Below are 57,384 nucleotides of genomic sequence, written 5' to 3'. Positions count from 1 at the left end.
TGGCAGCTCGCGCCCGCGCCTGGGCCGCCTTGGCCTACCTGTTGCCCGAATCCACTTCGTCTTCGGAGAACCTGCCATGAAACGGATCGGTATCGTGATCGGTGCGCTGGCGGGTGCCGCCGTGCTGCTGGCTTTGGGGTATGTCGGTGGGCGCCATGTCGGCGCCACGTCGACGCCGGCCAGCGCGTCCGCGGGCGCGCAACGCAAGGTGCTGTACTGGTACGACACGATGGTGCCCGAGCAGCACTTCGACCACCCCGGCGTGTCGCCGATGGGCATGCCAATGGTGCCCAAGTACGCGGATGACAGCAGCATCGACAAGAACGTGGTGCACATCGACCCGGCCACCGTGCAGAACCTGGGCGTGCGCACCGCGCCCGTGGTGCGCCGGGTATTGGCAAACCAGCTCCAGGTGCCGGGTACTGTGAGTTGGAACCTGCGTGATGCCGTTACCGTGAGTGCGCGCGTCGACGCGACGGTGGAGCAGCTCGACGTGCGCGCGCCCTATACCACCGTCAAGGCCGGGCAACCGTTGGTTGAACTGCTGGCACCGCAATGGAGCAGTGCGATCTCGGAGTACCGAGCATTGCAGCATGCACACTCGGCCGACGCGCAGGCGTTGCGCGCAGCCGCGCGGCAGCGACTGCAAGTGCTGGGCCTGACCGCGCAGGACATCGCTTCGGAACGGGGTGGCCACATCACCCTGCACGCGCCGAAGGGCGGCGTGGTCACGACGCTGGACGTGCGCGAAGGCCAGCAAGTCGGCGCCGGGCAGACGCTGATGACGCTCAACGGCCTGTCCACGGTGTGGGTGGAGGCGGCGCTGCCGCAGGCCGCGGCGGGGACGGTGCGCACCGGCACGCCGGTGACCGTGCGTGCGACAGCGCTGCCCGGCCAGGTGTTTCGTGGACAGGTGGAAGCCCTGTTGCCCGACCTCGACCCGATGACCCGCACCCAGCGTGCGCGCATCGTGCTGCCCAATCCGGATCACGCGCTGAGTCCGGGTCAGTTCGTCACGGTGGAGCTGCAACCGCCACCGGCCCGGCCCGAGCTGGTGGTGCCCGATGGCGCCGTGATCGCCACCGGCAGCGACACACCACGGGTGATCGTGGCCGAGGGCAACGGACAGTTCCGGCCGGTGGCGGTGCGCCTCGGCCGTTCGGCCGGTGGCGACACAGAGATTCTCGCGGGGCTTTCCAGCGATGAGCGCGTGGTGGTGTCTGGCCAGTTCCTGATCGACTCGGAGGCGAGCCTGTCTGGCGCGTTGCAACGCCTGCAGAGCAGCGAACCGGCGCATACGGCGAGTAGCGCTATGCCGGGTATGCCCATGCCGGAGCAGCGGCCATGATCGCCGCGCTGATCCGCGTTTCGATCCGGTATCGCGTGTTCGTGCTGCTGGCCGCGCTGGCGCTGGCGGCGGTCGGTGTGTTCTCGGCGTGGCATACGTCCATCGACGCGCTACCCGATCTCTCCGACACCCAGGTCATCATCCGCACCAGCTACCCCGGCCAGTCGCCGCAAGTGGTGGAGGATCAGGTGACCTATCCGCTGGCCACCACCATGCTGTCGGTGCCCGGCGCGACCACGGTGCGCGCGTATTCGTTCTTCGGCGACTCCTACGTGGATGTGTTGTTCAGCGACAGCACCGACCTCTACTGGGCACGCTCACGCGTGCTGGAATATTTGAGCCAGGCGCGCGATCGACTGCCGGCCGGCGTCAATCCCGCACTGGGTCCGGATGCCACCGGGCTGGGCTGGATCTACGAATACGCGCTGGTCGACCGCACCGGTCGACACGACATCGGCCAGCTCACCGCGCTGCAAAACTGGAACCTGCGCTTCCAGCTGAAAACCGTGCCGGGTGTCGCCGAGGTGGCCACCCTGGGCGGCATGGACCGCGCCTGGCAGATCGTGCCCGATCCGCAGGCGCTGGCCGCGCGCGGCCTCACCGTGGCGCAGCTCGTTGATGCCGTGCGCGCCGCCAACGGCGCCAACGGCGGCTCGGTGATCGAGCAGGGTGAGGCCGAGCTGATGGTGCGCAGCGAGGGCTATCTCAAGACCCGCGCCGACTTCGAGAACGTGCCGATCGTCGCCAACGCGAACGGCGTGCCGGTGCGGCTGCGCGACGTGGCGACGGTGCGCCGCGGTCCGACCTTCCGGCGCGGCCTCGCCGAACTGGACGGCCAGGGCGAAGTGGTCGGCGGCATCATCGTGATGCGCTCGGGTCAGAACGCCAAGGCCACCATCGCGGCGGTGAAGGCGCGTCTGGCGCAGTTGCAACGCAGCCTGCCGCCGGGCGTCGAGATCGTGCCCACCTACGACCGCTCCCAGCTGATCGACGCCACCGTGGAGAACGTCTGGCGAAAGTTGCTGGAGGAGTTTCTCGTCGTCACGCTGGTCTGCGCGCTGTTCCTCGGTCACCTGCGCTCGGCGCTGGTCGCCGTGATCACGTTGCCATTGGGCGTGTTGACCGCCTTCATCGTGATGAACCTGCAGGGCGTCACCGCGAACCTGATGTCGCTGGGCGGCATCGCGATCGCGATCGGTGCAATGGTCGATGCGGCGATCGTGATGATCGAGAACACCCACAAGCACCTGGAGCATTGGCGCGACGCGCACGATGGGCAAGAACCACAGGGCGCCGCCCGCTGGGCGCTGATCGCCGAGGCCACCGTGGAAGTGGGTCCGGCGCTGTTCGTGAGCCTGCTGATCATCGCGCTGTCGTTCGTGCCGGTGTTCGCGCTGCAAGGCCAGGAGGGCAAGCTGTTCAAGCCGCTGGCGTTTACCAAGACCTACGCGATGGCGGCGGCCGCGGGGCTGGCGGTGACCCTGGTGCCGGTGCTGATGGGCTACCTGGTACGCGGACACCTGCGTGCCGAGCACGCCAATCCGATCAATCGCGGCCTGATCGCGCTGTACCGGCCGATCCTCGACGTGGTGCTGCGTTTTCCGAAGGCCACGCTGGGGCTGGCCGCCTTGGTGCTGCTCACCGCACTGGTGCCGCTCAGCCAGCTCGGCAGCGAGTTCATGCCCGCGATGGACGAAGGCACGCTGCTGTACATGCCCACCGCACTGCCCGGGTTGTCAGCCGGCAAGGCCGCGCAGTTGCTGCAGCTGACCGACCGCATGCTCAAGACCGTGCCGGAAGTCGCGCACGTGTTCGGCAAGGCGGGACGCGCCGACACCGCCACCGATCCGGCGCCGCTGGAGATGTTCGAGACCACCATCACGTTCAAGCCGAAGAGCGAGTGGCGCCCCGGCATGACGATGGACAAGATCAAGGCCGCGCTGAACCAGGCCGTGCATGTGCCGGGTCTGACGAACCTGTTCGTGCCGCCGATCCGCAACCGCATCGACATGCTCTCCACCGGCATCAAGAGCCCGATCGGCATCAAGGTGCTGGGCACCGACCTGACCACGCTGCAGACGGTCGCCGATCGCATCGAAGCAGTCGCCAAGACCGTGCCCGGGGTCAGCTCGGCCGTGGCCGAGCGTCCGACCAGCGGTCGCTATGTCGACGTGCATATCCGCCGCGACGAGGCGGCACGCTATGGACTCACGCAGGAAGCCGTGCAGCAGCTGATCGCCACGGTGGTCGGCGGCGATCCGGTTGGCCAGAGCATCGAAGGACGCGAGCGTTTTCCGATCGTGGTGCGCTACCCGCGGGTGGACCGCGATTCGGTGCAGGCACTGCGGCAGCTGCCGATCGTGGCTGCGAACGGCGCCCAGCTCACGTTGAGCCAGGTCGCCGACATCACCGTTGCGGCGGGGCCGTCGATGCTGAAGAGCGAGGACGGCCAGCTGGCGACCTACGTCTACATCGACACGGCCAGCAGCAACCTCGGCGGCGTGGTCGCCCGGCTGCAGCGCGCGGTGGCCCGGCAGGTCACGCTGCCGCCCGGCGTCACGCTGGACTGGTCGGGGCAGTTCCAGTACCTCGCCAGCGCGGCGCAACGACTCAAGCTGGTGGTGCCGGTGGCATTGCTGATCATCTTCGGGCTGATCTATGCGGTGTTCCGGCGGACCAGTGAGGCGGCGCTCATCATGGCCAACGTGCCGCTGGCGCTGGTCGGCGGCCTGTGGCTGATCTGGCTGCTCGGCCATTCGGTATCAGTAGCCACGGTGATCGGCTTCATCGCGCTGGCCGGCGTCGCCGCCGAGTTCGGCGTGGTGATGCTGCTGTACCTGCGTCACGCCTGGGATCGGCAGCTCGCGCTCGATCCGCAGGCCGGTGTCGACGCGCTCGACGAAGCGATCCGCCAAGGCGCCGCGCAGCGCGTGCGGCCGCTGGCGATGACCGTGGCGGTGATCATCGCTGGCCTGCTGCCGATCTTGCTCGGCCACGGCGCCGGCTCGGAAGTCATGCAGCGCATCGCCGCACCGATGATCGGCGGCATGGTCACCGCGACGCTGCTGACCATGCTGGTGCTGCCGGCGGCGTTCCGTCTGCTGATGCGGTACCGACTTCGCAAAGCAGCGCAGTCCATCCCGACGTTTCATCCACCCCAGGAGATTCAACCATGAAGAAGTACGTTTTCACCCTCGCATGCGCCAGCGCGCTGGCCTTGGCCTCGACCGCCGCGTTCGCCCAACAGATGGACCCGAACATGCCCGGCATGGCCGACATGCAAGCGGCGAAGCCCACCCAGGCGCAGGGCGTAGGCATCGTCAAGGCCATCGACACCGCCAAAGGCACGATCACCCTTCAGCACCAAGCCATTTCCGCCATCGGCTGGCCGGCGATGACCATGACCTTCAAGGTCGACCCGCCGGCGCTACTGCAAAAGGTGAAGGTGGGCGAGCAGGTGCGGTTCACCCTGCATCCGGGCGGCATGGCCAGCACGGTGACAGCGATCAGCCCGGCAGGTTGATCGGGAACCGCCGCCAACCGGCGCTTGCCTCCGGCAGGGGCCGACCGGCGGGGGTGGCAGTGCGGCCACGTGCATCGTGAGGTTTGTGGCCGCACCTGTCCACGGTAGTCCGATGATTTTGGAGTACAACGATGAAATCGCATGCTGCGTATCTCTCCACCGCCCTGCTATTCACGGGCTTGACCATCGGCACGATCGCGCACGCGACCAATACTTACGCCGACGGCTGGATTGGTCATGTTAACGGACGGCAGCTGGACATCTGCTACCGGGTTACGCCACTGTCCGCCGTCGGCACGCGGCTGCAGGTCATGCGGGTGGCTTACGTGATTCCCAGCAAAGGCGTGCCCATTGAACACTTCGCCTTGAGCGGGCAAGCCACCGTTACGTCGATCACGGACGCGCATTGCGTGCGGGCCGAACTGATCCAGGGCACGGCGCAGTGGGCAGATCACGCGCGGCCCATGCCCTGAACGGGTGCGACGACGAGCCCGCCAAGGCGGCATGCTCCGCGACGGCCAGGCGGCCAAGTGAAATTGTCTAACAGCGCGACTGTCGTTTAGGATCGAAGCATGCATCGGTCCGTGCCATCACTGCTGACTCGCCTGCGCCGCCACCGCGGTCTGTGGGTGTTGGCCGTGGCGGTGCTGCTGATCAAGCTGGTCAGCGGGTCGATCTGCGTGGCCGATGGGGCCGGGATGCGATTCGCTTCGGCGACCGCGGCTGCCCCGACCACCCTGGTGGCGGATACCGCCGTCAGCCCGACAGCGGCTGACGATGCAAACAGCTGTCTCCTGGGCGAAGGAAGCGGCTGTCATTGCGCTTGTGCGCATTCGGTGACGTTGCCGGCCAGTGCACCGCTTCCCATCGCCCGGATGGAGGCGCACTTCGCGCCGCTCACCTTCCATTCGGGGGTCACGCCGGCCACCACCGGCTCACTGTTGCGACCTCCGATCGCCTGAAACCGCTCCGTTACGCGACGCCACCGCCTGTGCGGTGCATCGCTTCGTGACCGTTTTCAGGAGATCGCTTCATGTCTGTTTTTCGTTCGGTGCCGATCGGCGCCGTGTGTCTGTTGTACGCGGCGATACTCAGTGCCGCACCCGTCACCCATCCGTCCTCACCGGTAGCTCCCCTGCCGACAGCGTTGGCGTCATCACCGTTGCAGGCGGCGGTGCGTCGTATCTGGCAAGCCAGCCCCGAGGTGCAGGCCGCGCGGGCCGATCTTGACGCGGCCCAAGCCCGTGCACGTGCCGCCGCGCAGCCGCTGTACAACCCCTCTCTGTCACTCGATGCGGAGAACGCCGACGTCAATCGGCGTACGGCTGGCATCAGTCTGCCATTGGACCTGTCCGGCAAGCGTCGTGCCCGGGCCAGTCAGGGCGAGGCCGACCTGCGCGCCGCCGAGGCGGCCTATAACCTGGTGCGGCGTGACGTCGCCGCCCGCTGGCTGAAAGCCTGGTCGACGGCCGCGCTCGCGGCCCGACAGAGTGAGCTGGGCCAGCATCGCCTCACGCTGATGCAGCGCTTCGATGACTTGGCCGCGCAGCGGCTGAAGGTCGGCGACATCAGTAGTCCCGAACGCGATCTGGCCGGCTTGGCCTTGGGCGAGGCGCAGGTGCAACAAGCCACGCTCGCGAGCAACGAAGCGGCGGCCCGTGCCGCGTTGCTGGCCATCAGTGGCGATCAAGGGGCCGCGCTTCCGCCGTTGCCCAAGGGTATGTCACCGGCGGCGGGCAGTCTTACGCCGTTGCCCGTCGATGAACTGCCCGAACTGCGACAGGCCCGTGCCCAGCAAGCGAGTGCCGAGGCCGGAGTGCAGGTTGCCCGCCGGGCACGCATTCCCGATCCCACGCTCAGCCTGACCGGTGGGCAGGTACGCAGCGGGCCGCGCACCGATCAGGTGATTGGCCTGAGCGTGTCGATTCCCTTGCCGGTGCTCAATACCGGCCGTGCCGAAGTCGATGCCGCCCGCGCGGAAGCCGATGCAGCCGCGGCCGGCGTGCGTTCGCGTCAGTTTGTGCTGCGTGCCGGATTGCAGGAAGCACAAGCCCGCTACGCCGCCTTGCGCAGTGCGACCGAAGCCTTTCGCAGCGGCCGGGCCGCTGCCTTCGAGGATCGCACCGCGCTATTAGAGAAGCTCTGGCGTGCCGGCGAGATCAGCACCTCCGATTACCTCGTACAGCTCAAGCAGAGCCTGGACACCGCCTTGTCCGGCCAGGAACTGGAAAGCCAAACCTGGCAGACCTGGTTCGACTACCTCACCGCTGCGGGCCGTCTGACCGACTGGCTCGACGGCCGCACTCAGGACGGCCCCACTCAGGAAATCTCCCGATGAATGTCTCTTTTTTGAAACGCAGCCTTTTCTGCATGGTGCTGCTGGCTGCGCTGGGCGGCCCCGTCATGGCGCAGGAACCCGCACCGGCCAATCCGCTGGCGCTCGACGCCAAGGCGATCAAGGACGCCGGGATTGTGCTCGACAAGGCCGCTCCGCGTGCCTTGACCGATGAACTGAAGGCCCCCGGCGAAGTGAAGGCCGATGCGTATTCCACCGTGCTGGTGTCGCCGCGCGTGGAATCGCAGGTGCTGGCCCGCAAGGCCAAGCTCGGCGACGTGGTGAAGGCCGGTGCGCCGCTGGTGGTGCTTTCCAGTGTGCAGGTGGCCGAGACACAAGGCGCGTTGATCGTGGCCGAGCAGGACTGGCAGCGGATCGCGTCGCTGGGGCCGCAGGCGGTCTCGGCACGGCGCTACAACGAAGCGAAGGTGCAGCGTGACCAGGCGCGTGCCAAGTTGCGCGCCTACGGGCTGTCCGACGGTCAGATCGGTGGCCTGCTGCGCAAGGGTTCGGCCGGTGCCGATGGCAGCTTCGAGCTGCTCGCGCCCGCCGCCGGTCGCGTCACCACCGACGAGTTTCTGGTCGGCGAGCGGGTGGAACCCGGCCGCACGCTGTTCACCCTGGTCAAGGAAGATTCGGTCTGGGTCGTCGCCCAGATGGCGCCGGCCGATGCCGAACGGGTCAAGCCGGACGCCGACGCCCGCATCCTCGTGCATGACACCACGATCCCCGGCAAGGTCGTGCAGCGCTCGCATCAGACCGACGAGCGCACGCGCACGGTGCCGGTGCGCATCGAAGTCGACAACCGTGAGGATCTGTTGCATCCGGGCGAACTGGTCGAAGCGCGCATCGCCGCCGGCAGCGCCGTGCCGAAGCTGGCCGTTCCCGCCGAAGCGATCGTGCTGCTGCAAAACCAGCCGACCGTGTTCCTCGCCAAAGGCAACGGTCAGTTCGAGCCGGCGCCGGTCATGGTCGGCGACACGCGGGATGGCTGGACGGTGATCACGCAAGGCCTCAAAGCCGGCGACACCTACGTGCGCAAGGGCGCCTTCGCCTTGAAGGCCCGCTTGTTGCGCTCGCAGCTGGGAGAAGAATGATGCTGGAACGTCTGGTTGAATTCTCCCTGCGCTACAAGGCGCTGGTGCTGATCGCCTTCGTGGTGATCGGCTTCCTCGGTTTCCAGGCGGTGCGTCAGCTGCCCATCGACGCGTTTCCCGATGTCACACCGGTGCAGGTCAATGTCTACACCGAGGCATCGGGGCTGGCGGCGGAGGATGTCGAACAACTCCTCACCACGCCGGTGGAATCGGCGCTCGCCGGCCTGCCCAAAGTGGAGCAGATCCGCTCGGTGAGCTTGTTCGGGCTGTCCTATGTGTCGGTCTACTTCGACGACAGCATGGACATCTACTTCGCTCGCCAGCTGGTCAACGAACGGTTGCAGCAGGTGGGCGATCGCTTGCCGGCCGGCTACGGCAAACCGGAGATGGGACCGAACACCTCCGGTCTCGGCCAGGTGTTCTGGTACACCGTCGAACGCGCCGACAGCACCTTGAAAGGCGCCACGGCCGGTACGGCACCGAACGACATGGATCTGCGCACACTGCAGGACTGGACCATCCGTTTGATCCTGCGCACCGCACCGGGTGTCGATGACGTCAGCTCATGGGGCGGCCAGGAAAAGCAGTTCCAGGTGCGCATCGACCCGATGAAACTGATCGCGCACAAGCTTGGCTTCAAAGAGGTGATCGAGGCGCTGCAGGCCAACAACGCGCAAGTCGGCGGCAACTTCGTCGATGTCGGCCGCGAGCAGTACCTGGTACGTGGACTGGGCCTGATCCAGAACGCGAAGGATCTGGGCAACATCGTGCTCAAGACCGAAGACGGCACGCCGGTCTACGTGCGTGACGTGGCCACCATCACCGAGGCGGGTGCGCCCCGCACCGGTGCCGTGACGCGCGATGGCAAGGAAGTGGTGATGGGCCAAGCGCTGGCTCGCATTGGCGAGAACGCCAAGAGCGTGGTCGATGCGGTCAAGGCCAAGCTCGACACAGTGAAGCAATCCTTGCCGCCGGGCGTGGTCGTAAAACCGGTGTACGAGCGCACTGAACTGGTCAACGCGGCGGTGGGCACCGCGGTGCGTGCGCTGGTGGAAGGTTCGATCCTGGTGGCACTGGTGCTGTTCCTGTTCCTGGGTGAGTTTCGCAGCGCGCTGGTGGTCGTCGTGGCGTTGCCGTTGGCGATGCTGATCGCCTTCATCTGCATGAATCAGGTCGGCCTGTCGGCCAACCTGATGTCGCTGGCGGGCCTGGCGATCGGTATCGGCATGATGGTGGACGGCGCCGTGGTGATGGTGGAAAACGCCTACCGCATCATGGCCGAGCGCAAGGCGCATGGCGGCCCAGTGGATCGCACGTCGGCTGTGCTGGCGGCCGCCCGCGAGGTGGCCAACCCGATGACGTTCGCGATCGGGATCATCATCGTGGTGTTCCTTCCGCTGTTCAGCCTGCAAGGGCTGGAAGGCAAGATGTTCAAGCCGATGGCGTTCAATATCAGCTTCGCGATGGCCGGTTCGCTGATTCTCGCCTTGACGCTGATCCCGGTGCTCGCCGCGCTGGTGTTGAAACCCAAGGAAGAAAAGGACACCTGGCTGGTGGCGTTCCTGAAACGCCACTACGCCACGGTGCTCGCCTGGGCGCTGGCGCGCCGCAAGCTAGTGCTGGGCATCGCCGCCGGAGCCTTGGTCGGCAGCCTCGCGCTGTTCCCGTTCCTCGGCAAGGAGTTCATGCCTAACCTGAAGGAAGGCGCCATCATGTGGCGCATTACCTCGATTCCGTCGGCATCGCTGGACGAATCGATCGCCATCTCCAAGCAAGTGTCGACACTGGTCAAACAAAAGTTTCCGGAAGTGGAAACCACGCTGGCGATGATCGGTCGCGCCGAAAAAGGCGAAACGGCGGATGTGAACTACATGGAGGTGTACACGCCGCTGAAACCGAAGGATCAATGGCGCAAGGGCGAGACGCTGGAAAGCATCGAGGAAGCGATGCAGAAGGAACTGTCGGCGGCGCTGCCCACCGCGGTGGTGAGCTACACGCAGCCGATCCAGATGCGCATCGAGGAACTGATCTCGGGTGTGCGCGCCACGCTGGCACTGAAGATCTATGGCGATGACCTGGGCGAACTTGATCGCTTGAGCAGTCGCATCAAGAACGTGTTGGCCGGGGTGCCTGGCGTCGCCGATCTCGCGCTGGAGGCGAACATCGGCAAGCCGCAGATCCGCATCAAGGTGGATCGCGATGCGCTGGCCCGTTACGGCTTGAACGCCGACGACGTGCTCACCGTGGTGAAGAACGGCATCGGCGGCGAGCCGGTGACGACCTTACTCGACGGCGTGAAACGCTTCGACATCGCCGTGCGGCTGGACGATGCGGACAAGGCCTCGTTGCCGGCGATCAAGCGCATTCCGATCCGCACGCCCAGCGGCGCACTGGTGCAGCTGTCGCAGGTGGCTGAGGTCAGCGATGCGGAAGGCTACTCGTTCATTCGTCGAGAACAACTGCAGCGCTATGCGGTGATCCAGATGGATGTTCGCGGTCGTGACATCGACGGCTTCGTCAAGGAAGCCAATGCGGCCATCGCGCAACAGGTGAAGTTGCCGACTGGCTATTACAGCGAATGGGGCGGCGCGTTCGAGAACCAGCAGCGGGCGTTGAAGCGATTGTCGCTGATCGTGCCGGCGACGATTTTCTTCATCTTTGTCTTGCTCTACACCGCGTTCAACTCGGTGAAGCACGCCACGCTGATCTTGGCCAACGTGCCGTTTGCCACCATCGGCGGCATCGTCGGCTTGGCGATCACCGGGCAATACCTGTCGGTACCCTCGGCCATCGGCTTCATCGCGGTGTTCGGCGTGGCGATGTTGAACGGCATCGTGCTGGTGAGTTTCTTGAACGAACAACGTGAGAAAGGCTTGCCTGTGCGCGAGGCAGTGATCCGCGGTACGGCCCTGCGTATGCGCCCGGTGATGATGACCGCGAGCGTAGCGATCCTGGGCCTGGTGCCGATGCTGCTCTCCAGTGGCGTGGGTGCGGAAACCCAGCGCCCGCTCGCCACCGTGGTGGTCGGTGGTCTGATCACCTCGACCTTGCTGACGCTGGTGCTGCTGCCGGTGCTCTACGACTGGATCGAAGAACGCGCCGCCCGGCGCCTCGCCAAGGAGAAGACCCCATGAAAGAAGTGAAGGCCTTCATCCATCGTGGCCGCGTGGTCGACGTCATCCATGCGCTGGAAGAAGCGGGGTTTCGTTACCTGTCGGTGAGCGACGTCAAAGGTCTGCTGACCGCGCTCAACGGCCAGGAACAGGTCTATTCGATGGAACTGGGCGAACGGGTGACCCGGCAGATCAAGCTCGAAGTGTTCTGTGAGGACGATCAGGCCGAACGGGCGGTGCAGTTGATCCGCCTGCACGGGCGCACCGGTCAGAGTGTGGCCGGCTGGGTCTACCAGAGCACGGTGGATCGGGCGTGGCCCATCGACGGTCAAGGGGCTGAATGAAGAAGACGGGCGGGTCACTCCCGCCCGTCCTTCCCGATGTCATGTCATAACACTTTGGCGCTCACGTAGAGTGGCCGCCGCACTGGAGACTCCTATGGGCACAACCAAGCCCCACGAACATGACCATCATCACGACCATAGCCATGGCGTGGCACCGGATGCGGACAAGAAGTACCTGACCATCGCGCTGTTGCTGCTGCTCGGCTTCATGGCGGTCGAGGTGGTGGTCGGCATCCTGGCCAAGTCGTTGGCCCTGATTTCCGATGCCGGGCACATGCTCACCGATGTGGGCTCGATCGGACTGGCGCTTGTCGCGATGCGTCTGGCCAGCCGCCCGGCCAGTGGCAGCTACACGTTCGGACTCAAGCGGGTCGAAATCCTGAGCGCCCAGGCGAACGGGCTGACGCTGTTGTTGCTGTCGGTCTGGTTCATCGTCGAGGCGATCCGCCGGCTGATCGACCCGCCGGTGGTGGAAGGTCTGCTGGTCACGGTGATCGCGGTGGTCGGTATTGGCGTCAACCTGCTCGCCGTGTGGGCGATGAGCAAGGCCAACCGGCAAAGCCTCAACGTGGAAGGCAGCTTCCAGCACATCCTCACCGATCTCTACGCCTTCATCGCCACTGCCATTGCCGGTGCCATCATCTGGTGGACGGGTTGGAATCGCGTGGACTCCCTTGCCGCACTGGTCGTCGCCGGATTGATGCTGAAAGCCGGTATCGGACTGGTGCGCGACTCGGGCCGCATCTTCCTGGAAGCGGCACCACGCGGTCTGGACCCAGTATCCATTGCCGAGGCGATCCGTGCCATGCCGGCGGTGACTCGGCTGGACGATCTGCACGTGTGGGAAGTGACCTCGGGCATGCCGGCACTGTCGGGCCACATCTACGTGAATCACGACATCGACTGCCACGATGTGCGCCGAGAGATCGAAGCGATGCTGCATGATCGTTTCGCCATCACGCACACCACCTTGCAAACCGATCACGCGACCACGGACGAATCGGCCCGCGCGACAGGCTGCACGTTCACCTCACCCGGCGCAGCGCACTAGACCCTCGCTTCGCAGCGGGGCGAAACCTTATCCCTGAGATGGCAATGGCGCGATGGCTGATGTCACGGACCGGCGAAACCACAGCCAGCCACTGAGCATGGCCAGTCCGCCCATCCCGAGGGCTCCCAGCATATCGCCGGGGTAGTGCACGCCCAAGTAGATCCGTGCCCAGGCCATCGGCAGGCCGAGCAGTGCGATCCCGATGCCCCAAGGCCGGCTGCATTGATTCAGCAACAGTATGCCGGCCACCACCCATTGCACAGTCAGATGGTCGCTGGGAAAGCTGCCGGTCGCCGCATGAGACACCCATGCTTGACCGACTCCAGCGACAAAGGGACGTGCGCGATCCCAAACCAAGCCGATGATCAGGTTCGCGAGCAATGCTGCAGCGGCGGCACCCGATGCTTTCAGGGCGATCAAGCGCATCGACTGGCGAGGAACCATCAGCATCCACCCAAGAAGGAGAGCTGTCAGGATCAACGGTCCATCGGCCAGGACGCGCGCCACATGAAGCATCGCTGGCGACGGTGGCACCGGCGAATGAATGGCGTTGAACAGTCGAAGGTCAACGGCGTAAACCATCGAGCCAAATCCCGAGATCGGCGACGTCATGGCTTGCCGTTCGGTGCAATGGCGGCGATCCGTGCGTCCTTCGCTTCGCGCAGAATGCCCAACGCCTCCTTCAGCACGTAGCAGGCGATGGCCGTACCGATCACCAGATCAGGCACGGCGCTGTGCAGAAGAAGCACCAGCACACCGGACACGATCACCGCCAGATTGGCGATGACGTCGGCCCGCGTGCATATCCAGATGGCGCGCAGATGCACTTCACCGTGACGAAATCGCGCCAAGAGCCTCAGCACCGTGGCATTCACGATCAAGGAAACGAAGGCAACGCTCATCATCCATAGGCCTTCCGGGTGGCTACCGGTCACCAGACGCCAGAGCACCCCCACCAGTACGCCGACGCCAAGAACCACCAGCAAGGTTCCATTCCAGTGCGCGGCCGACGCCTTGAAATAGGCGCTGCGTGTCCACGCCAGCAAGGCGATGCCGTAGGCGCAGGCATCGCCCAGCATATCCAGCGAATCAGCGACCAGGCCCATCGATTGGGCGATCAGGCCGGCCACGACACCGACCACGAACATGGTGGCATTGAGACCGAGCGCGATGCGCAGGATGCGGCGTTCCGCCTCGCTGGCGGCTTCGGCGTGGCAACCGCAGTCGCTCATGCGCGATCCTCTTCCGGGCGTGTAGTGGTGGATGCGGGCAATGCGTCGGGAGCGCTACGGCCACGAAGCATATTGAACATGAAACCCGCACTCAGCATCAGGACCACGGCGATTTGTGCGAGCAGCGTCTGCCAGGTCGGATAGATGCCGAGCAGTTCAATGTGCGGCACCGGGGCGACCGTCACCGACACCCAGCCAGCTTCCTGCAACGCGGCGATGCCCTTACCCGCGAGAACGACGGCCAGCACGGCGATCAGGATCGAACTCGCCGCGAAGAACTTGCCGATGGGCAGACGCCGACTGGTGCGCAGCAGGAGCCAGGCGATCAGTCCCAAGGTCACCGCGCCGGCCGCAATGCCGCCCAGCAGCCAGACTTCCTGGCCGTCGTTCCAGAGCGCGGCGTAGAACAGGATCGTCTCGAACACTTCCCGATACACCGAAATGAAGGCGAGGCCGAACAGGAACCACGCCGAACGTCGGTCGAGTGCCGCGGCCATCTTTTCCTTCAGGTAGGCCTGCCAGCGTCCACCAATACTCTTTTGGTGCATCCACAAGCCGACACTGAGCAGCACCACGGCGGCGAACAGCGAAGACAGGCCCTCGGTTAGTTCGCGACCGGCGCCACTGATCGAGATGGCATAGCTGGCCAGTGCCCAGGTGATCCCGCCGGCCACCAAGGCAAGAATCCAGCCGGCATGCACGTAACGCACTTCCACGCGTCGATCTGCCTTGCGCAGGAAGGCCAGCAAGGCGACGACCACCAGCAAGGCTTCCAGACCCTCGCGAACCAGAATCGTGAAGGCGCCGAGGAACGTGGCGGCCGGATCGCCCGCCGCATCCGCCGTGACCTCCTGCGCCTGCGCAAGCAGGACATCCACGGCGTGGGCCTGCTGGGTCACCGCCGGCAGCGCGGCCTTGCCCGACACCGCTGTGCGATAGGCGCCCATGGCCGTTTCGATGCGGGCGCGTAGCGCGCCATCGCGTGCGTTGAGCTGGGGTTCGATGGGTTCGACGCCATCGAGATAGGCCGACAATGCCAGTTGTGTGGCTTCCTTGGCGTCGCCGGCACGATAGGCCGCCAGGCTTGCAGCAAGTCGCCCCCGCGCAAGCGGAAGCCCCGTCAACGCCTGTTGCATCGCCTGCGGATGCGCACGCAGGTAACCGATGATCGCGCGGGCATGTTCGGCACCCAGTGCAGGAGCCAGTTGCGACACGCGTGCTTGCGACAACTCCTTCAGGTCCGCGATCTGCGCACGCGCGGCCGTATCGTGCTGCCAGAGGGTCGCACCGGTCGTGGCTTCGCGGGTATAGGCTAGCGACCCCACGTAGTACGCGAGTGCCCATCGCTCGTCCGACGACAGCCGGGACGAGTAACTGGCCATCGGCGTTCCCTCGACACCGTGGCTGATCACTTCGTACAGGGACAGCGGGCTGCGCTGGTCCGCACGCGCCTGGTCAGTGAAGTCCACCGGTCGCGGATTGAGCTGCAGCCCCACGGGACCATCGCCATGCCCGGTGGCGCCGTGACACATGGCGCACTGGTTCTGGTACAGCGTTGCGCCCTGCGTCAGATCGGGCGCTTGGGCCGGCGCGGTGGGTATCGGGTACGCCTTCAGCAAGGCATCGGCCAGGGCATGTGCCTCGATCGCCACCTGCGCTGGCGAGGCCTTCGCATCCACTGAAGCGATGAGCTGGTCGGCCTGGGACAACAACGCGGGTGTACCGGGCGTCGGCGGCAACGCCTGAAGGCGGCGATGCACGGTGGCTGTGAACTCCCGCATCTCGGCGTATTCAGACGCGCTGAGCACCGCTCCGTTCTTGACCGCGCCGGCGTAATCCGTGGCCAGATAGTCGATCATCTGCCATGTCTGCGGCACGGTTGAACTGACGTCTTGAGCATGCGCCCGCGGGAGTGGGAGTGCCCAAAGCAGAAGGGCGGCCACGGAGAGGTTGCGCAATATGCTGCGAATACGAGTCGTTATCATTCATGTATCGTACTCGACCTTGGCGAAACCGCCAATGCAATGCCTCCCGGCAGAACCCAAGAAACATGGTTGAAGGCGATCCCACCTCGCCAGCTCCAAGGCGTGATGGGCGAAAGGCTTGATTTTCAGTGATGGAACCTTCTACCCAACTCTCCGCAGAAGGAAACCTTGATGCCGGTCAGCTACGTTACCGAGGGACAACGCGACAATTACGGCCGGTACAACGGCAACCCGTCCAGCGACGAACTGGCACGCTACTTCCATCTCGACGATGCAGATCGCACCTACATCGCGCGCAAGCGCGGTCATGCGAATCGTTTGGGCATCGCATTGCAGCTGACGACGCTGCGCTACTTGGGAACATTTCTGGACGATCCGCTGGATCTCCCTGCGCTGGTGTTATCCACCGTTGCCAGGCAGCTGGATATTACGGACACGGATCCCTCCCTCGACGACTACCGGACAGGTGAACTCCGGTGGGATCATCAGCGCGATATCTGTCGTCAATACGGCTTCGTCGAAATCACCGAACCGCCTATCGGCTTTCGATTGGGTCGCTGGCTGTACGCACTCTGCTGGACGGGAACGGAGCGGCCCAGCGTCCTGTTCGAGCGAGCCATGACATGGCTGTTGACGCACAAGGTACTGCTTCCCGGGCGCAGCACACTCGAACGATTTGTCGCTCGCGTGAAAGCCCGCGTCGAAGAGCATCTTTGGCGGCGTCTGGGAACCCGTCTCTTGGACAGGCAGCGCGAACGCCTCGAACAGTTGTTGATCGTGCCAGCCGGCAGCCGCTACTCGCTGCTGGATCAGCTGCGATCGGGCCCCACGCGCGTCAGCGGACCGGCACTCATTCAAACGCTGATGCGACTACGGGAGGTTCGTGAGCTCGGCATCGACCTGCCCAGGGTGTCACACCTTCCGGCCAGTCGCGTCATGGCACTGGCTCGCTTTGCGGGAGCCGCCAAAGCCAGCGCCGTGAGCCGCTTGCCCGACGTTCGCCGCCTTGCCACTCTCGTAGCGTTTGTGCATTGCCTGGAAGCCACCGCGCATGATGACGCCGTCGAAGTTCTTGAAATGCTGCTGCGGGATGTTTTTTCCACAGCGCGCAAGGAGGATCGGAAAACACGCTTGCGCACGCTGAAAGACCTGGATCGTGCGGCCACGCTGCTGGCCGATGCTTGCCAAGTGGTGCTGGACAGCACGCTCCCGGACAAGAAACTACGCAAAGCCTTGTTCGCCAAGGTGCCGCGCGACGTCCTCGCCCAGGCGCTCCAGGAAGTGAGCAACCTGGTACGACCGCCCGACGACGTGTTTTACAGCGAGCTGAGCGAACGCTATCGGCGCATCCGGCGCTTTCTCCCCTTTGTGCTGGAGAATCTGCGTTTCGGCGCGAGTCCCGCAGGCGAGGCTGTGGTCGCCGCCTATGAATGGCTTCGCTCGCATCCCGGGCGATTCAAGGCCGACGACGACGTCCCGCGTGATGTCATTCGCAAACGCTGGCAGCGCTACGCGATTCGCGACGACGACAGCATCGATCATCGGGCCTACACTTTCTGCGTGCTCGACGAATTGCATACGTCGTTACGCCGGCGCGACGTGTTCGTCGCCCCCAGTTGGAAGTATGCCGACCCGCGCGCAGGGCTGTTGAGCGGCAACGAATGGGAGACTGCGCGCCCCATCATCTGCCGCACGCTCAGCTTGTCTCCAACGCCCTCGTCGGCACTCGTCGCGATCACCAAAGAACTCGATGAGACCTACCGCGCGGTAGCGTCCCGACTTCCGGACAATCCTGCGGTGCGGTTCGAAGGCGAGAACGACCTGGTCGTCAGCTCCCTCGACAAGCTCGAAGAACCAGCGTCTTTGCTGGCCTTGCGCGCTGCGGTTAATGAGCGTTTGCCACGCGTGGACATTGAAGAGGTATTGCTGGAGATTGCGGCCCGTACCGGTTTCACCGATGCCTTCACCCATCTCACCGAGCGGTCTGCTCGTGCTGCGGAGCTTCCGATCAGCCTCTGTGCCGTATTGCTGGCTGAGGCGAGCAACACGGGCTTCGAACCCCTCGTTCGTGCCGACATCGCTGCACTGAAACGATCGCGTCTGTCGTGGGTCGACCAGAATTACCTCCGCAACGACACCCTGGTTGCGGCCAATGCCATCCTGGTGGCGGCTCAGAACCGGTCGATTCTGGCCCATCAGTGGGGTGGTGGCGACGTGGCGTCAGCCGACGGGATGCGTTTCGTCGTGCCCGTGCGCACTGTGCATGCGGCCGCCAATCCGAAGTATTTCGGTCGGGAACGCGGCGTGACCTGGTACAACCTGATCTCCGACCAGTTCAGCGGTCTCAACCACATCACCGTGCCGGGCACGCTGCGCGACAGCTTGATCTTGCTGGGCGTGGTGCTCGAACAGCCCACCGAATTGCAGCCGACGCAGATCATGACCGACACCGGCGCATACAGCGACGTGGTGTTCGGGTTGTTCAGGCTGCTGGGGTACCGGTTCTGTCCCCGATTGGCGGACGTCGGCGGCACGCGATTCTGGCGCATCGATCCCGAGGCCGACTACGGCGACCTCAATGCCGTTGCCCGCCAGCGGGTGAAACTGCCATTGATCGAGGAGCAGTGGGACGACATCCTGCGGCTGGTGGGCTCGCTGAAACTGGGTCGTGTACCAGCCAACGGCATCATGCGAACCTTGCAGATCGGCGACCGTCCAACCCGTCTGGCCCAGGCCTTGGCTGAGTTCGGACGGATTGAAAAAACCCTGCACACACTGACCTATATTGACGATGAGGCGAAGCGGCGTAGCACGTTGACCCAACTCAACCGTGGCGAGGGGCGTCACAGTGTGGCGCGCGCCATTTTTCACGGAAAACGCGGCGAACTCCGGCAACGCTATCAGGAGGGTCAGGAGGACCAGCTGGGCGCGCTGGGCCTGGTGCTCAACATCGTCGTCTTGTGGAACACCATCTACATGGAGGCGGCACTGGATCAGTTGCGTCAAGACGGTTTTCCCGTACGGGATGAGGACGTCGCACGGCTGTCGCCGCTCAGCCATGACCACATCAACATGCACGGCCGATATTCCTTTGCCGTGCCCGAGGCAGTGGCCCGCGGAGAACTACGCCCGCTACGAGATCCCAACGATAGGGAAGGCGATTGAGAGGATGAGTGCCCCCGGAGGGGTGTTTGGCTATCTATATGGTTTCTATGGATAAATAGACCTTATCCCGGTTTTTCGTTCCATTGCTCCCCAAACCCCAACACCTGCAGCTGGGCCAGCCACGGCGCGGTGTCCGACGGAAAGAACAGATGGCTCAGCGGGATCGCGAAGAACACGAACACCACGAAGTCGTAGAACTCCAGCGCACCGCCCAGCGCGGCCAGCAGCAGGGTGCGCGCGTCGCGGCGACCCAGCGGGCGCGCCGCCGCGCCGGTCACATCCACTGCCGTCAATGCCGTGGCTTCGTTCATGGCGGGGATTGCGCCTCGCTGCGGAAAGGGTTCGGCAACATAGCGCAGCGCGCATCACTTCGCGACGACATTCGCAACCCCATGCTTCACCCTGCCCAGCGGGATGCCGGGCTGCACGGGCGCGCCGGCCAGCCCGCACGCGCCGCCCGGCAATGTCTTCACGGGGAGGGGAAACGTCGTTCGACCCTGGCCCGCGGCCGGCGATCCGGCATGTGCCGCCCTGCTGCGGCGCACGAGTCCATTCACGCCATCGGGGAGGAGCCTTCGATGAATCTGGGCAAACGCATGGCCGCCGAATGCTTCGGCACGTTCTGGTTGGTGCTTGGAGGCTGCGGCAGCGCCGTGCTGGCCGCGGGATTCCCCGAGCTGGGCATCAGCTTCGCCGGCGTGGCGCTGGCCTTCGGCCTCACCCTGCTGACGATGTGCTACGCGATCGGCCACATCTCCGGCTGCCACATCAACCCGGCGGTGACCTGCGGCCTTGCCGCCGGCGGCCGCTTCCCGCTGAAGGAAGTGCTCCCGTACATCGTGGCGCAGGTGGTCGGCGGCCTGGTGGCCGGCGCGGTGCTGTACGCCATCGCCTCCGGCAAGCCGGGCTTCGACGCCGCTGCCGGCGGCTTTGCCTCGAACGGCTACGGCGCGCACTCGCCGGGCGGCTATGCGATGGGTGCGGCCATGGTGTGCGAGATCGTGATGACCGGCTTCTTTCTCTTCATCATCATGGGCGCCACCCACCGGAGCGCGCCGGTGGGCTTCGCCGGCATCGCGATCGGCCTCGCGCTGACTCTGATCCACCTGATCAGCATCCCGGTCACCAACACTTCGGTGAACCCGGCGCGCTCCACCGCCGTGGCCCTGTTCCAGGGCGGCTGGGCGGTGGAGCAGCTGTGGTTTTTCTGGGTAATGCCGATCGTCGGCGGCATCCTGGGTGGACTGATCTACCGCTACCTGCTGGAAAGCCGCGATTGAGCCACCGTGGCCTCGCCAGCCGGCGAGGCCATGCCTCAGGCCTCGGAAAAGGGAAACGCCAGCACGTCGGCGATCGCATCGGTGTCGGCCAGGCACATCAGCAGGCGCTCCACGCCCAGCGCCACGCCGGCGCAATCGGGCAGCGCGTCGAGCACGCCGAGCAGGTTTTCGTCGAGCGGGATCTCGCGCAGGCTGCGTTCGCGCCGCCGCGCATTGTCGCGCTCGAAGCGTGCGCGCTGCTCGGCGGCATCGTTCAATTCGTGGTAGCCGTTGGCCAGTTCGTAGCGGCCCAGGTACAGCTCGAAACGCTCGGCCAGCGGCGGCTCGCCGGGGCGTATCCTGGCCAGCGCGCACTGGCTGGCCGGATAGTCGTGGATCACCGTGATGCGGTCGCGCGGGAACGCCGGCTGCAGCTTGTGCGTGATCAGCAGGTCCAGCCAGTCGTCGTGGCCGAGGCCCGCCGGATCGACGCCGAACTCGGCCAGCGGCGCATGCAGCTCATCGATGGCGGCATGCACCGGGTCGATGCCCAGCTCGTCCAGGAACAACTGCCGGTAGCTCGTCACCACCAGCCCGGCGCGCCGCCCGACCATCGCCAGCGCAGCCTCGACCAGGGCGACGGTTTCCTGCATCAGCCGGCGATGATCCCAACCGACCCGATACCACTCCAGCATGGTGAACTCGGGGTTGTGCCGGCCGCCCGCCTCGCCATTGCGGAACACCCGCCCCAGCTCGTAGCAGTCGCCGATGCCGGCGGCCAGCAGCCGCTTCAGCGGATACTCCGGCGAGGTGCGCAGCCAGCGCTCGCGCGCGCCGGCGTCGACGTGACCGCTGAACGTGGTGCTGAAGCTCTCGATGTTCGGCTCGGTATTGCCGGCCGCGGAAAGCACCGGCGTCTCCACTTCCAGCACCTGGCGTTCGGCGAAATACGCACGGATCAGTGCGTACAGCTGCGCACGCAACCGCAGCGCGGCGAAGGATCCGATGCCCATCAGCCGGCCTCGTGCTTGCCCAGCAGCGCCAGCAGCTGCGCCTCGTCCCACACCGGCACGCCCAGCTCCTGCGCCTTGTCCAGCTTGGAGCCGGCCGCCTCGCCGGCGACCACCACGCTGGTCTTCTTCGATACCGAGCCGGACACCTTGGCGCCCAGCGCTTCGAGCCGGTCCTTCGCTTCGTCGCGGCCGAGCGACGCCAGCGTGCCAGTGAGCACGAAGGTCTGCCCTTCCAGCGGCGCCGTCGCCGCTTTCGCCGTGTGCGGGATGGCTGCAAGCAGGCGCTGCATCGCCGCCTCGGCCTCGCGCAGCGCGGCCAACGCGGCCGGGTCGGCCAGATGATGTTCCAGGCTGGTCGTCGCCGCCTGCGGCACGCCGGCAGTGATCCAGTGCGCCGATCCGCCGGCCAGCAACTGGTCGAGTGTGGAGAAGTGTTGCGACAGCAGCGCGCAGCTCTTGGGGCCGAGCTTGTTGATGTTGGCCATGCCCAGCAACACGCCGAAGTCCAGCCGCGCACGCAGCTGCGGCGACGGCGCGCCCTCGTCGCTGAACGTGATGCCGGCTTCGAGCAGCGCATCGACCACCTGCTCGTTGCCCGCCTGCGCGAAGAAGCCGGCGATCGAGGTGGCCACTTCGCTGCCGATGTCCGGCAGCACGCGCAGCACCGCCGCCGGCGTGCTGCGCACGAACTCCAGCCGGCCCAGCCACGCGGCCAGCGTCTTCGCCGTGCTTTCGCCGATGTGCATGATGCCCAGCGCAAACAGGAAGCGCGCCAGCGTGGTGTGCCGGCTGGCCTCGATCCCGGCCACCAGGTTTTCCGCCCATTTGGTCGCCACCTTGCCGGCCTTGACAGTCTCCGGCGTGGTGCCGTCACGCTCGTCGATGCGCCGCTTCATCTCGACGAAGTCGTCCACGCCCAGGCCGTACAGGTCGGCTGGCGAATGCACGATGTCCAGTTCCACCAGCGCCTCGGCGAAGCGCTCGCCCAGGCCTTCGATATCCATCGCGCGGCGCGAGGCGAAGTGGATCAGCGCCTCCTTGCGCTGCGCCGCACAGATCAGCCCGCCGGAGCAGCGCCACGCCGCGGCGCCCTCCTCGCGCAGCAGTTCGGAGCCGCATACCGGGCAGTGCGCAGGCATGTGCCAGGGGCGCGTATGCGGCGGCCGCAGTTCGGGCATCACGCGCACCACTTCCGGGATCACGTCGCCGGCGCGACGCACGATCACCGTGTCGCCCACGCGCACATCCAGCCGCGCGACCTGGTCGGCGTTGTGCAGCGTGGCGTTGGTGACGGTGACGCCGGCCACCTGCACCGGCGCCAGCCGTGCCACCGGCGTGGCCGCGCCGGTGCGGCCGATCTGGATCTCGATCGCCTCGACCGTGGTGATCTGCTCCTGCGCCGGGAACTTGTGCGCGATCGCCCAGCGCGGCGCACGGGAGACGAAGCCCATCTCGCGCTGGCCGGCGTAGTCGTCCAGCTTGTAGACCACGCCGTCGATGTCGTACGGCAGGCTGTCGCGCTTGGCACCGATGCGGCGGTAGTAGGCGATCAGGCCGTCGAAGCCGCGCGCCGTGTCCACCTCCGGCGACACCGGAAAGCCCCACTCGCGCAGCTGCCGCAGCGTGGCCGAATGGGTCGGCGGCAGCTCGCCGCCCTCGACCGCACCGATCGCATAGGCGAAGAAACTCAGCCGCCGCTTCGCGGTGACCGCCGGGTCGAGCTGGCGCAGCGAACCGGCTGCGCCGTTGCGCGGGTTCGCCAGCGGCTTCTCGCCATGCTTGCGGGCGTATGCGTTGAACGCCTCGAAATCCTTGTGCAGCATGATCACTTCGCCGCGCACTTCCAGCACGTCGGGCCAGCCCGTGCTGCGCAGGCGCAGCGATTCATCCTGATTTTTCCCATTGCGCAAGCGCAATGGGATCGCCCGCACCGTGCGCAGGTTCGCGGTCACGTCCTCGCCGGTCTCGCCGTCGCCGCGGGTGGCGCCCTGCACGAACACGCCGTGCTCGTAGCGCAGGCTGATCGCCAGGCCGTCGAGCTTGGGCTCGACCGAAAATACCGGCTCGCGCCGCTTCAGCGTCTGCTCGATGCGGCGTTCGAATTCGGCCACTTCGCGGAAGCGTTCGCGATCCGACTCGCCGTCCTGCTCGAACGCATTGCCCAGCGACAGCATTGGGATCGCGTGGCGGACCTCGGCGAAACCGCCCTGCGCGCGCGCGCCGACCTTGCGGGTCGGCGAATCGGGCGAGGCCAGCGCGGGATGCTCGGCCTCCAGTGCCTCGAGTTCGCGCATCAGCCGGTCGTACTCGGCATCGGTGATCTCCGGGTCGTCGAGCACGTGGTAGCGGTAGTTGGCCTGCTCGATCTGCGCCCGCAGCGCGGCGGCGTGGGCGACAGTCTCGGCCGGGGCCAGGCGTTCGGTCATGCGGGTCTCCTTCGGATCTCCCCGCAGTTTAACGACACCGGCGCGCGCTGCGGATCAGCGGTGGAAGTGCCCCGCCGCTTCCGGCTGGTAGGCGATCTCCAGCACCTTCAGCCGGCGCTTGCGGCCGTCCGGCGTGGGCCAGTCGATCTGCTGGCCCTGCGCCAGGCCGAGCAGCGCGCTGCCCACCGGCGCCAGGATCGACACCGTGCCGGGCGTCCCGGCAGCCGCCGGATACACCAGGGTCAGGGTCAGCTTCTCGCGGTTGCTCTCGTCCTCGAAGGTGACGGTGGAGTTCATCGTCACGATGTGCTCCGGCATGGCCGCCGGCTCGACCACGTCGGCGCGATCAAGCTCCGCGCGCAGCGCATCGAGCCTGTCGGCCTCGGCGGCCGGCAGGCGTTCCAGCAACGCTTCGATGCGTTCCATGTCGATGCGGGAAACAGTGATCGGTGGCTTGCTCATGGCTTTTCCTGATACTCGCGGCTCCTGCCGCACAAAAGCACACGCCGGAACGAAGGCCGCCCCGGCGCGTGTGGTTGTTGATGGCCTCGATGCCTATCTGGGCATGACTGGCAGATGAAACAAGGCCCACTGTGCGTATACCGCCGGCGAAAAGCAAGCTGTCACAGCAGTTACCATGCCGCGGATGGTTCCCCATACCGCCGCGGATCCCCACGCAGTCGCCCCCGACGCCGGCATGCCGGCGACGGAAGCGGCCGATTCGCGCGAGATGTCCACGCGCGAGCGCTTCCGCGGGCTGCTGTGGCTGGTGGCCGCCGCATTCTTCATGCAGGCGCTGGATTCCACTGTAGTCAATACCGCGGTGCCGGCGATGGCCGAGGCACTGGCGGTGACCCCGCTGGGCATGCGCACCGCGCTGACCAGCTACGTGCTGACCCTGGCGATCCTGATCCCGGCCAGCCCGTGGCTGTGCGACCGCTTCGGCACGCGGCGGGTATTCGGCGCGGCGATCGTGGTGTTCGGCCTGGGCTCGCTGCTGTGCGGCATGGCGCAGACGCTGCCGCAACTGGTCGCCGCGCGTGTGGTGCAAGGCATCGGCGGCGCCGCGCTGATGCCGGTGGGCCGCTACGTGCTGGTGCGCAGCATCGACAGGCGCGAGTTCGTGCGGGCGATGAGCACGGTGGCCACGTTCGGTCTGCTCGGCTCGGTGCTGGGGCCGCTGCTGGGCGGCGCCATCGTCGAGTTCACTTCGTGGCGGCTGATCTTCCTGATCAATGTGCCGGTGGCGATCGCCGGCGTGTGGATGAACAAACGCGACATGCCCGACTACCGGCTCGATCGCGCGAACCGCTTCGACCTGTCCGGCTTCCTGTTGTTCGCTGCCGCCTCGGCGCTGCTGCTCACCGCCTCGGAGCTGGCTGGCAGCGCGCCGGTGCCATGGCTGCGGATGGGCCTGTACGCGCTGGTTGCCGTGCTGCTGGGCACGATCTACGTGTGGCACAGCCGGCGCACCCCGTATCCGGTGGCGGACCTGCAGCTGCTGCGAGTGCGCAGCGTGTGGGTGTCGCTGGCCGGCGGGCTGTTCACCCGGCTCGGCATTTCCGGCATGTTCCTGCTGCTGGTGCTGTTCCTGCAGGTCGGTTGCGGCTGGTCGCCGCTGATGGCCGGCCTGATGATGGTGCCGCAGGCGCTCGGTTCGATCATCGCGAAGTGGGCGGTCAACCGCGCCCTGGTGCACTACGGCTACCGCCGCCTGCTGCTGGGCAACACGCTGATCGTGGCCGCTCTGCTGGCCGCGTTCGCCCTGCTCGGCCCGGGCTCGCCGGTGTGGGTGATCGCGTTGCTGACGTTCGCCTACGGCGCCTTCGCCGGCCTGCAATACACCACCATGAACACGCTGATCTACACCGACCTCGACATCAAGCACGCCTCGATGGCCTCGTCGATGGCCTCGACCGTGCAATACCTCGCGATGAGCTTCGGCATCGCACTGTCCACCTTGCTGATGGAAGCAATGCTGCAAGGCCACGCCCATGAAGATTACGTGGTGGCATTCCGCTGGACGATGATCATGCTGGCGGCGATCACCGCGGCGGCCAGCCGCATGTTCAGCCGGCTGCGGCGCGATCATCGCCAGCTATCCGGCGCTGCATGACGCGGGAGGCTGCATGTAGCATGCAGTCTTTGTCGAAAGTCCGGGCGCGCGCCGCATGCACCACGCCAGCGAGATCCTGTTCACCCTGTTCGTCGTGTTCGTCGCCGCCCAGATCGGCGGCGAGATCGCACAGCGGCTGAAGCTGCCCGGCGTGGTCGGCGAGATCGCCGCCGGCTGCGCGATCGGCCCGTCCCTGCTGGGCTGGATCACCCCGGAGCAGATCGCCACCGGCACCCCGCTCGACGTGCTGGCCGAAATCGGGGTGATCCTGCTGCTGTTCGCGGTGGGCCTGGAAACGCGGCTGGAAGACCTGAAGAAGGTCGGCAAGGTGGCGTTCGTGGTCGGTGTGGTCGGCGTGCTGGTGCCGTTCGGCATGGGCAGCGTGTGGGCCCACGGCAACGGCTTCGACTGGGACCGCTCGCTGTTCGTCGCGGCGGCCTTCGTGGCCACCTCGGCCGGCATCACCGCGCGCGTGCTGCAGGAGCTGAGCGCGCTGCAGCGCATCGAGAGCAAGGTGATCCTGGGCGCCGCGGTGATCGACGATATCCTCGCCATGCTGCTGCTCGGCGTGGTGGTGTCGCTGCAGGGCGGCGGCAGCATCGACGCCACGCACCTGCTGGTGGTGCTGGCCGGTGCGATCGGCTTCATCGCGGTGATCGGCTGGGGCGGCGCGCGGGTGATGCGCTGGAACTCCGCCTGGCTGGACAAGCCGCTGGGCCCGCATTCACCCTTGATGATCGTGCTGGCGCTGTGCCTGGGCCTGGCCTGGCTGTCCACCCGCTTCGGCCTGGCGGCGATCATCGGCGCGTTCCTGGCCGGCATGATCGCCTCGGAAACCCGCCAGCAGCACACCCTGGAAAAACAGACCCAGCCGCTGCTGGCCCTGCTCACCCCGTTCTTCTTCGTGGTCACCGGCAGCAAGGTCGACCTGCACGAACTGGCCAGCGCCGAGGCGCTGTGGATGCTCGCCGTGGTCACCGCGATCGCGATCGTCTCCAAGTTCATCGGCGGCTGGCTCGGCTCGCTGTCGCTGGGCCGGCGCAGCGCCACCATCATCGGCTTCGGCATGGTGCCGCGCGGCGAAGTCGGCATCGTGGTCGCCACCCTGGGCCTCGCCGCCGGCGTGTTCGACAACCGCATCTACGCCATCATCGTGGCGATGTCGCTGCTCACCGCGATGGTGACGCCGCCGGTCCTGGCCTGGCTGCTGAAGCGCAACGCCGGCGGCAGGCAGATCGAGGTACCCGACGTACGCGGCTGAATGCCACTTCGACGCACCGGGGCCGGCGGCGCTACGCTGTCCGCACCGGCGCCGCCGGCACCGACCGGAACCCAAGCATGGACGAGACCACGCCCGATACCGCCGCGCCGCTGATCCCCAACCGCACGTTCGACGAGATCGCCGTCGGCGACAGCGCGACGATCGAGCGCTCGCTGACCGCCGAGGACGTGCAACTGCTGGCGACCCTCTACGGCGACAGCGATCCGAAGCGGCTGGACCCGGCGTCCGTCGCCTCGTCCGGCTTCCACGGCGTGATCGGCCACGGCATGTGGGGCGCGGCGCTGATCTCCGCCGTGCTGGGCACGCGCCTGCCCGGCGCCGGCACCGCCTGCCTGGAGCAGGTGCTGCGTTTCCACGCGCCGGTGCGCATCGGCGACACGCTGGCGGTGCAGGTGCAGGCGATCGCGCGGGACGCGGCGACCCGGCGCATCCGCTTCGCCTGTCGCTGCACGAACCAGCACGGCGTGCTGGCGATCGACGGTACGGTCGACGTGACCGCACCCGGCGAGCGCATCGAATACGCCCGCACCCGCCTGCCGGAAGTGCGCCTGCCCGACGGCGCCGGCCGGCCACTGGCGGCCCGCGCCCGGTCACTGGGCGCGATCCGCGTCGCGGTGGTGCACCCCTGCGACGAAACCAGCCTCGCCGCCGCGCTGGACGCGCATGCGGCCGGTCTGATCGAACCGGTGCTGGTGGCGCCGCAGGCGAAACTCGCGGAAGTGGCGCGCAAGGCCGGGCTCGATCTTTCCGGCATCGCCATCGAGGACGTGCCGCACAGCCATGCCGCCGCCGCGCGTGCGGTCGAACTGGCCGCCGGCGGTCGCGTCGATGCGCTGATGAAGGGCAGCCTGCACACCGACGAGCTGATGGCGGCCGTGGTGGCCTCCGCCGCCGGCCTGCGCACGGCGCGGCGCATTTCGCACTGCTATCTGATGCACAGCCCGGCGTACCCGCGGCCGTTCATCATCACCGACGGCGCGGTCAACATCGCGCCGACGCTGGAGGAGAAGGCCGACATCGTGCGCAACGCGATCGACCTGGCGCACATCGTGGGCGTGGCGGTGCCGCGCGTGGCGATCCTCGCCGCGGTGGAGACGGTCAACCCGCGCATGCAGACCACGCTGGACGCCGCCGCGCTGTGCAAGATGGCCGACCGCGGCCAGATCACCGGCGCGGTGCTGGACGGGCCGCTGGCGTTCGACAACGCGATATCCGCCGCCGCCGCGCGGATCAAGGGCATCGTCTCGGACGTGGCCGGCCTGGCCGACATCCTGCTGGTGCCCGACCTGGAAAGCGGCAACATGCTGGCCAAGCAACTGGAATACCTGGGCGGCGCCGCCAGCGCGGCAGTGGTAATGGGTGCGCGCGTGCCGATTGTGCTGACCAGCCGCGCCGACTCGCGCGAATCGCGCATCGCCTCGTGCGCGCTCGCCGCGCTGGTGGCCCACCATTACCGGCTCAGCCCGCCATGACCGACGGCAGCAATTCGCTGATCCTGGTGTTGAACTGCGGTTCGTCCAGCATCAAGTTCGCGCTGTTCGACGCGGACGCGACGCCACTGGCGCGCACGCCCGCCTGGGGTGGCAAGGTCGAGGGCATCACCGGCGATGCCCCGGTATTCAGCGAAAGCGGCGCCGCGGCCGAGACGCTGGCGCTGGGCTGCGAGCACCCCTACCATGCCGCGCTGACTTATCTGCGCCAGCGCATCGTGGCGCGGCTGCAGGGCCGCCGCATCGTGGCGATCGCGCACCGCGTGGTGCACGGCGGCAGCAAATATTTTGAACCGGTGCGGGTCGATGCCGCGGTGCTGGCCGACCTGAAAAGCTACATCCCGCTGGCGCCGCTGCACCAGCCGTTCGCGCTGGAAGCGATCGGCGCGCTGCTGGACGAATTGCCGCAGCTGCCGCAGGTGGCCTGCTTCGACACCGCCTTCCACCAGAGCATGCCGACCGTCGAGAAGATGCTGCCGCTGCCGCGCTCGGCCTGGGACCAGGGCCTGCGCCGCTACGGTTTCCATGGCCTGTCCTACGACTACCAGGCGCAGGTGCTGGGCGAGCGCTACGGCGACGCCGCACGCGGCCGCACCATCGTGGCGCACCTGGGCAGCGGCGCCAGCCTGTGCGCGATGCGCAACCTGCAAAGCGTCGCCACCACGATGGGCTTCTCGGCGCTGGACGGGCTGATGATGGGCACGCGCTGCGGCGCGCTGGATCCCGGCGCGGTGATCTACCTGATGGAGATTCGCAAGCTGTCGCTCGAACGCGTGGGCCGCATGCTGTACCACGAGTCCGGCCTGCTCGGCGTTTCCGAAGTGTCCTCCGACCCGCGCGAGCTGCTGCCGCGCGAAGACGAAGAACCGGTGCGCGAGGCACTGGCGCTGTACGTGCGCAGCATCGTGCGCGAAGTGGGCGCCCTGACGGCCACGCTGGGCGGGCTGGACATGCTGGTCTTCACCGCCGGCATCGGCGAGCACCAGGCAGTGATCCGCGAACGCGTCTGCGCCGGGCTGGGTTTTCTTGGCGTGGCGATTGACCCGGCCGCGAATGCCGCCCATGCGCCGGTCATTTCCAGCGCAGCCAGCCGGGTGCAGGTGGTAGTGGAAGCCACCAACGAGGAATGGGTGGCCGCCACGGCCGCCGCGGCGCTCGTCCGAGGTTGAGTGGCGCGGGCTGGCCAGCGCAAAGTCAGGCCAGCATGCCGGCCTCCGGCGCGTCCCACACCCAGTTCCGGATTTCCGGAAGGTCCTCGCCGTTCTCGTCGATGTACTGCTTGTGCTCGATCAGCTTGTCCAGCAGCTTCTGCTTGAGGTAGATGCCGCGCTCGCCCGCCTGCGGCACACGGTTGATCACGTTGATCACCAGGTGGAAGCGGTCCAGTGCGTTCAGCACGGTCATGTCAAACGCGGTGGTGATGGTGCCCTCCTCCTTGTAGCCGTGCACATGCAGGTTGTCGTGGTTGGTGCGCCGGTAGGTCAGCCGGTGGATCAGGCTCGGGTAGCCATGGAACGCGAAGATCACCGGCTTGTCGCGGGTGAACAGCTGGTCGAAATCGTCGTCGTCCAGGCCGTGCGGATGTTCGCTGGGCGACTGCAGCTTCATCAGGTCGACCACGTTGACCACGCGCACTTTCAGCTCCGGCAGGTAGCGGCGCAATACCGACACCGCCGCCAGCGTCTCCAGCGTGGGCACGTCGCCGGCACAGGCCATCACCACGTCCGGCTCGCCGTGCTGGTCGCTGCTGGCCCACGGCCAGATGCCGATGCCCTGGCTGCAGTGCCGCTGCGCCGCGTCCATCGCCAGCCATTGCGGCGCCGGATGCTTGCCGGCGACCACCACGTTGACGTAGTGCCGGCTGCGCAGGCAGTGATCGATCACCGACAGCAGGCAGTTCGCGTCCGGCGGCAGGTATACCCGCACGATGCTGGCCTTCTTGTTGACCACGTGGTCGATGAAGCCGGGGTCCTGATGGGTGAAGCCGTTGTGGTCCTGCCGCCACACGTGCGAAGCCAGCAGGTAGTTTAGCGAGGCGAGCGGGCGCCGCCACGGGATCGCCGCGGTCATCTTCAGCCACTTGGCATGCTGGTTGAACATCGAATCGACGATGTGGATGAACGCCTCGTAGCAGTTGAACAGGCCGTGCCGGCCGGTCAGCAGATAGCCTTCCAGCCAGCCTTCGCACTGATGCTCGCTGAGCATCTCGACCACCCGGCCCTGCGGCGCAAGGAACTCGTCGTTGGGCTGCAGCGCGGCCTGCCACTGGCGGTTGGTAGCCTCGAACACCGCGCCGAGGCCGTTCGACACCGTCTCGTCCGGGCCGAACACGCGGAAGTTGCGCGACGGCTCGTTCAGGCGGATCACGTCGCGCAGGAACGGCCCCAGCGCGCGCGTGTCGCCGCTGCCGCGCACGCCGGGCTGCGGCACCGCGAGCGCGTAGTCGCGGAAGTCCGGCAGGCGCAGGTCGCGCAGCAGCAGGCCGCCGTTGCTGTGCGGGTTCGCGCTCATCCGACGCGTGCCGGCGGGCGCCAGCGCGGCCAGCTCCGGCCGCAGCCGGCCGTGCGCATCGAACAACTCGTCTGGCCGGTAGCTGCGCAGCCACGCTTCGAGCTGCTGCAGGTGCTCCGGCGGGCTACTGGCGGAGATCGACAACGGCACTTGGTGCGCGCGGAAGGTGTCCTCGTTCGGCTTGCCGTCCACCAGTTTCGGCCCGGTCCAGCCCTTGGGCGAATCGAGCACGATCATCGGCCAGCGCGGCCGCGCGGTAACCCCTTGCTCGCGCGCGCCGCGCTGGATCTGCCGGATCTGCGCCACCACCGCGTCCAGCGTCGCCGCCATCGCCTGGTGCATCGCCGCCGGTTCGCTGCCCGAAACGAAATACGGCGTCCAGCCGTAGCCGCGCAGCAGCTGTTCCAGCTCGTCGCGACCGATCCGCGCCAGCAGGGTGGGGTTGGCGATCTTGTAGCCGTTCAGGTGCAGGATCGGCAGCACCGCGCCGTCGCCGACTGGGTCGAGGAACTTGTTTGAATGCCAGGCCGTGGCCAGCGGCCCGGTCTCGGCCTCGCCGTCGCCGACGACGCAGGCGGCGATCAACCCGGGGTTGTCGAACACCGCGCCGAACGCGTGGCTTAGCGAGTAGCCGAGTTCGCCGCCCTCGTGCAGCGAACCGGGACATTCCGGCGAGGCGTGGCTGGGGATGCCGCCGGGAAACGAGAACTGCTTGAACAGCCGCTGCAGCCCCGCCTCGTCCTGGCTGATGTCCGGGTAGACCTCGCTGTAGGTGCCGTCCAGATACGCGTTCGCCACCACCACGGGACCGCCATGGCCGGGACCGGAGAGGTAGATCATGTCCAGGTCGTACTGCCGGATCGCCCGGTTCAGGTGCGCATAGATGAAGTTCTGCCCCGGCGTGGTGCCCCAGTGGCCCAGCAGCATGTGCTTGACGTGGGCCAGCGCCAGCGGCTCCTTCAGCAGCGGATTGGCGCGCAGGTAGATCTGCCCGACCGAGAGGTAGTTCGCGGCGCGCCACCAGGCGTCGATGCCGCGCAGCTGATCGGGGTCGAGCGGCTGGTGGGCGAAGGCATCGGTAGTCATGATCGGGCAGCCTCGTGAATGCGAAGATACGGCTCGGTGCACTATGTACACCGCGGCTTGTGAAATTCGCTGCGACACCTCGTCACACACACGGTTCGACGGTTCCATCATCCGGACAGATACCCTGCCGCAGTGCCGGACAGGATCACCCAGCGGAAACCCCATGGCCGTACGCGAAAACACCGAAGACGGCGGCCCGGAAACCCCGCCCTGGAAAGACCTCGGCGCCGGCCTGATCACCGGCGCTGCCGACGACGACCCGAGCGGCATCGCCACCTACTCGCAGGTGGGCGCGGCATTCGGCTACGGCATGCTGTGGGCGGCGCTGGTGACCATGCCGCTGATGATCGCGATGCAGGCGATCAGCGCCGGCATCGGCCGCGTCACCGGCCATGGCCTGATGGACGGCATGCGCCGGTATTACCCGCGCACGCTGGTTTACGCGCTGCTGATGCTGGTTTTCATCGCCAACGTGATCAACCTGGCGGCCGACATCGGCGCCATGGGCGCGGCGCTGAAGCTGCTGATCGGCGGGCCGGCCCTGCTCTACGCCGCGCTGTTCGCCGGGCTGTCGCTGCTGCTGCAGGTGTTCATCCCGTTCACCCGCTACGCACCGATCCTGAAGCTACTCACGCTCAGCCTGTTCGCCTACGTGGCTACCGCGCTGGTGATCGACGTGCCGTGGCGCGCGGTGCTCAGGAGCATCGTGCTGCCGCCGATCCGCTGGGACGCGGCCTACGCCATGGGCCTGGTCGCGCTGCTCGGCACCACCATCAGCCCTTATCTGTTTTGCTGGCAGGCCTCCGAGGAAGTGGAGGAGATCGAGACGAGCAAGCGGCGCAAGCCGCTGCAGGACGCGCCGCAACAGGCACCAAGCGCGCTGCGCCGGATCGGCATCGATACCACGGTGGGCATGATCTTCTCCAACCTGATCGCGTTCTTCATCATCCTCACCGCCGCCGTGGTGCTGCACGCGCACGGCAAGACCGACATCCAGTCCTCGGCCCAGGCCGCCGAAGCGCTGCGGCCGCTGGCCGGTGATCTGGCCTTCGCGCTGTTCGCCGCCGGCATCATCGGCACCGGCCTGCTCGCCGTGCCGGTGCTGGCCGGCGCCACCGCCTACGCCGCCGCGGGCGCGTTCGGTCGGCGCAGCGGACTCGAACACAAACCACACGAAGCCCGCTTCTTCTACGGTGTGCTGATCGGCTCCGCCCTGCTCGGCATCGCGCTCAACCTCACCCCGCTCGACCCGATCAAGGCGCTGTACTGGAGCGCGGTGATCAACGGCGTGGCCGCCGTGCCACTGATGGTCGCGATGATGCTGATGGGTTCGCAGCGCAAGGTCATGGGCGACTTCACCATACCCTGGCCGTTGAAACTGTTCGGTTGGCTGGCCACGGCGGCGATGGGGGCAGCGGTGGTGGGGATGTTCGTGACATGGGGGAAGTAGGGCCTGTCCGAAATTCGCCGCTGGCGACGCCGCCGAAGCTTTCAGTCCGCCGTTGGAACCCGAGGCGCCCGGCATCCCGGTGATCCTGCATCTGTCTGCCGGCCGGTGCCACGGCGGCAACAATGACCGTTATGCGGCGCTGTGCGCCGAGCTGCAGTACTTGCCGCGCGATCGAGGAGGCGCTGCAGACGGAGCCGGCGATCATCGAACTGGCTGGCGAATTCACCCAGCACCAGCATGCGCTTTTCCTCGGCTGCGGCGTGCAGTATCCGGCGTCGCCGAACGGCCCACTGCTGGACAAGCTGAAGTCGAACCTGCAGGAAGTGCGCGCCCGCGGCGGCCGCCTTATCGTGTTCGCCGACGGCATGGACGACATGGCCGGCAACGGCGTCACGCTGCGCGTGCAATCCGGCGGCAGCCTCATCGCGCCGGCCGTGTTCACCGTGCCGCTGCAGCTGCTCGCCGACCACGTCGCCGTGCTGCGCGGCACCGACGTCGACCAGCCGGGCAACCCGGCAAAATCGGTCGCGATGGCATAGGAGCGACGAGCGAGTGGAGAGGGATGAACAACGGGAGAAAGGCCTCCTCCCCGAGGTTCATGCCCTGTCAGCCAGCGTTGCGTGCTCCCGTGCGAGCTTCCGTTCCCACAGCAGTGCCGTGCCCACGATGACATCCAGGTCGTCGTACCGAGGCCGCCAATCGAGTCGCTGCTTGAGCCGGTCGCTGTGCGCCACCAGCATCGGCGTATCGCCGGCGCGACGCGGCAATTCGATCACCGTCAGCGGGTGGCCGTCGACGCGTTGCACCGCGTCGATGACTTCGCGCACGCTGTAGCCGTGGCCGTAGCCGCAATTGAGAGTCAGTGATTCGCCGCCATCGCGCAGGTGGTCGAGTGCCTGCAAGTGGGCTGCGGCCAGATCCTCCACATGGATGTAGTCGCGGATACCGGTGCCGTCCGGCGTGTCGTAGTCGCTGCCGAAGACCGATACGCTGGCGCGCTTGCCGACCGCATGCTCGCAGGCAACCTTGATCAGCAGCGTCGAGTGCGGCGTCGAATGCCCGATGCGGCCCAGCGGATCGCAACCGGCGACGTTGAAGTAGCGCAGGGTCACGTGCCGCATCGCTCCGGTGGCGCAAAGATCGCGCAGCATGGTCTCGGACATGAGCTTGGACGCGCCGTACGGGTTGATCGGCCGGGTGGGCGTGTCCTCGTCGGCCATGCCGTTCTCGGTCACGCCGTAGACCGCAGCGGTGGAGGAAAAGATGAACCGCTCCACGTCAGCCTCCGCGCAACAGGCGAGCAGGCTTTGCGTGTTGCAGGTGTTGTTGCCGTAATACTTGAGCGGGTCGCCCAGCGATTCGGGCACCACCGTATGCGCGGCGAAATGCAGCACCGCATCGACCCGATGCCTGCCCAGCACGCGGGCAACCAGGGCGCGATCACCGACATTGCCGACCACCAGTTCGGCACCACGCACCGCGTCGCGAAACCCGGTACTCAGATTGTCGATGACGACAACGCGCTCGCCACGTGCGACCAGCTGCTGCACGACATGGCTGCCGATGTAACCGGCACCGCCGGTGACGAGGACGCTGTTGTTCATGAACGGTACTCCTTCATGGACCGCGGAAACCCGCGCTCGGCCCGGACGGCACGCCGGCAGCCGCTGCGCTTGTGGATCGACGGTGCCTGCGCTGCAGCAAAGACGTCCGGTATCCGCACCGGCGGCATGGACGCGTGGCGTGCTTGCCGGCAATGCGCTCCAGCGGCGCGTTCACGATGTGCAAATTTTTTCGTGACGCACCTGCACGCCGCCACTGATCGGATCGACTCCCGCCTGGCAGCGTCAATTCGACAAAGACTCAAACTCGGCCAACATTCACCTGGCCAACTTCACGGCCAAGGCAAACTGGCGTGAAAATCGCTTTCACATTCACATTCACATTTGCATGACTCGCATCGCTGGTAATCTTTGGTATTTCAACGACGCCTCGAAAACCTTCGAGACTGCAAGAACGGGATAATCGAGATAAGGCAAGCCACCGTCACTCACGGCTCGGTTATTGACTTAATCATCACAAGTTACATGACCTGGCTCCGGCAGAAATGCCATGGGCACCTGCTATAAAAGACCTTCTCCAAAAACAGACAGAGGGCCGATCTCGCTATCTCTTGCGTCCTTGATCGACGCCAGCTGGCTTGGACCCCGGGAGCAAGTCGGCACCGTGTACAAACGGATACTGATCGTCTGCGTGGGCAACATTTGCCGCAGCCCTATGGCTGAATACCTGTTTCGACAGCGCATGGCGACGCGCGGCATCGAATTCAGCAGCGCCGGGCTCGGTGCGCTCGTCGGCAGCCCGATGGATGCGACTGCCTTGCAATTGCTTGCCGAAAACGGCATCGACGGCACGATGCATCGCGCGCATCAGCTGACACCTGCCATCCTGCGCCAGGCCGATTTGGTACTGGGCATGGAAAAGAACCATGTAGCCGCAATGATTCGGCTCGCCCCCGAGGTTCGCGACAAGGTTTACCTGCTCGACAAATGGCTGCACGGGAATGACATTCCCGATCCCTATCGCCAGCAACGGACTGTCTTCGAACATGTTCACGAGATAATCACGCAGGGTGTCAGCAGCTGGGAGCCCCACCTGTGACTCCCATCCCTACGAGTCGAGCATCCCCATGACCCTCATCAAGGATTCCATGCAGCGCGACCCTGCTGGACCAGCCGCTGCTGCAGATCGCCGGCAAGAACGGCAGCTATGCCCTGGTGGTCGGCAACGTGGGCCACCGGCACACAGTGCACATGCCCATTGCTTTCCGGGCAATTGGCAGCCCACCCGAACATTGACACGCGGAGGCGACCGGCCGCAGTCTGCGACTGCCGGGGCTGCACGCGCATAAGACTGTCCACTCAAAGCATGTTGAGGTGACCGAATGCGGAACATGGAGAACACCAAGCTCGCCATCGTGGGCCTGGGCTACGTCGGCCTGCCGCTCGCCGTGGAGTTCGGCAAGCACTACGACACCGTCGGCTTCGACATCAAGAAGGCCAGGATCGATGAGCTGGTTGCCGGTCGCGACAACACGCTGGAAGTGGACACCGCCGAACTGGCCGCGGCCACGCGCCTGCGCTTCAGCGCGGACCTGGACGACCTGCGGGACCGCGACACCTACATCGTCACCGTGCCCACGCCGATCGATCTCGCCAAGCGCCCGGACCTGACGCCGCTGATCAAGGCCAGCGAAACCCTGGCCAAGGTGCTCAAGCCCGGCGACGTGGTGGTGTACGAATCCACCGTGTATCCCGGTTGCACGGAAGAAGTGTGCGTCCCGATCCTCGAAAAAGGTTCTGGCCTGGTCTACAACCGCGATTTCTTCGCCGGCTACAGTCCCGAACGGATCAACCCGGGCGACAAGCAGCATCGCGTCACCGGCATCCGCAAGGTCACGTCGGGTTCCACGCCGGAAACGGCCGATTTCGTCGATCGCCTGTACAGCTCGGTGATCACCGCCGGCACGTACCGGGCCAGCTCGCTGAAGGTGGCCGAGGCGGCCAAGGTCATCGAGAACACCCAGCGCGACCTGAACATCGCGCTGGTCAACGACCTGGCCATCCTGTTCAACAAGCTGGGCATCGACACGCTGGAAGTGCTCGAGGCCGCCGGCACCAAGTGGAACTTCCTGCCGTTCCGCCCGGGCCTGGTGGGCGGCCATTGCATCAGCGTGGATCCGTACTACCTCACGCACAAGGCGCAGGAGGTGGGCCATCATTCGGACGTGATCCTGGCCGGCCGCCGCACCAACGACGGCATGGGACCGTACATCGCCGGCGAAGTGATTCGCCTGATGGTGCGCAAGGGCATCAACCCGGTGCAGGCGCGCGTGCTGATCCTGGGCCTGGCGTTCAAGGAGAACTGCCCGGACCTGCGCAACACCCGCGTGGTCGACATCGTGCTGGCGCTGCACGGCTACAACGCCCAGGTCGATGTCCACGATCCGTGGATCAACGCCGCCGAAGCCGAGCACGAATACGCCATCAAGCCCCTTGCCCAGCCGCAAACTGGCAGCTACGACGCGGTGATCATCGCAGTCGGCCACCAGCAGTTCGTCGGCATGGGCCCGGCCGGCATCCGCGCGTTCGGCAAGGCCGCCTCGGTGCTGTACGACGTGAAATGCCTGCTGCCGCGCGAAGCGGTCGACGGCCGCCTCTGAGCGGGACTTCATGCCATGAAAGTACTGGTCACCGGCACCGCCGGCTTCATCGGCTCGCATGTCGCACTGCAACTGCTCGAACGCGGCGATGAGGTCATCGGCCTCGACAACCTCAACGACTACTACGACGTCAACCTGAAGAAGGCCCGGCTGGCGCGTTTCATCGCGCACCCAGGCTATACGCATGTCCATGCCGACCTGGCCGACCGCACGGCGATGGAGAATGCCTTCGCCGCGCACAAGCCGCGGCGCGTGATCAACCTGGCGGCGCAGGCCGGCGTGCGCTATGCGGCCGAAAACCCGCACGTGTACGTGGCCAGCAACGTCACCGGTTTCCTGCACGTGCTGGAAGGTTGCCGCCGGCACGAGGTGGAGCATCTGGTGTTCGCCTCCACCAGTTCGGTGTACGGCGCCGACACCGCCATGCCGTTTTCCGAGCATCAATCCACCGAACACCCGCTCACCCTCTACGCCGCCTCCAAGAAAGCCAACGAGCAGATGGCGCACAGTTACGCGCACCTGTACGGCATTCCTTGCACGGGGCTGCGCTTCTTCACGGTCTACGGGCCGTGGGGTCGCCCGGACATGGCGCTGTTCCTGTTCACCCGGGCGATCCTGGCCGGCGAGCCGATCAAGGTGTTCAACCACGGCCGGCACAAACGCAGTTTCACTTACGTGGACGACATCGTGGAAGGCGTGATCCTCACACTGGATACGTTGCCGGGCAAGGACAGCGACTGGAACGGGAACGCCCCCGATCCGGCCAGCAGCGGGGTTGCGCCGTACCGGCTGTACAACATCGGCAATGCGGAAGCGGTGGAACTGCTGCGCTACATCGCGGTGCTGGAGCAGTGCCTGGGGCGCAAGGCGCAAATGGAAATGCTGCCCATGCAGGCGGGCGACGTCCCCGATACCGAGGCGGACGTGTCGGAGCTGATCCGGGCAGTCGGCTACGCCCCGAAGGTTCCGATCGGCACCGGCATCGCAAACTTCGTGAGCTGGTACCGCAGCTACTACGGCGTGTAGTCGATCCATGCCCGGACGCGGACGGGCGCATTGCCAATACGGGGCAACTCGTGGCGGTGGCCGCCCTGTTCGTTCTCGACTGCCCCACGCTGTAGATGGAGGCCCGCGGCTGAAGCGGCCGTCTCCCCGGACACGCCCGGGGAGACGGCCCCGCATGGCGGCGGGCGGTCAGAAGCTGGCCGTCACGCGCGCGTACCAGAACGCGCCGTTGAAACCGAACGGCGAGGTGAGCGCGTACTTGACGCCCAGGAATTGCAGCGTGCCGTTCTGCTCCTTGCCGGGGTAGGTGTTGAAGACGTTGTTGCCGCCGACGGCCACCGTGAAGGTGTCGTTGAACTTGTAGCGCGCCTCCAGGTCGAGCAGCGTCTTGCCGCTGTAGTGATTCACGTCGTCCGGCGGGTTGTTGCTGCCGAACAGGCCGACCGTGGTGCTCCAGCCGCCGTAATGGTTGATCCGCGCGATGGCGTCGAACCGGTGCAGGTTGTAGTCGAAGCTGAGTACTGACCGGCTCTTGGGCACCTGGTGTTCGAGGTCGTACACGAAATCGTTGTTGAGCGTGTCCGGTTTGACCTTGACCACGTCCTGCGTATTGCGGTTGTAGCGGAAGTCGACGTTGAGCCTGCCGTTGCCCAGTTGGTGCCAGGTGTCGACCACGAAGTCGATGCCGTGGACATGGGAGCCGTACGCGTTGCCGAAATAGCTGGCGTCGCTGCCGAGCAGCAATGGTGCGTTCGGGTAGCCACCGGCGGCGAGTTGGTCGACGATGGCCTGGGTCACGGTCTTGCTGACCAGGCCGATGCGGTTGTCGATCCTGATCCGGTAATAGTCCAGGCTCGTCGTGACGTTGTCGAGCGGCGTCCACACGGCGCCGACGGACAGGCTCTTCGACGTCTCGGTCTGCAGCGGTGTCGAGCCGAGCGCGCGCGCCACCGGGTTGTTCACCGGATAGGTGCCGCTGGGGATCAGGCCGCCCTGGGCATTCGCCGTGGTGGTGATGTTCAGCGTGTTGGCCTGGCCCGGGGTCGGCGTGCGGAAGCCGGTGTTATAAGTGCCACGCAGCGCGAACGTGTCGGTGAACGCGTAGCGGCTGGAAAGCTTGTACACCACCTTGGAACCGTAGCCGTTCGCATGCTCGTAGCGCACCGCCGCGGCGCCCGACCACTTGTCGGTGAGGTTCGTCTCGGCGTCGAAGTAGGCGGAGTCGCTGTTTTGCGTGAACCGCCCGGCCGCGCTGGTCGGAAAGCCCTGGAAGGCATCGGAGCCCACGCCGAACACCGACGCGGTCGGCCCCACCGCGATCGAACCGGCGTCGCCCTGGTGGATGATGTAGGTCTCCTGGCGCCATTGCGCACCGAAGGCCAGCGTGAGCGGCGAGTTGTCGAACGAGCGGACGAAATCCGCGCCGGCGCCCTGCTCCCGCTGGGTCAGCTTGCCGGGGTGGAAGCTGGTGGGTGAAAGGCTGCCCAGGCTCGGGTTGATCGAACCCTGCAGTCGGTAGTCGACCTCGTTGCTGCCGGTGCGGTAGTGCGCATCCCACTGGAAGTTGCTCTGCCCGCCGCCGCGCACGCCGCCGACCAGCTGGTGATCGGCGATGTCCGCGCCGAACATCGGGCTGTAGCCGCCGGGGAACTGCGTGTAGATCGGGTTGAGCAGCACCCAGCCGCTCGAACTCGCGGCGTTGGCCGTGAGGTAGTTCGCCGGATTGCCGCCGCCGGCGACGATGCTGTCCACCAGCGACTGCGGCGCATCCGCCGGCGTCAGGGTGCCGCTGGCGTAGTTGACCAGCGTCGAGCGGCCGGCGATGCCGTACTGCGCCGGCAATACCGGGTTGCGGTAGAAGAAGCTGGACAGGACCTTCTTGTCCATGAAGTTGCCGTAGCCGTACAGCTCCACGTCGCCCGTCAGCGGCAGGCCGGCGTTGACGAAGAGCTTGTTCGACTTGGTCTGCGGGTCGCCCCAGCGCTGGCCGAGGCCGTTGTACGGCACCTGGTTCGCACCCACCGCCGCCGCGACGAGCGCCGCGTTGTGCTGCGGAATGCCGCGCGAAGTGGGATCGGTGGTCTCGCGCTCGGCACTCACGTGCACGAAGCCTCCGGCGCCGAGCGGGAACCCGGCGTCGGCGTCGTAGCGCCGCAGGTCGCCGTCGCCCTTGCCGTACTTGCCCAGCTCCGCGCTGACCGTGACGCCCTTGGGGGCCTTCTTCAGAATGACGTTGACCACGCCGGCGATCGCGTCCGATCCGTACAGCACCGAGGCGCCATCGCGCAGCACCTCGACGCGCTCGATCGCGTTGGACGGAAACACCGAGAAATCGACCGCCTGCGCGCCCTGGTTGAAGGTGCCGAGCGGATCGATCTGCAGGTTGACCAGCGCCGAACGATGGAAGCGCACGCCGTCGACCAGCACCAGGGTCTGGTCCGGCGACAGGTTGCGCAACGACACCGGCCGCACGAACGCCGTGCCGTCGGCAATGGGAAAGCGCTGGGTAGTCAGCGACGGCACGATATTGGTCAGCGCGTCGGTAAGGTCCGCCGACGGCTGGTTCGTGATCTGGCTGCCGCTGAACGCGTCGATCGGCGAGATGGATTCAGTCGGCGACAGGCCGGCCCGGTGCGTGCCGGTCACCACGACTTCCTGCAGGGTGGTGGTCGATTTGGCCTTCGCCGCATTGCTGCGTCCCTGCGCCGTGGTCGCCTGGCTGGCCGTGGCCTGCCCGCTGTCCGACGCTCCCGGATCCTGCGCCTGCGCCGAACACGCGACCAGCGCCGCGGCGGCAAGCGCTGTGCGCACTGCGCGCAAAAGCACGATGTTGACCCCTGCATGGTTAGGCATTTTCTCTCCCCTTCTGGTTGGCCCTGTATCCCCTACAGCGCAACCTACTCCGACCCTTTCCACCAAAAAAGTCCCCCATTGGTAGTACATGCGTGAAATCACCCTGTTGGCGACAGCCTCGCCACTCGGCGCACTCGTCACCGCACCGCGCTCGGCTCCGGCGGCACCCTGGGCATACCGACACTGGTCTCTTCGTATGTACTTGCCACCCGGGTTCGCACGACAGGAGTTGGGACGTTGGAGGCAGGAAGTGGGCTTTGCCGTTCTTGCGGGCGTTCCGTTGCACGGGCGACCCGGTCACTCCAATGCTGTCGGCGACTCGAAAATCCAGCCCGCCATATCGCCGCAAAAAATTGCAGGTGGCTCTGACACGCTTAGCCTCTGCGGCCAAGGGAAGTGCGCACTGAGGGGCGTTCGGCGCACGGTCTGCCGCGCCTTGCAATACGCGCCCGTGGCCGTGCTGCATGGTGACAGGTCGTTGGCGATCCGTTCCACGACGTCGCGATCCATCGTCGCCTGGCACGAAGCGTCGCCGTTCAAGGTCTGCGCCATGAACAGCGGCAACGTGGTCATCGGCGGAAACAGCCGCTAACGGTGCGCAGGCATTTGCCTCGTCGTCGGCACCCTGATCGTCCATGAGCACAATGCAGCGAAGGGATGCGCCGCATTCCCGCAAATGCTCGCGCTGACCGTAGCGGTATACGCACTGTTCTTCACCATGGCCGACAGCGACGCCTTGACCGCCGTCGCGACCTGGTTCCGCAACCTGCCATTGACCTATGGCCTGCGGCCGACAAGCGAGGGGATTACCGCTACTTCTGCAGCGTGCTGATCGGCTCCGCCCTGCTCAGCACCGCACTCAACCTCACCCCACTCGACCCGGCAAAGGCGCGGTACTGGAGCGCCGTGATCAACGGCCTGGCCGCGGTATCGCTGATGGCCGCGCTGATGCCGATGGGCTCGCAGCGCAAGGTCAAGGGTGAATTCACCACGTCGTGGTCGCTGAAACTGTTCGGCTGGCTGACCACCACCGCGATGGCGGCGGTGATGTTCGTGATGTAGGGGAAGTGAGGCATGGCCAGGCACAGCCCAGGCGGCGACCGGACGACCCTCGCCGGAGCCGGCCGCATCCCTTCGATCCGCGATTCGCCGGCACCCAGCGCTCAACGGCATACCAACACTGGAATCTCGCTTTCCAGCAGCGTCTTGTGGGTCTCGCTTCCGAGCAGCAAGCGGGTCACGCCGCGCCAGCCGTGCGATGCCATGACCACCAGGTCGCAGTGCTGCGCACGCGAGGTCTCGAGGATCGCCTCATGCGGGTGATCATTGAAAACATAGCTGCTGCCGCATTCGACGCCGGCCGCCTTGGCCAGCTGCTGCACTTCGGCCAGATAACGCTCGGCGCGCACAACGGCGTCCCGCGCGTACGTGGCCTCGGTGGCAGTCACCATCTCGGCCATGTAGGCGATGGTGTGGAACGGCGGCACCACATGCAGCGCATAGACCTTCGCCTTGCATGCCTGCGCCAGTTCGAGGCCGAGCTTGACCGCGCGCAACGAGAGCTCCGAACCGTCGATGGGAAGAAGGATGTGCTTGAACATGGCTGGCTCCTCGGTTGGGTTGGATCCTCGGCGGCAGGCGTGGCCATCATCAATGTCCAGTTCGCTGCCGGTCATGGATTCTGATTCGTCAATGGCGAGCTCATCCGGCTCGTCCCTGTGGCCGGGCGGATGCAACGCGCCGATCTCGCGTCGGTGTTGCAGTGGACCGCCCTGCACTGCCGCGATGTACCGTCACCAGTCGAGCCGCGCAGGCCGCCCCGCTGCCCCATGCGCCATCAGTTGCCCTGCCGTCCAGCCTGCCCACGCTCGTGCCTTCGGTATCGACGACCGCAGCATGCGCACGCCCGCAGGGGGCGGTGTTGACCACGATCAAGTGGACACTGCATCGCGAACCTGGTTGATTCCAGTCAATCGGGCCGTGCCGAAGCGGGTTCACGAGGAACCCGTGCGGCAGCGTGAAGGATCGAGTCCTGCCTGATTCATCGTGAACGTGGACAGGGCGAATGCGGATATCTCCTGTCGCATGGCGCAGGTGGCCCGTTGCAAAGCCGACCAAGCAAGGCCTTGCTCGTCGCTCGTCGGCGCGCTGCCGGACATCGCCAGCATCGTCGTTCTTCCCGCGACGCCGCTGGCGACCGATCCCGGCCTTGCGTTGCTGCCGGCTGCCTTCTCCGTGTTCCCGATCGCGGCGACGATGGCCTCCCCGCCGGTCGAAACGGCCGCGCGACGATTCATGCATTCCGCCAACGATGCCTCACCGGCGCAACAAGCTGGCGAGCAGACCAGGAGCAAGGCTTCATGAGCGACCCGTGGACGCGCCTGCTACAGCTCGCCTACTTCATGCTTCCCGCCTATTGCACCAACATGGCGCCACCCTTCACCCGGTACTGGCGCGGCTGGAACCGCCCTATCCACGAGCGCCTCCTCGGCAGCCACAAGACCGTGCTCGGCTACCGTGCAGTTGCGAAGACGGCAGCATAATGCAGGGCCATGCTCTGGGCCATTCTCTGGGCCTTGCCCCGCGCCTCACGCGGGCAAGTGGTGCGGAGGCTGACCTTGATGATTTTTCGGCCCCATGCGTCACGGAGCCAAACTGGAACTACCAGCCGAAAATGCCACATGCCGCTTGGTCTGTGCCTGACCAGATAGGAGGGTGTCCGCATGAAAGTGTCCAAGCGGAGTGTCCAAGCGCCACATTCCTGGCATAAAAAAAGCCCTTGATTTATAAGGGCTTTTCGGACATGGCGGAGAGAGTGGGATTCGAACCCACGGTAGTGTTGCCACTACGGCAGTTTTCAAGACTGCTGCCTTAAACCGCTCGGCCATCTCTCCAGACTTGTTCGCGATCTTCTGCGAGGGTCGCCATGCTATCAGGAACACGGCGACGGGTGCCTGTGGGGGAAGCCAGATGATCGTGGTTCCGATTCTGCAGGAGCGCACCTTGTGCGCGAGCTCTTCGTCACGTGACCAAAAGCATCGCGCACAGAGTGCGCTCCTACAGTCAGGTGCCCTTCTTCGACAACGCCACCAGGCAACCCACGAGAATCCCCACCGGAATCAACGCACCCAGCAGCGGAACCAGCAGCACCGGTTCGCGTACCACCATCGGCACCAGCTGGGTGGCACTGGCGAAGGCGATGATGGCGAGGCGCCAGCGGCGGCTGCGGCGGGCGAACCAGAAGCTGGCGAGCACCAGTGCCATGGCCGCCATGGACAGGTCGAGGTCGAGCGCGGGCATCCGCCACACGCCGTCGAAACCGAGGCGCATGCCGATCACGGTGGCCAGCACCGCCAGCAGGAAGAAGCTGGTGTAGAACTCCACCTTGCCCCAGCGGCCGTACCCGGATGCCGGCGTGTTCACGCGATGCTGTCCAGACCAGCCATGTACGGGCGCAGCACTTCGGGCACGTCGATCGAACCGTCGGCATTCTGGTAGTTCTCCATCACCGCAATCAGGGTGCGACCGATGGCGAGACCGGAACCGTTGAGCGTGTGCACCAGTTCGGGCTTGCCGGTGTCCGGGTTGCGCACGCGGGCCTGCAGGCGGCGCGCCTGGAAATCCTCGCAGTTGGAACAGCTGGAGATTTCGCGGTAGGTCTGCTGGCTGGGCAGCCACACTTCGAGGTCGTAGGTCTTGACCGCGGTGAAGCCCATGTCGCCGCTGCACAGCAGCACCTTGCGATACGGCAGGCCGAGTTTCTGCAGCACCTTCTCGGCGTGGCCGACCATTTCCTCCAGTTGCGCATGCGACTGGTCAGCATGGGTGATCTGCACCATCTCGACCTTTTCGAACTGGTGCTGGCGGATCATGCCGCGGGTGTCGCGGCCGTAGCTGCCGGCTTCGGCGCGGAAGCACAGCGTGTGCGCGGTCATGCGTAGCGGCAGTGCGTCGGCGTCCTGGATGGTGTTGCGCGCCAGGTTGGTCAGCGAGACCTCGGCGGTGGGGATCAGGTAGCGCTTCGTCTCGCCCACTTCGGTGGCGAACAGGTCTTCCTCGAACTTCGGCAGCTGGCCGGTGCCCTGCATGCTGTCGGCGTTGACCAGCACCGGCACGTTGCATTCGAGGTAGCCATGCTCGGCGGTGTGCAGGTCGAGCATGAACTGGCCCAACGCGCGGTGCAGATGGGCGAGCTGGCCGCGCAGCACGGTGAAGCGCGCGCCGGACAGCTTGGCGCCAGTGTCGCCGTCGAGCCAGCCGTGGCGCTCGCCCAGTTCGACGTGGTCCTTCACTGTGAAGGCGAACTCGCGCGGCGTACCCCAGCGGCTGACCTCGACGTTGTCCTTCTCGTCCTTGCCGACCGGCACGGACGCATGCGGGATGTTCGGGATGCCCAGCGCGATGTCGGCGAGCTTCGCCTGCACCTCCGTCAACGCCTGCTCGTTGGCCTTGAGCTTGTCACCGATACCGGCGACTTCGGCCATCAGCGATGCCGTGTCCTCGCCCCTGGCCTTGGCCTGGCCGATCGACTTGGAGCGGGTGTTGCGCAGGTTCTGCAGATCCTGGGTCTCGGTGGCCAGCTGCTTGCGGGCGTTCTCCAGCGACTCGACGGCGGCCACGTCGAGCGTGTAGCCACGGGTTTCGGCGAGGCGAGCGGCAGTTTCGGCAAGGCGCGAACGCAGCAGGGCGGGATCCAGCATGATCGAAGTCCGGGTGAAGGCTTGAACCGTGAATTATCGCTGTCGGGCGGCTGTTGCCGCAATGCAACGCGCGCTTTCACTCCTCCCCTCTGCACACAGGGGAGGGAGAACGGCATCCCGCGAGGAAGGAGCCAGGCGACTCATCTGGCCAGCTTGCGTTCACTGCGACCCAGCCACCAGGCGATCGCGGCGCCAGCGAGCAGCCAGCCGACGAGTTGCTCGACCAGCGCGGCCAGGGTGAAATCGAGCGGGAAGCGATACCAGTTCCAGTACGGCAGCGTCGTGCTCAGCCAGGCAAAGACCGCCGCGGCCGCGGCCAGCGCCACGCGCCGCCGGAAACCCAGCCCGGCCAGCCCCAGCACGAAGGCCAGCGCCAGCGCGGCAAGCGTATCGGATGCCCACTGCCGTCCGATCTGCGGCCCCATCTGCATCAGGTCGTCGCCTTGCGGCAGGTAGACCACCCAGGCGTACGGCGACGTCGCTGCCTTGACCGAATAAGCCTTGATCACTGCTTCGTCGCCCATCCGCTTCGGGTCCAGCGACGGCAGGATGTAAACGCCCGGCTGATCGCCGAGACCTTCATGCAAGCTGTTCAACACGACGCTTTCGTTGGCCGGCATCTGGATGCCGACATTACCCAACCCCAGCACCATGTGCGCCGCCACGCCCCACGCAAAGATCACGATGCCGCCGATCAGACCTGCCACGAGTACGCGCATGGTTCACCCTCCCGGTCGATGCGGCGAATCTAGGTCGGGCACCGGGGCGACGGCAAGGGTGCGCGCAGCAGCCGGCGTTATTTGCCGCGGGCCTTGGCGCGGGCGGCGCGCAGGGCCAGCAGCTTTTCGCGCAACTGCAGTTCCAGGCCGCGTTCGACCGGCTCGTAGAACACGCTGCCGGCCAATTCGTCGGGCAGGCATTGCTGGTCCAGCGCGATGCCGCCTTCGGCGTCGTGGTCGTACTGGTAGCCCTTGCCGTAGCCGAGGCCCTTCATCAATTTCGTCGGCGCGTTGCGCAGGTGCATCGGCACTTCCAGCGTGCCGCCGCTGCGCACCGCGTCGCGGGCCTTGTTGTAGGCCAGGTAGGCGGCGTTGCTCTTGGGCGAGATGGCCAGCCAGATCGCCAGCTGGGCCAGGCCCAGTTCGCCCTCGGGGCTGCCCAGGCGCTCGTAGGTATCCCACGCGTCAAGCGCCATGCGCCAGGCACGCGGCTCGGCCAGGCCGACGTCCTCCACCGCCATGCGGGTCATGCGCCGGGCCAGGTACAGCGGGTCGACGCCGCCGTCGAGCATGCGGCACAGCCAGTACACCGCCGCGTCGGGATCGGACGAGCGCACCGACTTGTGCAGCGCCGAAATCTGGTCGTAGAACTGCTCGCCCTGCTTGTCGAAACGGCGGGTGCGGTCGGCCAGCACCTGGCTCAGGGTGGTTTCGTCGATGCTGCGGTCTTCGGCCAGTTCGGCGGCGATTTCCAGCAGGGTCAGCGCGCGGCGCACGTCGCCGTCGGCGGCCTGGGCGATCGACTCCAGCGACTCGTCGGAGACTTGCAGCTGCAGTTCGCCCAGGCCGCGTTCGCTGTCGATCAGCGCGCGCTTCAGCGCGGCGATGATGTCGTCGGTGGAGACCGGTTCCAGCACGTGCACGCGGCAGCGCGACAGCAGCGCGGAGTTCAGCTCGAACGAGGGGTTCTCGGTGGTGGCGCCGATGAAGATGATCACGCCGCGCTCGATGTGCGGCAGGAACGCATCCTGCTGGGTCTTGTTGAAGCGGTGCACCTCGTCGACGAACAGCACGGTGCGCCGGCCTTGCGCGAAGTTCAGTTCGGCCTCGGCCAGCGCCTTGCGCACGTCCGGCAGGCCGGACAGCACGGCGGAGATTGCGCGGAAATCCGCATCGGCGTAACGCGCCACCAGCAAGGCCAGCGTGGTCTTGCCGCAACCGGGCGGCCCCCACAACACCATCGAGTGGATCTTGCCGGCCTCCAGCGCGCGGCGCAGCGCCTTGTCCGGGCCGACCAGGCGCTGCTGGCCGACGATCTCGTCCAGGCTGCGCGGGCGCATGCGTTCGGCCAGCGGCTTGAGCGCATCGGGTTCGGCGAACAGGCCGGGGCTGGATGGCGAGGCGGGACGGGGCATCCGGGCATGATAAGCCATGCCTGCCGATTCATCTGATGGCAGCGGATTGCCGGTATGATTCCGGCACGCGGCGGTGCTTGACCCGCTGCGTGTCGCCGGGGGCAGGATGCAGAAGGGGGCCGCTTCCCTCCAGGGGAAGGATCACGACGGGTCGTGCCGACGCACGCCCGACAGGCGGGTGCCGCCACGCATGAGCGACGCGCATCGCCGTCGCCGGCGTTTCCGGCTGCCTCTGGCGGGTCTCTTTCTGCTGTTTTTGCTGGGCTCCGCGGCGCGCGCCGACAGCGGCGATCCGTGGGCGCCGTTCGATGCCCCCTGGTTCGACCAGGTCGGCATTTCCGACGGTTTGCCGCATTCGGTCACCACCGCGATAGCCCAGGACCGCGACGGCCTGATCTGGATCGGCACCATGGGCGGCCTGGTCCGCTACGACGGCTATCGCCTGCAGGTATTCGGCGCCGGCAGCGGCAAGGCGCCCGGCCTGCCCGACGCCTACGTGCGCAGCCTGCTTGCGCTGCCGGATGGCAGCCTGCTGATCGGCACCAATACCGGCGGGGTGGCCCGCTTCGAGCAGGCAGACAACAGCTTTCGCGTCTATCCGGTCGGTGCCGGCGGCCTCTCCGACCGCAAGATCTACGCGCTCGGCGAAGATCATGCCGGCGGTGTCTGGATCGCCACCGAGAACGGACTGAACCACCTCGACCTGCGCACCGACGCGATCCGCCGGGTGGACACCGGGCCGGATACCTCACCGCGCAACTTCAGCGTGCTGCAGGACCGGCACGGCAACCTGTGGCTGGGCAACAACAACGGCCTGTTCGTGCGCCGCGCAGGCAGCGACGTCTTCGTGCGGCCGTCGACGCCGGACGGTCCCGCCGCTGCGGTGCTCGGCAACCAGATCTGGTCCGTCATGCAGGATCGCGAAGGCCGCCTGTGGGCGGGCAGCGTGCAGGCCGGCGCGGCGTATCGCGATACCGACGGCCGCTGGCACGGCGTGCCGGGCTTCAGCGGCTACCCGGACGGCGCACGCCACTCGACCGTGCGCGACTTGCTGCAGACCGCCGGCGGCGCGGTATGGATCGCCACCGACGGTGGCGGCGTGCTCGAATACACGCCCGGCGACACCGGCGTGCGGCGGATCGATCACGACCCGGCCGTGCCTTCGTCGCTGCCCGGCGACTCGGTGCGCGCGCTGCTGCGCGATCGCTCCGGGAACATCTGGGCGGCCACCGACCTGGGCGTCGCGCACCACAACCCGCAGGCGCGCATCGCGTTCTCGCTGCTGCCGTCGCCGCTGGAGGGCAACGCGCTGTCCGACACCAACGTGCACAGCATCTTCGTCGACTCGCGCGGGCGGATCTGGCTGGGCCTCGGCGCCGGCCACATCGACGTGATCGACCTGAAGGCCGGCCGCATGCGCCACCTTCACCTGGACGGCAGCCAGACCCAGCGCGACGTGCGCAGCCTCGCCGAAGTCGACGGTTCGATCTGGGTCGGCACCCAGGGCCTGGCGCGGATCCACCCGGACACGCTGGCGATCGCGGATTCGGTGCTGCCGGCATTGCACGACAAGCCGGTGCTGAGCCTCAGGCGCGACGGTACGCGCCTGCTGATCGGCACCTACGACGGCCTTTACCGCTACGACACCCGCAGCGGCACGCTGGAACACGCCAGCCACGTGCCGAGCGATCCGGCCAGCCTCGCCAGCGATACCGTGCGCTACATCGCGCAGGTGGGCGACGACTGGTGGTACGGCACCAGCCGCGGCCTCAGCATCGCCCGCGGCGACAGCCTGCCGCGCCGCTTCATCAACCTGCGCCATCGCGCCGACGACTCCGCCAGCCTGCCGCAGGACCTGATCGGCTCGATCAGCCGCGGCCCGCACGGCCAGGTCTGGGTCAGCACCTTCGACGGCCTGGGCATCGTCGACCCTCCCGTCGACGGCGAATCGTGGCGCTTCCGCACGGTCGGCCCGGCGCAGGGCCTGTCCAGCAACAAGGTCACCGCCGTGCTGGCCGACGACCACGGCCGGTTCTGGGCCAGCCTGTCCAACGGCGTGGCCAGGATCGACGGCGATACGCACGAGGCCATCAGTCTCGGCACCCGCGACGGCCTGCACATCGCCAGCTACGTCAATGTCGCCGCGGCACGTGCACCCGGCGGCGAGCTGCTGTTCGGCGGGCTGGGCGGCTTGACCGTGATCCGTCCGCACTGGCAACCGTCGCCGGTCGCCACCACGCCGCTGGCGATCACCAACGCCGTCGTCAACGGCGTGGCCATGCCGTTCGGCAAGCTGCCGGCCAGCGGCGCGAAGGTCACGCTGGATCGCGGCAATCGCAACCTGCGCCTGGACTTCGCCCTGCTCGACTACCAGGCACCGATGGAAACCGCCTACAGCTACCGCATGGACGGCCTCGACGAGGACTGGACGAACATCCCCAAGGGCAGCCTGCCCAGTGCGATCTACACCAGCCTGCCACACGGCCAGTACCGGCTGCGCCTGCGCGCCGCCACCCGCGGCCTGCAGCCGCGCACGGTCGAGACCGACCTGGCGCTCACGGTCAAGCCACGCTGGTACGAAACCACCCTCAGCCGGGTGGTCGCCGCCCTGTTGCTGGCGGCGCTGATCGCCACGCTGGTGCATTTGCGCACCCTGTACCTGGGGCGGCAGGCGGCACAGTTGCAGCGGCAGGTCGACGAGCGCACGCGCGACCTGCTCGTGGCGAACCGGCGCCTGGACGAACTGGCCAGCACCGACGGCCTGACCGGCGTCTACAACCGCCGCCGCTTCCTGGAACTGGCCCGGCTCGAGCGCGAACGCGCCCAGGCCGGCCCGAGCTGCATCGCGCTGTTCGACCTGGACCGCTTCAAGCTGATCAACGATACCCACGGCCACCTGGCCGGCGACGCCGTGATCCGCGGCGCGATCGAGGTGATCCGGCAACACTGCCGCCAGGGCGACCTGGTCGGCCGCTACGGCGGCGAGGAGTTCGTGCTGTGCCTGCCCGACACGCCATTGTCGCTGGCGCGGGAGATCGCCGAGCGCATCTGCGCGGCGCTGGCCGCCACCACGGTGAACCACGACGGGCGCCCGATCCCGGTGACCGCCAGCATCGGCATCGCCGCGCTGCGGCCGGGCGAGTCGATCGAGCAATGGCTGTCGCGCGCCGACAAGGCGCTGTACGAGGCCAAGCGCGCCGGTCGCAACCGTTGCGCCGTCGCCAGCTGAGCGGTGCTCAAGCCGCGTCGGCGTCGATGCCCCGTATCAGCGTGTCCCCACCGCGACAGGTCCATCCGGGCGGCTGATTCCTGACATGGTACGCGTGCCCGCATGAGGGCTGCGTTGTGTCCAGTTCGATGCAGCCCACCTCGGGCGCTCAACGAAGCCCGTGTTTGTCCGGGCGGCGATCAGCCCGCCGCCACGCTGTTTCCCGTCGTCCTTTCCCGCCCCATCCCTGCAGCTATGGCACCGACACGTGACGCTGGCAGCCGCTAGCGCGTCCGCGGCCTCTTGGCTGCCGTCGCGATCTTTTCAGCAAGGTTGTACTCGCTTTGCCAGGAGTGCCCGGACTTCTGCTCGATATAGTCCCGGATCAGCTGGCGCACCACCTGCGACGGCGTGGTGTCGTCTCCCGCACACAAGCGCTCGAACACCGCCTTCTTGCGTGGATCGATCAGGACAGTCAGACGGGCCGTACGGCTTTCTGTTGGCATGCGAGTATCATCGGCTGTACACTAAATCATCATACTATGATAATAAAATTATCATGACAAACGTCCAGGCGGTGCCGCTCAACAGCCGCTCAACCAGCGACCTGCTCGAGTCCACCGTATGCATGGGGTGAGTGCACTGACGACAACCACAGCACTGACGGCGCTGCTGGTTCTGGTTGCCTCGTGGTTGCTGATTGGTGCACTCGGCCTGGTCCAGTCCAATCGCATCGGTTGGGTCGCACGCACGCTATTCCCACTGGGCGCGCTGGTCGCGCTGGGCATGGCCGGCATGGGCGCCATGTCCCTGGCCACGGGCTTTGCCGCGCAGACCAGCGTGCTTGCCTTCGGGCTGCCAGACATGCCGTTTCATGTGCGTCTGGATGCGCTGTCAGGCTTCTTCTTGCTGCTGCTTGGAAGTGCGGGGGCTGGCATCTCCATCTTCGCCGCCGGTTACTTCCGGCAAGGCGAAGGCACGGCGCCGGGGCTGCTCTGCCTGCAGTACCACGTATTTCTGGCCAGCATGGCGCTGGTCGTGCTGGCCGATGACGCCTATCTGTTCATGGTGGCGTGGGAAACCATGGCGCTCAGTTCGTACTTCCTGGTGACCACCCAACACCGTATTCCGGAGATCCAGCGCGCCGGCTTCCTGTACCTGCTGATGGCGCACGTGGGGGCACTGGCACTGTTGCTTTGCTTCGGTGTGCTGCACGGCGGCAGCTGGCTGATGACGTTTGATTCGATGCGTGCGGCCACTCTGTCGCCGGCCTGGGCCGCGGCAGCCTTCCTGCTGGCCTTGTTCGGTTTCGGTGCCAAGGCGGGCCTGGTGCCCTTGCATGTGTGGTTGCCGGAAGCCCACCCGGCCGCGCCATCACCGGTGTCCGCGATGATGAGTGGCTTGATGCTCAAGGTGGCGGTCTACGGCATGTTGCGGATCAGTTTCGATCTGCTCCACGCCGGCCCATGGTGGTGGGGCATGCTGACGCTGGCGGTGGGACTGGTCACGGCGCTGTTCGGTGCGGTGTTCGCTGCCGTACAGACCGACATGAAGCGGTTGCTGGCCTATTCCTCCATCGAGAACATCGGCCTGATCTTCGCCGCGCTTGGCCTGGCGCTGCTGTGCTACGCGTTCGACATGCGCCTGCTGGCGGCGTTGGCACTCACCGCCGCGTTGCTGCATGCACTCAATCACGCCCTGTTCAAGAGCCTGCTGTTTCTCGCCACCGGCTCGGTTCTGCACGCCACCCACGAGCGCAGCCTGGGCAAACTCGGCGGGCTGATCCGGCGGATGCCGTGGGTCGCCACGCTGGCCCTCGTCGGCACCCTGTCCCTCGCCGGGTTGCCGCCGCTCAACGGTTTCGTTTCCGAATGGCTGCTGCTGCAGGCGTTCTTGTCCACGCCGTCCATCCCGCATGCGTTCATCAACATGATCGTGCCACTGGGCGCGGCCGTGGTGGCACTCACCGCCGCGCTGGCCGGTTACGTGATGGTCAAATTCTACGGCGTCATATTTCTCGGCCAGCCACGTGAACCCTCACTGATGCAGGCCCACGATGCGGGCTGGCTCGAACGGGTGGGGCTGGCCTGGCTGGCGGTGGGCTGCATCCTCATCGGCGTGTTTCCGCAAGCCGCGCTGGATGCCATCGCTGGCGTGACCCAGACCCTGCTCGGCACCGTGATCCAGCGCGGCCCGGCGCCATGGTGGATCGCTCCGGTGGCGCAGGCGCAGGCTTCTTACAGTGGCCTGTGGCTGCTGTTGGGCATGGCCGGCGTGATCGCGGTGATGTTCGTGCTGGTACGGCGGATGTACCACGGTCGTGTGCGCCGGGTGTCACCATGGAATTGCGGTTACCCCGAGCTGACCCCGCGCATGCAGGACACCGCCGAAGGATTCGGTCAGCCGATTCGGCACATGTTCGGGCCGTTTTTTCGCATCGAGCGCGAAGTGCCTTCGCCGGATGATCAGCTCCCGCGTTACCGCATCCAGATCGATGACCACCTCTGGCATGGGTTGTATCTTCCGCTGGCCCGCATCGTCGGCTGGCTGGCCGATGCGCTGTCCGTGCTGCAGCGCGGACGTCTGGCCATCTATCTGCTGTACAGCTTCCTGACTTTGATCGTATTGCTGGTGTTCGTCCTGTGAACGCACTCGCGCTCGTCAGCCAGCTCGGCGGTGTGGTACTGGCCGTGGCACTGGCCCCGCTGTTGGCCGGATGGGTAGCACAATGCCGAGCCTGGCTGCAGAATCGTTCGGCCCCTCCCCTGCTGCTCCCCTACCGCACCTTGCGCAAGCTGTTCCGCAAGGATGCGGCGCTGGCCACGCAGGCCTCGCCCTTGTTCCGCGCCGCGCCCTACGCCGTGTTCGGCGCCATGGCCACGGCGGCGGCGATCATTCCCTCGGTAACCACCGACCTGCCCCTCGCCAGGGTGGCCGATGCCATCGCCTTGGTCGGCCTGTTCGCAACGGCACGCGTGTTCATCGCCCTGGCGGCGATGGATATCGGCACGGTCTTCGGCAGCATGGGCGCGCGACGCGAAATGATGATCGGATTTCTCGCTGAGCCAGCGTTGCTGATGGTGTTGTTCAACGCATTCCTGATGTTTGGCAGCACGGCGCTGCCGACCATCGTGAAAGGCACGCTGGACGCCGATGGGTTGACGTTGCATCCGAGTCTGGCCTTCGCCGGCGTCGCTTTCGTGATGGTGTTGCTGGCCGAGAACGCCCGCATTCCGATCGACAACCCCGGCACGCACCTTGAAGTGACCATGATCCATGAGTCCATGGTGCTGGAATATTCCGCGCGCCATCTGGCCCTCATCGAATGGGCGTCCTGGTTGAAGCTGTTCAACTATGCGTGCATCGGTTTCACGCTGTTCGTGCCCTGGGGCATCGCGCCGCACACGGCCGGCCCCATGGGTTTGTTGCTTGCCATCGTGTGGTTGCTGGCCAAGCTGGCCGTCGCCGGCGCGGTGTTGGCGGTGATTGAAACGGTCTCGGCCAAGCTGCGCATCTTCCGGGCGCCGGAGTTCCTGAGCATGGCGTTCCTGCTCGCCGTGCTGGGCCTGCTCGTTCATCTACTGCTGCAATCCTGAATGATGCCTCCACTCAACCTCGCCACCCAGCTGCTGCATGTGCTCGCCGCCGGCCTGCTGATGATCTCGTTCGCCATGCTCGCACAGCGGCGGACACGGCGGCTGATCGTGCTGCTGGCCTGGCAGGGTGTGGTGCTGACCGCCTCCACGCTGCTGGTCGCTGTCACAGCGCACTTGCAGCATCTGTATTACTCCGCCGCGCTGACCCTGATCGAAAAGGTCTGGCTGATGCCGTGGATCCTGCTGCGGCTGATGCGTCGCCTGGGCATCGAGGGCGACAGCGATCCGCTGGTGAACATTCCCACCCTGATGCTGGTTGGGCTGGGTCTGGTGATCTTCGCGTTCGGGCTGGCCCAGCCGATCAGTTCGCTGGCCACCACGGTCACCCGACAGACGCTTGGCATTGCGATGGCGGTGATCCTGCTGGCCTTCCTGATGATGATTGCCCGACACAAGGCGGTGACCCAGGTGATCGGTTTCCTGGCGATGGAGAACGGCTTGTTCTTCGCCGCCACCAGCACGACCTACGGCATGCCGATGGTGATCGAGCTGGGTATTGCGCTCGATCTGCTGGTCGGCGTGTTCATTTTCGGCATCTTCTTCTTCCAGATTCGCGAGCAGTTCGACAGCCTCGACCTGCATCAGCTCGAAGCACTCAAGGAGGACTGACGTGGAGCTTGCGTGGGTGCTGGGTACTCCATTGTTCGGTGCGATCGTGCTGGCCGTGCTCGGTGCGCGGCGCTCCGCCGCCGAACTCAACGTCGTGATCAGCCTGGCGACGTTGATCGCCGCCGCGGCGCTGGTACTCAGGATCATCGGCCACGGCTCGATGACCGTGGCCCACGAGCAGTTCTTCGTCGATCCGTTCAACGTGTTCCTGATCGCGCTGACCGCGCTGATCGGCTTCACCACGGCGGTGTTTTCGCGCCCCTACATGCGTATCGAACAGGATCACGGTCGACTCAACACGCACCGCCTGCGGCTCTATCACAGCATGTACCAGCTGTTCATGGCCGCCATGCTGGTGGCACTGTCGACCAACAACATGGGGCTGCTGTGGGTCGCGATGGAGGCGGCGACGCTGTCGACCGTGCTGCTGGTGTCGTTGTACCGCACCCGCGCCAGCATCGAGGCGGCCTGGAAATATTTCATCCTGTGCGGCGTCGGTATCGCGCTGGCGCTGTTTGGCACGATCCTGTTGTACTTCGCGGCAGAGCGGCTGCTCGGTGGCGAGGGCATGAGAGCTCTGTTGTGGACCCACCTCAACGCGGTGAAAGGCCAGCTTGATCCGACGGTGATCGGGCTCGCGTTCGTCTTTCTGCTGGTCGGCTACGGCACCAAGGTCGGTCTCGCCCCCCTGCACAACTGGCTGCCCGACGCCCATGCGGAGGGCCCCACGCCGGTCTCGGCGGTGTTGTCGGGGCTGCTGCTCAACGTGGCGATGTACGCAGTGGTCCGGTGCAAGATCCTTGCAGCCGGCGCGATGCAATCGGCGCTGCCCGGACGCATGCTGATGGCGTTCGGTTTGCTCTCGACGGTGCTGGCGGCATTCCTGCTGTGGCGTCAACGCGACATCAAGCGTCTGTTCGGCTACTCCTCGATCGAGCACATGGGCATCATCACGTTTGCGTTCGGCATGGGCGGACCGCTGGCGAATTTCGCCGCACTGCTGCACATGACGGTGCACTCGTTGACCAAGTCGGCGATCTTCTTCGCCGCCGGCCATGCCTCGCAGATCGCGGGCACCCAGCGCATCGATGGCATCCGCGGCCTGCTGGCGGTGAGTCCCACCGTCGGCTGGGGACTGATGCTGGGCTCGCTGGCGATCCTCGGCATGCCG

Annotated in this window: 47 protein-coding genes, 1 tRNA gene and 1 pseudogene (2 of these 49 only partly in view); 31 read left to right on the top strand and 18 right to left on the bottom strand. The window is 66.3% G+C overall.

Annotated features, from left to right (window positions below):
* The 11 genes from RHOOR92_RS0102235 to RHOOR92_RS0102185 form a co-directional block, all read left to right on the top strand.
* Positions 1-80 carry the end of a TolC family protein gene (locus RHOOR92_RS0102235; RefSeq protein WP_338110204.1) on the top strand. 1,147 nt of this gene lie to the left of the window's left edge, so only the last 80 of its 1,227 coding nucleotides appear in the window; its start codon lies off the left edge, out of view; the stop codon is at positions 78-80.
* Entirely contained in the window at positions 77-1,348 is a 1,272-nt protein-coding gene (locus RHOOR92_RS0102230) for an efflux RND transporter periplasmic adaptor subunit (protein ID WP_027489465.1), read from the top strand. The genes RHOOR92_RS0102235 and RHOOR92_RS0102230 overlap by 4 nt, the downstream gene beginning before the upstream one ends.
* Positions 1,345-4,524, top strand: a complete 3,180-nt coding sequence (locus tag RHOOR92_RS0102225; protein WP_027489464.1) for a CusA/CzcA family heavy metal efflux RND transporter — start codon at positions 1,345-1,347, stop codon at positions 4,522-4,524. The genes RHOOR92_RS0102230 and RHOOR92_RS0102225 overlap by 4 nt, the downstream gene beginning before the upstream one ends.
* On the top strand, positions 4,521-4,871 hold the full coding sequence (locus RHOOR92_RS0102220; protein ID WP_027489463.1) for a copper-binding protein: 351 nt from the start codon (positions 4,521-4,523) through the stop codon (positions 4,869-4,871). The genes RHOOR92_RS0102225 and RHOOR92_RS0102220 overlap by 4 nt, the downstream gene beginning before the upstream one ends.
* 131 nt (positions 4,872-5,002) lie before the next feature.
* The gene (locus RHOOR92_RS0102215) at positions 5,003-5,344 is read left to right on the top strand and encodes a hypothetical protein (protein WP_027489462.1); all 342 of its coding nucleotides are present in this window, start codon (positions 5,003-5,005) and stop codon (positions 5,342-5,344) included.
* Positions 5,345-5,455: 111 nt separating this feature from the next.
* The gene (locus RHOOR92_RS0102210) at positions 5,456-5,833 is read left to right on the top strand and encodes a hypothetical protein (protein WP_231378293.1); all 378 of its coding nucleotides are present in this window, start codon (positions 5,456-5,458) and stop codon (positions 5,831-5,833) included.
* Between the two features lie 212 nt (positions 5,834-6,045).
* A complete protein-coding gene (locus tag RHOOR92_RS0102205) occupies positions 6,046-7,209 on the top strand; it encodes a TolC family protein (RefSeq protein ID WP_027489460.1) in 1,164 nt (387 codons plus the stop codon).
* Positions 7,206-8,303 (top strand): efflux RND transporter periplasmic adaptor subunit, encoded by a 1,098-nt coding sequence (locus RHOOR92_RS0102200; protein WP_027489459.1) that lies wholly within the window; start codon positions 7,206-7,208, stop codon positions 8,301-8,303. Before RHOOR92_RS0102205 ends, RHOOR92_RS0102200 begins: the two co-directional genes overlap by 4 nt.
* The gene (locus tag RHOOR92_RS0102195; protein WP_027489458.1) at positions 8,303-11,437 is read left to right on the top strand and encodes a CusA/CzcA family heavy metal efflux RND transporter; all 3,135 of its coding nucleotides are present in this window, start codon (positions 8,303-8,305) and stop codon (positions 11,435-11,437) included. The genes RHOOR92_RS0102200 and RHOOR92_RS0102195 overlap by 1 nt, the downstream gene beginning before the upstream one ends.
* Complete coding sequence (locus tag RHOOR92_RS0102190; RefSeq protein ID WP_008209838.1) at positions 11,434-11,760, top strand: P-II family nitrogen regulator; 327 nt, start codon at positions 11,434-11,436, stop codon at positions 11,758-11,760. The genes RHOOR92_RS0102195 and RHOOR92_RS0102190 overlap by 4 nt, the downstream gene beginning before the upstream one ends.
* A 70-nt stretch (positions 11,761-11,830) precedes the next feature.
* Positions 11,831-12,811: a cation diffusion facilitator family transporter gene (locus RHOOR92_RS0102185; protein ID WP_231378292.1), complete on the top strand. Its 981-nt coding sequence runs from the start codon at positions 11,831-11,833 to the stop codon at positions 12,809-12,811.
* Positions 12,812-12,838: 27 nt separating this feature from the next.
* Here the strand turns inward: RHOOR92_RS0102185 and RHOOR92_RS0102180 are convergent, their stop codons facing one another.
* Genes RHOOR92_RS0102180 through RHOOR92_RS18385 form a run of 3 tightly spaced genes read right to left on the bottom strand, consistent with a single transcriptional unit; the run spans position 12,839 to position 15,902 of the window.
* Positions 12,839-13,423, bottom strand: a complete 585-nt coding sequence (locus RHOOR92_RS0102180) for a phosphatase PAP2 family protein (RefSeq protein WP_008216069.1) — start codon at positions 13,421-13,423, stop codon at positions 12,839-12,841.
* Positions 13,420-14,043: a cation transporter gene (locus RHOOR92_RS0102175; protein ID WP_027489457.1), complete on the bottom strand. Its 624-nt coding sequence runs from the start codon at positions 14,041-14,043 to the stop codon at positions 13,420-13,422. Before RHOOR92_RS0102175 ends, RHOOR92_RS0102180 begins: the two co-directional genes overlap by 4 nt.
* Complete coding sequence (locus RHOOR92_RS18385) at positions 14,040-15,902, bottom strand: FTR1 family protein (RefSeq protein ID WP_027492554.1); 1,863 nt, start codon at positions 15,900-15,902, stop codon at positions 14,040-14,042. The genes RHOOR92_RS0102175 and RHOOR92_RS18385 overlap by 4 nt, the downstream gene beginning before the upstream one ends.
* A gap of 297 nt (positions 15,903-16,199) precedes the next feature.
* Here RHOOR92_RS18385 and RHOOR92_RS0102165 point away from each other — a divergent pair, with 297 nt between their 5' ends.
* A complete protein-coding gene (locus tag RHOOR92_RS0102165; protein ID WP_027489456.1) occupies positions 16,200-19,193 on the top strand; it encodes a Tn3 family transposase in 2,994 nt (997 codons plus the stop codon).
* A gap of 101 nt (positions 19,194-19,294) precedes the next feature.
* Here RHOOR92_RS0102165 and RHOOR92_RS0102160 read toward each other — a convergent pair.
* A pseudogene (locus RHOOR92_RS0102160) lies at positions 19,295-19,504 on the bottom strand (MFS transporter); the annotation flags it as partial.
* Positions 19,505-19,771: 267 nt separating this feature from the next.
* Between RHOOR92_RS0102160 and aqpZ the strand changes: the two are divergent.
* Positions 19,772-20,473: an aquaporin Z gene (gene aqpZ, locus RHOOR92_RS0102155; protein ID WP_081660198.1), complete on the top strand. Its 702-nt coding sequence runs from the start codon at positions 19,772-19,774 to the stop codon at positions 20,471-20,473.
* 35 nt (positions 20,474-20,508) lie between these two features.
* Here the strand turns inward: aqpZ and epmA are convergent, their stop codons facing one another.
* From epmA to rnk, 3 genes are read right to left on the bottom strand one after another with little or no spacing between them, the layout of a single operon-like run.
* Positions 20,509-21,465 (bottom strand): EF-P lysine aminoacylase EpmA, encoded by a 957-nt coding sequence (gene epmA, locus RHOOR92_RS0102150; RefSeq protein WP_027489453.1) that lies wholly within the window; start codon positions 21,463-21,465, stop codon positions 20,509-20,511.
* Complete coding sequence (gene ligA / locus RHOOR92_RS0102145; RefSeq protein ID WP_027489452.1) at positions 21,465-23,891, bottom strand: NAD-dependent DNA ligase LigA; 2,427 nt, start codon at positions 23,889-23,891, stop codon at positions 21,465-21,467. The genes epmA and ligA overlap by 1 nt, the downstream gene beginning before the upstream one ends.
* A 54-nt stretch (positions 23,892-23,945) precedes the next feature.
* The gene (rnk, locus tag RHOOR92_RS0102140) at positions 23,946-24,353 is read right to left on the bottom strand and encodes a nucleoside diphosphate kinase regulator (RefSeq protein ID WP_007508176.1); all 408 of its coding nucleotides are present in this window, start codon (positions 24,351-24,353) and stop codon (positions 23,946-23,948) included.
* Between the two features lie 235 nt (positions 24,354-24,588).
* Here rnk and RHOOR92_RS0102135 point away from each other — a divergent pair, with 235 nt between their 5' ends.
* The 4 genes from RHOOR92_RS0102135 (at position 24,589) to RHOOR92_RS0102120 (ending at position 29,948) form a co-directional block, all read left to right on the top strand.
* On the top strand, positions 24,589-26,007 hold the full coding sequence (locus tag RHOOR92_RS0102135; protein WP_037114689.1) for an MFS transporter: 1,419 nt from the start codon (positions 24,589-24,591) through the stop codon (positions 26,005-26,007).
* A gap of 55 nt (positions 26,008-26,062) precedes the next feature.
* Positions 26,063-27,268: a cation:proton antiporter gene (locus RHOOR92_RS0102130; protein WP_027489450.1), complete on the top strand. Its 1,206-nt coding sequence runs from the start codon at positions 26,063-26,065 to the stop codon at positions 27,266-27,268.
* Positions 27,269-27,345: 77 nt separating this feature from the next.
* Positions 27,346-28,761, top strand: coding sequence for a bifunctional enoyl-CoA hydratase/phosphate acetyltransferase (locus RHOOR92_RS0102125; protein ID WP_027489449.1), 1,416 nt, complete (start codon positions 27,346-27,348; stop codon positions 28,759-28,761).
* The gene (locus tag RHOOR92_RS0102120) at positions 28,758-29,948 is read left to right on the top strand and encodes an acetate/propionate family kinase (protein ID WP_027489448.1); all 1,191 of its coding nucleotides are present in this window, start codon (positions 28,758-28,760) and stop codon (positions 29,946-29,948) included. Before RHOOR92_RS0102125 ends, RHOOR92_RS0102120 begins: the two co-directional genes overlap by 4 nt.
* Before the next feature lie 25 nt (positions 29,949-29,973).
* Here the strand turns inward: RHOOR92_RS0102120 and RHOOR92_RS0102115 are convergent, their stop codons facing one another.
* Positions 29,974-32,376, bottom strand: a complete 2,403-nt coding sequence (locus RHOOR92_RS0102115; protein WP_027489447.1) for a phosphoketolase family protein — start codon at positions 32,374-32,376, stop codon at positions 29,974-29,976.
* Positions 32,377-32,539: 163 nt separating this feature from the next.
* Here RHOOR92_RS0102115 and RHOOR92_RS0102110 point away from each other — a divergent pair, with 163 nt between their 5' ends.
* Both RHOOR92_RS0102110 and RHOOR92_RS0102105 read left to right on the top strand, forming a co-directional pair.
* Positions 32,540-33,826, top strand: coding sequence for a divalent metal cation transporter (locus RHOOR92_RS0102110; RefSeq protein ID WP_027489446.1), 1,287 nt, complete (start codon positions 32,540-32,542; stop codon positions 33,824-33,826).
* Positions 33,827-33,948: 122 nt separating this feature from the next.
* Entirely contained in the window at positions 33,949-34,365 is a 417-nt protein-coding gene (locus tag RHOOR92_RS0102105) for a hypothetical protein (protein WP_231378291.1), read from the top strand.
* A gap of 57 nt (positions 34,366-34,422) precedes the next feature.
* On the opposite strand, the gene galE is transcribed toward RHOOR92_RS0102105, so the two are convergent.
* Entirely contained in the window at positions 34,423-35,430 is a 1,008-nt protein-coding gene (gene galE / locus RHOOR92_RS0102100; protein ID WP_027489444.1) for a UDP-glucose 4-epimerase GalE, read from the bottom strand.
* A gap of 508 nt (positions 35,431-35,938) precedes the next feature.
* On the opposite strand from galE, the gene RHOOR92_RS0102095 reads away from it, so the two are divergent.
* The 3 genes from RHOOR92_RS0102095 (at position 35,939) to RHOOR92_RS0102085 (ending at position 39,074) form a co-directional block, all read left to right on the top strand.
* A complete protein-coding gene (locus RHOOR92_RS0102095; protein ID WP_015447936.1) occupies positions 35,939-36,487 on the top strand; it encodes a low molecular weight protein-tyrosine-phosphatase in 549 nt (182 codons plus the stop codon).
* A gap of 283 nt (positions 36,488-36,770) precedes the next feature.
* Complete coding sequence (tviB, locus tag RHOOR92_RS0102090) at positions 36,771-38,048, top strand: Vi polysaccharide biosynthesis UDP-N-acetylglucosamine C-6 dehydrogenase TviB (RefSeq protein ID WP_027489442.1); 1,278 nt, start codon at positions 36,771-36,773, stop codon at positions 38,046-38,048.
* Between the two features lie 15 nt (positions 38,049-38,063).
* Positions 38,064-39,074 (top strand): NAD-dependent epimerase, encoded by a 1,011-nt coding sequence (locus tag RHOOR92_RS0102085; protein WP_007508153.1) that lies wholly within the window; start codon positions 38,064-38,066, stop codon positions 39,072-39,074.
* Positions 39,075-39,242: 168 nt separating this feature from the next.
* On the opposite strand, the gene RHOOR92_RS0102080 is transcribed toward RHOOR92_RS0102085, so the two are convergent.
* The gene (locus tag RHOOR92_RS0102080) at positions 39,243-41,906 is read right to left on the bottom strand and encodes a TonB-dependent receptor (protein ID WP_027489441.1); all 2,664 of its coding nucleotides are present in this window, start codon (positions 41,904-41,906) and stop codon (positions 39,243-39,245) included.
* Between the two features lie 297 nt (positions 41,907-42,203).
* The gene (locus tag RHOOR92_RS19510; RefSeq protein ID WP_155950197.1) at positions 42,204-42,479 is read right to left on the bottom strand and encodes a hypothetical protein; all 276 of its coding nucleotides are present in this window, start codon (positions 42,477-42,479) and stop codon (positions 42,204-42,206) included.
* A 103-nt stretch (positions 42,480-42,582) separates the two neighbouring features.
* Here RHOOR92_RS19510 and RHOOR92_RS19820 point away from each other — a divergent pair, with 103 nt between their 5' ends.
* The gene (locus RHOOR92_RS19820) at positions 42,583-42,738 is read left to right on the top strand and encodes a hypothetical protein (protein ID WP_162129405.1); all 156 of its coding nucleotides are present in this window, start codon (positions 42,583-42,585) and stop codon (positions 42,736-42,738) included.
* On the top strand, positions 42,732-42,968 hold the full coding sequence (locus RHOOR92_RS0102065) for a hypothetical protein (protein WP_027489440.1): 237 nt from the start codon (positions 42,732-42,734) through the stop codon (positions 42,966-42,968). The genes RHOOR92_RS19820 and RHOOR92_RS0102065 overlap by 7 nt, the downstream gene beginning before the upstream one ends.
* A gap of 101 nt (positions 42,969-43,069) precedes the next feature.
* Here RHOOR92_RS0102065 and RHOOR92_RS0102060 read toward each other — a convergent pair whose 3' ends face one another.
* Positions 43,070-43,507, bottom strand: a complete 438-nt coding sequence (locus tag RHOOR92_RS0102060) for a universal stress protein (RefSeq protein ID WP_015447940.1) — start codon at positions 43,505-43,507, stop codon at positions 43,070-43,072.
* A 445-nt stretch (positions 43,508-43,952) separates the two neighbouring features.
* On the opposite strand from RHOOR92_RS0102060, the gene RHOOR92_RS0102055 reads away from it, so the two are divergent.
* A complete protein-coding gene (locus RHOOR92_RS0102055; protein ID WP_037114686.1) occupies positions 43,953-44,270 on the top strand; it encodes a hypothetical protein in 318 nt (105 codons plus the stop codon).
* Entirely contained in the window at positions 44,267-44,449 is a 183-nt protein-coding gene (locus tag RHOOR92_RS18380) for a hypothetical protein (RefSeq protein ID WP_037114684.1), read from the top strand. Before RHOOR92_RS0102055 ends, RHOOR92_RS18380 begins: the two co-directional genes overlap by 4 nt.
* A gap of 261 nt (positions 44,450-44,710) precedes the next feature.
* Here RHOOR92_RS18380 and RHOOR92_RS0102050 read toward each other — a convergent pair.
* From RHOOR92_RS0102050 to RHOOR92_RS0102030, 5 genes are all read right to left on the bottom strand, one after another.
* Positions 44,711-44,800: transfer RNA gene (locus tag RHOOR92_RS0102050), tRNA-Ser, on the bottom strand.
* Between the two features lie 169 nt (positions 44,801-44,969).
* Positions 44,970-45,329 carry a hypothetical protein gene (locus tag RHOOR92_RS0102045; RefSeq protein WP_007508114.1) on the bottom strand — a complete coding sequence of 120 codons (360 nt, stop codon included), beginning with the start codon at positions 45,327-45,329 and terminating at the stop codon, positions 44,970-44,972.
* Positions 45,326-46,606 (bottom strand): serine--tRNA ligase, encoded by a 1,281-nt coding sequence (gene serS, locus RHOOR92_RS0102040; RefSeq protein WP_027489438.1) that lies wholly within the window; start codon positions 46,604-46,606, stop codon positions 45,326-45,328. Before serS ends, RHOOR92_RS0102045 begins: the two co-directional genes overlap by 4 nt.
* A gap of 140 nt (positions 46,607-46,746) precedes the next feature.
* The gene (locus RHOOR92_RS0102035; RefSeq protein WP_027489437.1) at positions 46,747-47,325 is read right to left on the bottom strand and encodes a hypothetical protein; all 579 of its coding nucleotides are present in this window, start codon (positions 47,323-47,325) and stop codon (positions 46,747-46,749) included.
* Between the two features lie 77 nt (positions 47,326-47,402).
* Entirely contained in the window at positions 47,403-48,758 is a 1,356-nt protein-coding gene (locus tag RHOOR92_RS0102030) for a replication-associated recombination protein A (protein WP_081660197.1), read from the bottom strand.
* 172 nt (positions 48,759-48,930) lie between these two features.
* Between RHOOR92_RS0102030 and RHOOR92_RS0102025 the strand changes: the two genes are divergently transcribed.
* On the top strand, positions 48,931-51,969 hold the full coding sequence (locus tag RHOOR92_RS0102025; RefSeq protein ID WP_027489435.1) for a ligand-binding sensor domain-containing diguanylate cyclase: 3,039 nt from the start codon (positions 48,931-48,933) through the stop codon (positions 51,967-51,969).
* Between the two features lie 263 nt (positions 51,970-52,232).
* Here the strand turns inward: RHOOR92_RS0102025 and RHOOR92_RS0102020 are convergent, their stop codons facing one another.
* Positions 52,233-52,454, bottom strand: a complete 222-nt coding sequence (locus RHOOR92_RS0102020) for a hypothetical protein (RefSeq protein WP_007508103.1) — start codon at positions 52,452-52,454, stop codon at positions 52,233-52,235.
* A gap of 118 nt (positions 52,455-52,572) precedes the next feature.
* Between RHOOR92_RS0102020 and hyfB the strand changes: the two genes are divergently transcribed.
* The 4 genes in view from hyfB to RHOOR92_RS0102000 are tightly spaced (at most 1 nt apart) and all read left to right on the top strand, a layout consistent with a single transcriptional unit that may run on beyond the window.
* Positions 52,573-54,594, top strand: coding sequence for a hydrogenase 4 subunit B (gene hyfB, locus RHOOR92_RS0102015; RefSeq protein ID WP_007508102.1), 2,022 nt, complete (start codon positions 52,573-52,575; stop codon positions 54,592-54,594).
* Complete coding sequence (locus RHOOR92_RS0102010; RefSeq protein WP_007508100.1) at positions 54,591-55,544, top strand: NADH-quinone oxidoreductase subunit H; 954 nt, start codon at positions 54,591-54,593, stop codon at positions 55,542-55,544. The genes hyfB and RHOOR92_RS0102010 overlap by 4 nt, the downstream gene beginning before the upstream one ends.
* A complete protein-coding gene (locus RHOOR92_RS0102005; RefSeq protein ID WP_007508097.1) occupies positions 55,545-56,213 on the top strand; it encodes a formate hydrogenlyase in 669 nt (222 codons plus the stop codon). It begins immediately after the preceding gene.
* A 1-nt stretch (position 56,214) separates the two neighbouring features.
* Positions 56,215-57,384 carry the 5' portion of a hydrogenase 4 subunit F gene (locus RHOOR92_RS0102000; RefSeq protein ID WP_007508095.1) on the top strand. The gene runs 282 nt beyond the window's last position, so the window shows 1,170 of its 1,452 coding nt (coding positions 1-1,170); the start codon lies at positions 56,215-56,217; its stop codon lies beyond the right edge, outside the window.

It is taken from the genome of Rhodanobacter sp. OR92, assembly GCF_000427545.1.
Lineage (GTDB): Bacteria > Pseudomonadota > Gammaproteobacteria > Xanthomonadales > Rhodanobacteraceae > Rhodanobacter > Rhodanobacter denitrificans.
The sequence above is the reverse complement of the archived record's forward strand: the minus strand, read 5'-3'. Positions and strand labels throughout refer to the sequence as shown.

What these genes read in the sequence shown, in the direction of transcription:
- RHOOR92_RS0102095 (WP_015447936.1), top strand. Translation starts at nt 35,939, where the DNA reads ATGGGCACCTGCTATAAAAGACCTTCTCCAAAAACAGACAGAGGGCCG.
- RHOOR92_RS0102130 (WP_027489450.1), top strand. Translation starts at nt 26,063, where the DNA reads ATGCACCACGCCAGCGAGATCCTGTTCACCCTGTTCGTCGTGTTCGTC.
- rnk (WP_007508176.1), bottom strand. Translation starts at nt 24,353, where the DNA reads ATGAGCAAGCCACCGATCACTGTTTCCCGCATCGACATGGAACGCATC.
- RHOOR92_RS0102165 (WP_027489456.1), top strand. Translation starts at nt 16,200, where the DNA reads ATGCCGGTCAGCTACGTTACCGAGGGACAACGCGACAATTACGGCCGG.
- RHOOR92_RS0102085 (WP_007508153.1), top strand. Translation starts at nt 38,064, where the DNA reads ATGAAAGTACTGGTCACCGGCACCGCCGGCTTCATCGGCTCGCATGTC.
- RHOOR92_RS0102120 (WP_027489448.1), top strand. Translation starts at nt 28,758, where the DNA reads ATGACCGACGGCAGCAATTCGCTGATCCTGGTGTTGAACTGCGGTTCG.
- RHOOR92_RS0102220 (WP_027489463.1), top strand. Translation starts at nt 4,521, where the DNA reads ATGAAGAAGTACGTTTTCACCCTCGCATGCGCCAGCGCGCTGGCCTTG.
- RHOOR92_RS18380 (WP_037114684.1), top strand. Translation starts at nt 44,267, where the DNA reads ATGAGCGACCCGTGGACGCGCCTGCTACAGCTCGCCTACTTCATGCTT.
- RHOOR92_RS18385 (WP_027492554.1), bottom strand. Translation starts at nt 15,902, where the DNA reads ATGATCGACTATCTGGCCACGGATTACGCCGGCGCGGTCAAGAACGGA.
- hyfB (WP_007508102.1), top strand. Translation starts at nt 52,573, where the DNA reads ATGCATGGGGTGAGTGCACTGACGACAACCACAGCACTGACGGCGCTG.
- galE (WP_027489444.1), bottom strand. Translation starts at nt 35,430, where the DNA reads ATGAACAACAGCGTCCTCGTCACCGGCGGTGCCGGTTACATCGGCAGC.
- RHOOR92_RS0102005 (WP_007508097.1), top strand. Translation starts at nt 55,545, where the DNA reads ATGATGCCTCCACTCAACCTCGCCACCCAGCTGCTGCATGTGCTCGCC.
- RHOOR92_RS0102030 (WP_081660197.1), bottom strand. Translation starts at nt 48,758, where the DNA reads ATGGCTTATCATGCCCGGATGCCCCGTCCCGCCTCGCCATCCAGCCCC.
- ligA (WP_027489452.1), bottom strand. Translation starts at nt 23,891, where the DNA reads ATGACCGAACGCCTGGCCCCGGCCGAGACTGTCGCCCACGCCGCCGCG.
- RHOOR92_RS19510 (WP_155950197.1), bottom strand. Translation starts at nt 42,479, where the DNA reads ATGACCACGTTGCCGCTGTTCATGGCGCAGACCTTGAACGGCGACGCT.
- RHOOR92_RS0102060 (WP_015447940.1), bottom strand. Translation starts at nt 43,507, where the DNA reads ATGTTCAAGCACATCCTTCTTCCCATCGACGGTTCGGAGCTCTCGTTG.
- RHOOR92_RS0102080 (WP_027489441.1), bottom strand. Translation starts at nt 41,906, where the DNA reads ATGCCTAACCATGCAGGGGTCAACATCGTGCTTTTGCGCGCAGTGCGC.
- RHOOR92_RS0102175 (WP_027489457.1), bottom strand. Translation starts at nt 14,043, where the DNA reads ATGAGCGACTGCGGTTGCCACGCCGAAGCCGCCAGCGAGGCGGAACGC.
- RHOOR92_RS0102225 (WP_027489464.1), top strand. Translation starts at nt 1,345, where the DNA reads ATGATCGCCGCGCTGATCCGCGTTTCGATCCGGTATCGCGTGTTCGTG.
- RHOOR92_RS0102020 (WP_007508103.1), bottom strand. Translation starts at nt 52,454, where the DNA reads ATGCCAACAGAAAGCCGTACGGCCCGTCTGACTGTCCTGATCGATCCA.
- epmA (WP_027489453.1), bottom strand. Translation starts at nt 21,465, where the DNA reads ATGGGCATCGGATCCTTCGCCGCGCTGCGGTTGCGTGCGCAGCTGTAC.
- serS (WP_027489438.1), bottom strand. Translation starts at nt 46,606, where the DNA reads ATGCTGGATCCCGCCCTGCTGCGTTCGCGCCTTGCCGAAACTGCCGCT.
- RHOOR92_RS0102105 (WP_231378291.1), top strand. Translation starts at nt 33,949, where the DNA reads ATGACCGTTATGCGGCGCTGTGCGCCGAGCTGCAGTACTTGCCGCGCG.
- RHOOR92_RS0102110 (WP_027489446.1), top strand. Translation starts at nt 32,540, where the DNA reads ATGGCCGTACGCGAAAACACCGAAGACGGCGGCCCGGAAACCCCGCCC.
- RHOOR92_RS0102190 (WP_008209838.1), top strand. Translation starts at nt 11,434, where the DNA reads ATGAAAGAAGTGAAGGCCTTCATCCATCGTGGCCGCGTGGTCGACGTC.
- RHOOR92_RS19820 (WP_162129405.1), top strand. Translation starts at nt 42,583, where the DNA reads ATGCTCGCGCTGACCGTAGCGGTATACGCACTGTTCTTCACCATGGCC.
- aqpZ (WP_081660198.1), top strand. Translation starts at nt 19,772, where the DNA reads ATGAATCTGGGCAAACGCATGGCCGCCGAATGCTTCGGCACGTTCTGG.
- RHOOR92_RS0102115 (WP_027489447.1), bottom strand. Translation starts at nt 32,376, where the DNA reads ATGACTACCGATGCCTTCGCCCACCAGCCGCTCGACCCCGATCAGCTG.
- RHOOR92_RS0102025 (WP_027489435.1), top strand. Translation starts at nt 48,931, where the DNA reads ATGAGCGACGCGCATCGCCGTCGCCGGCGTTTCCGGCTGCCTCTGGCG.
- RHOOR92_RS0102035 (WP_027489437.1), bottom strand. Translation starts at nt 47,325, where the DNA reads ATGCGCGTACTCGTGGCAGGTCTGATCGGCGGCATCGTGATCTTTGCG.
- RHOOR92_RS0102195 (WP_027489458.1), top strand. Translation starts at nt 8,303, where the DNA reads ATGCTGGAACGTCTGGTTGAATTCTCCCTGCGCTACAAGGCGCTGGTG.
- RHOOR92_RS0102230 (WP_027489465.1), top strand. Translation starts at nt 77, where the DNA reads ATGAAACGGATCGGTATCGTGATCGGTGCGCTGGCGGGTGCCGCCGTG.
- RHOOR92_RS0102200 (WP_027489459.1), top strand. Translation starts at nt 7,206, where the DNA reads ATGAATGTCTCTTTTTTGAAACGCAGCCTTTTCTGCATGGTGCTGCTG.
- RHOOR92_RS0102135 (WP_037114689.1), top strand. Translation starts at nt 24,589, where the DNA reads ATGCCGGCGACGGAAGCGGCCGATTCGCGCGAGATGTCCACGCGCGAG.
- RHOOR92_RS0102215 (WP_027489462.1), top strand. Translation starts at nt 5,003, where the DNA reads ATGAAATCGCATGCTGCGTATCTCTCCACCGCCCTGCTATTCACGGGC.
- tviB (WP_027489442.1), top strand. Translation starts at nt 36,771, where the DNA reads ATGCGGAACATGGAGAACACCAAGCTCGCCATCGTGGGCCTGGGCTAC.
- RHOOR92_RS0102125 (WP_027489449.1), top strand. Translation starts at nt 27,346, where the DNA reads ATGGACGAGACCACGCCCGATACCGCCGCGCCGCTGATCCCCAACCGC.
- RHOOR92_RS0102180 (WP_008216069.1), bottom strand. Translation starts at nt 13,423, where the DNA reads ATGACGTCGCCGATCTCGGGATTTGGCTCGATGGTTTACGCCGTTGAC.